The organism is Acinetobacter nematophilus (assembly GCF_026344175.1).
GTDB classification, from domain to species: Bacteria; Pseudomonadota; Gammaproteobacteria; order Pseudomonadales; family Moraxellaceae; genus Acinetobacter; species Acinetobacter nematophilus.
In genome coordinates, this window is sequence record NZ_JAPKMY010000003.1 from 344,489 (window position 1) to 402,159 (window position 57,671).

The 57,671-nt window shown below is 40.2% G+C and carries 54 protein-coding genes (2 of these 54 running past the window's edge); 34 read left to right on the top strand and 20 right to left on the bottom strand.

What is annotated here, in order from left to right:
• From OSH00_RS08780 to OSH00_RS08800, 5 genes are all read right to left on the bottom strand, one after another.
• Positions 1–1,197 carry the 5' portion of a MacA family efflux pump subunit gene (locus tag OSH00_RS08780; protein ID WP_266130088.1) on the bottom strand. Its footprint begins 162 nt before the window's first position, so 1,197 of the gene's 1,359 nt are visible here — the first part of the coding sequence; its start codon is at positions 1,195–1,197; its stop codon lies beyond the left edge, outside the window.
• Positions 1,198–1,317: 120 nt separating this feature from the next.
• A complete protein-coding gene (gene holA, locus OSH00_RS08785) occupies positions 1,318–2,310 on the bottom strand; it encodes a DNA polymerase III subunit delta (protein ID WP_266130089.1) in 993 nt (330 codons plus the stop codon).
• A 4-nt stretch (positions 2,311–2,314) separates the two neighbouring features.
• Positions 2,315–2,848 carry an LPS-assembly lipoprotein LptE gene (locus OSH00_RS08790; protein ID WP_266130090.1) on the bottom strand — a complete coding sequence of 178 codons (534 nt, stop codon included), beginning with the start codon at positions 2,846–2,848 and terminating at the stop codon, positions 2,315–2,317.
• Between the two features lie 211 nt (positions 2,849–3,059).
• Positions 3,060–5,696, bottom strand: a complete 2,637-nt coding sequence (leuS, locus tag OSH00_RS08795) for a leucine--tRNA ligase (RefSeq protein WP_266130091.1) — start codon at positions 5,694–5,696, stop codon at positions 3,060–3,062.
• 121 nt (positions 5,697–5,817) lie between these two features.
• The gene (locus OSH00_RS08800) at positions 5,818–6,213 is read right to left on the bottom strand and encodes a DUF4124 domain-containing protein (protein ID WP_266130092.1); all 396 of its coding nucleotides are present in this window, start codon (positions 6,211–6,213) and stop codon (positions 5,818–5,820) included.
• A 575-nt stretch (positions 6,214–6,788) separates the two neighbouring features.
• On the opposite strand from OSH00_RS08800, the gene OSH00_RS08805 reads away from it, so the two are divergent.
• The 19 genes from OSH00_RS08805 to OSH00_RS08895 all read left to right on the top strand — a co-directional run bounded on the left by OSH00_RS08805 (position 6,789) and on the right by OSH00_RS08895 (position 26,154).
• Positions 6,789–8,516, top strand: coding sequence for an acetolactate synthase 3 large subunit (locus tag OSH00_RS08805; protein ID WP_266130093.1), 1,728 nt, complete (start codon positions 6,789–6,791; stop codon positions 8,514–8,516).
• Entirely contained in the window at positions 8,513–9,004 is a 492-nt protein-coding gene (ilvN, locus tag OSH00_RS08810) for an acetolactate synthase small subunit (protein WP_266130094.1), read from the top strand. The genes OSH00_RS08805 and ilvN overlap by 4 nt, the downstream gene beginning before the upstream one ends.
• Before the next feature lie 147 nt (positions 9,005–9,151).
• Positions 9,152–10,168 (top strand): ketol-acid reductoisomerase, encoded by a 1,017-nt coding sequence (ilvC, locus tag OSH00_RS08815; RefSeq protein ID WP_004825025.1) that lies wholly within the window; start codon positions 9,152–9,154, stop codon positions 10,166–10,168.
• Positions 10,169–10,255: 87 nt separating this feature from the next.
• The gene (locus tag OSH00_RS08820) at positions 10,256–11,038 is read left to right on the top strand and encodes a tetratricopeptide repeat protein (protein ID WP_266130095.1); all 783 of its coding nucleotides are present in this window, start codon (positions 10,256–10,258) and stop codon (positions 11,036–11,038) included.
• Positions 11,039–11,144: 106 nt separating this feature from the next.
• Positions 11,145–11,981: an XAC2610-related protein gene (locus OSH00_RS08825; RefSeq protein ID WP_266130096.1), complete on the top strand. Its 837-nt coding sequence runs from the start codon at positions 11,145–11,147 to the stop codon at positions 11,979–11,981.
• A gap of 85 nt (positions 11,982–12,066) precedes the next feature.
• Positions 12,067–13,353 (top strand): glycosyltransferase family 4 protein, encoded by a 1,287-nt coding sequence (locus tag OSH00_RS08830; RefSeq protein ID WP_266130097.1) that lies wholly within the window; start codon positions 12,067–12,069, stop codon positions 13,351–13,353.
• Positions 13,354–13,384: 31 nt separating this feature from the next.
• The gene (locus OSH00_RS08835) at positions 13,385–13,936 is read left to right on the top strand and encodes a phosphatase PAP2 family protein (protein ID WP_266130098.1); all 552 of its coding nucleotides are present in this window, start codon (positions 13,385–13,387) and stop codon (positions 13,934–13,936) included.
• Between the two features lie 173 nt (positions 13,937–14,109).
• Positions 14,110–14,310, top strand: coding sequence for a Fe-S cluster assembly protein IscX (iscX, locus tag OSH00_RS08840; RefSeq protein ID WP_196077143.1), 201 nt, complete (start codon positions 14,110–14,112; stop codon positions 14,308–14,310).
• Positions 14,311–14,452: 142 nt separating this feature from the next.
• Complete coding sequence (gene ndk / locus OSH00_RS08845; protein WP_004725878.1) at positions 14,453–14,884, top strand: nucleoside-diphosphate kinase; 432 nt, start codon at positions 14,453–14,455, stop codon at positions 14,882–14,884.
• Between the two features lie 177 nt (positions 14,885–15,061).
• Positions 15,062–16,312, top strand: a complete 1,251-nt coding sequence (rlmN, locus tag OSH00_RS08850; protein WP_266130099.1) for a dual-specificity RNA methyltransferase RlmN — start codon at positions 15,062–15,064, stop codon at positions 16,310–16,312.
• A gap of 59 nt (positions 16,313–16,371) precedes the next feature.
• Positions 16,372–17,175, top strand: coding sequence for a type IV pilus biogenesis/stability protein PilW (gene pilW / locus OSH00_RS08855; protein WP_004825013.1), 804 nt, complete (start codon positions 16,372–16,374; stop codon positions 17,173–17,175).
• A complete protein-coding gene (locus OSH00_RS08860) occupies positions 17,166–17,954 on the top strand; it encodes a helix-turn-helix domain-containing protein (protein WP_266130100.1) in 789 nt (262 codons plus the stop codon). The genes pilW and OSH00_RS08860 overlap by 10 nt, the downstream gene beginning before the upstream one ends.
• Before the next feature lie 21 nt (positions 17,955–17,975).
• Positions 17,976–19,091, top strand: a complete 1,116-nt coding sequence (gene ispG / locus OSH00_RS08865) for a flavodoxin-dependent (E)-4-hydroxy-3-methylbut-2-enyl-diphosphate synthase (RefSeq protein ID WP_196077140.1) — start codon at positions 17,976–17,978, stop codon at positions 19,089–19,091.
• A complete protein-coding gene (gene hisS / locus OSH00_RS08870) occupies positions 19,088–20,383 on the top strand; it encodes a histidine--tRNA ligase (RefSeq protein ID WP_266130101.1) in 1,296 nt (431 codons plus the stop codon). The genes ispG and hisS overlap by 4 nt, the downstream gene beginning before the upstream one ends.
• Positions 20,384–20,413: 30 nt before the next feature.
• Positions 20,414–21,115, top strand: a complete 702-nt coding sequence (locus OSH00_RS08875; RefSeq protein WP_266130102.1) for a YfgM family protein — start codon at positions 20,414–20,416, stop codon at positions 21,113–21,115.
• Positions 21,115–22,263, top strand: a complete 1,149-nt coding sequence (gene bamB, locus OSH00_RS08880; RefSeq protein ID WP_266130103.1) for an outer membrane protein assembly factor BamB — start codon at positions 21,115–21,117, stop codon at positions 22,261–22,263. The genes OSH00_RS08875 and bamB overlap by 1 nt, the downstream gene beginning before the upstream one ends.
• A gap of 184 nt (positions 22,264–22,447) precedes the next feature.
• Entirely contained in the window at positions 22,448–23,857 is a 1,410-nt protein-coding gene (gene der / locus OSH00_RS08885; RefSeq protein ID WP_266130104.1) for a ribosome biogenesis GTPase Der, read from the top strand.
• Between the two features lie 85 nt (positions 23,858–23,942).
• Positions 23,943–24,590 carry a 4'-phosphopantetheinyl transferase family protein gene (locus tag OSH00_RS08890; protein ID WP_266130105.1) on the top strand — a complete coding sequence of 216 codons (648 nt, stop codon included), beginning with the start codon at positions 23,943–23,945 and terminating at the stop codon, positions 24,588–24,590.
• A 340-nt stretch (positions 24,591–24,930) separates the two neighbouring features.
• Positions 24,931–26,154: an ammonium transporter gene (locus tag OSH00_RS08895; RefSeq protein ID WP_266130106.1), complete on the top strand. Its 1,224-nt coding sequence runs from the start codon at positions 24,931–24,933 to the stop codon at positions 26,152–26,154.
• An 83-nt stretch (positions 26,155–26,237) separates the two neighbouring features.
• Here OSH00_RS08895 and rsfS read toward each other — a convergent pair whose 3' ends face one another.
• The 5 genes from rsfS to OSH00_RS08920 all read right to left on the bottom strand — a co-directional run bounded on the left by rsfS (position 26,238) and on the right by OSH00_RS08920 (position 32,322).
• Complete coding sequence (gene rsfS, locus OSH00_RS08900; protein WP_009584388.1) at positions 26,238–26,639, bottom strand: ribosome silencing factor; 402 nt, start codon at positions 26,637–26,639, stop codon at positions 26,238–26,240.
• A 101-nt stretch (positions 26,640–26,740) separates the two neighbouring features.
• The gene (locus OSH00_RS08905) at positions 26,741–27,535 is read right to left on the bottom strand and encodes a hydroxypyruvate isomerase family protein (protein ID WP_266130107.1); all 795 of its coding nucleotides are present in this window, start codon (positions 27,533–27,535) and stop codon (positions 26,741–26,743) included.
• A 97-nt stretch (positions 27,536–27,632) separates the two neighbouring features.
• The gene (locus OSH00_RS08910) at positions 27,633–28,502 is read right to left on the bottom strand and encodes an NAD(P)-dependent oxidoreductase (RefSeq protein ID WP_266130108.1); all 870 of its coding nucleotides are present in this window, start codon (positions 28,500–28,502) and stop codon (positions 27,633–27,635) included.
• A gap of 38 nt (positions 28,503–28,540) precedes the next feature.
• Positions 28,541–29,329, bottom strand: coding sequence for a crotonase/enoyl-CoA hydratase family protein (locus OSH00_RS08915; RefSeq protein ID WP_266130109.1), 789 nt, complete (start codon positions 29,327–29,329; stop codon positions 28,541–28,543).
• A gap of 188 nt (positions 29,330–29,517) precedes the next feature.
• On the bottom strand, positions 29,518–32,322 hold the full coding sequence (locus OSH00_RS08920) for a GacS-like sensor histidine kinase (RefSeq protein WP_266130110.1): 2,805 nt from the start codon (positions 32,320–32,322) through the stop codon (positions 29,518–29,520).
• A 314-nt stretch (positions 32,323–32,636) separates the two neighbouring features.
• Here OSH00_RS08920 and cysM point away from each other — a divergent pair, with 314 nt between their 5' ends.
• The 4 genes from cysM to OSH00_RS08940 are packed head-to-tail and all read left to right on the top strand — an operon-like array spanning position 32,637 to position 38,172.
• Positions 32,637–33,557, top strand: a complete 921-nt coding sequence (cysM, locus tag OSH00_RS08925) for a cysteine synthase CysM (RefSeq protein ID WP_266130111.1) — start codon at positions 32,637–32,639, stop codon at positions 33,555–33,557.
• A gap of 56 nt (positions 33,558–33,613) precedes the next feature.
• Complete coding sequence (locus tag OSH00_RS08930; RefSeq protein WP_266130112.1) at positions 33,614–34,435, top strand: 3'-5' exonuclease; 822 nt, start codon at positions 33,614–33,616, stop codon at positions 34,433–34,435.
• Between the two features lie 8 nt (positions 34,436–34,443).
• Complete coding sequence (gene rlmD / locus OSH00_RS08935; protein ID WP_266130113.1) at positions 34,444–35,838, top strand: 23S rRNA (uracil(1939)-C(5))-methyltransferase RlmD; 1,395 nt, start codon at positions 34,444–34,446, stop codon at positions 35,836–35,838.
• 27 nt (positions 35,839–35,865) lie between these two features.
• Positions 35,866–38,172 (top strand): RelA/SpoT family protein, encoded by a 2,307-nt coding sequence (locus tag OSH00_RS08940; protein WP_196077126.1) that lies wholly within the window; start codon positions 35,866–35,868, stop codon positions 38,170–38,172.
• Between the two features lie 132 nt (positions 38,173–38,304).
• On the opposite strand, the gene OSH00_RS08945 is transcribed toward OSH00_RS08940, so the two are convergent.
• Positions 38,305–39,087, bottom strand: coding sequence for an SDR family oxidoreductase (locus tag OSH00_RS08945; protein ID WP_266130114.1), 783 nt, complete (start codon positions 39,085–39,087; stop codon positions 38,305–38,307).
• A 106-nt stretch (positions 39,088–39,193) separates the two neighbouring features.
• Here OSH00_RS08945 and mazG point away from each other — a divergent pair, with 106 nt between their 5' ends.
• The 9 genes from mazG to yjgA all read left to right on the top strand — a co-directional run bounded on the left by mazG (position 39,194) and on the right by yjgA (position 46,017).
• A complete protein-coding gene (gene mazG, locus OSH00_RS08950) occupies positions 39,194–39,979 on the top strand; it encodes a nucleoside triphosphate pyrophosphohydrolase (protein ID WP_266130115.1) in 786 nt (261 codons plus the stop codon).
• On the top strand, positions 39,966–40,439 hold the full coding sequence (locus OSH00_RS08955; RefSeq protein WP_266130116.1) for a ComEA family DNA-binding protein: 474 nt from the start codon (positions 39,966–39,968) through the stop codon (positions 40,437–40,439). The genes mazG and OSH00_RS08955 overlap by 14 nt, the downstream gene beginning before the upstream one ends.
• 216 nt (positions 40,440–40,655) lie before the next feature.
• Positions 40,656–42,146, top strand: coding sequence for a polynucleotide adenylyltransferase PcnB (gene pcnB, locus OSH00_RS08960; RefSeq protein ID WP_266130117.1), 1,491 nt, complete (start codon positions 40,656–40,658; stop codon positions 42,144–42,146).
• Positions 42,143–42,628: a 2-amino-4-hydroxy-6-hydroxymethyldihydropteridine diphosphokinase gene (gene folK / locus OSH00_RS08965; RefSeq protein ID WP_266130118.1), complete on the top strand. Its 486-nt coding sequence runs from the start codon at positions 42,143–42,145 to the stop codon at positions 42,626–42,628. The genes pcnB and folK overlap by 4 nt, the downstream gene beginning before the upstream one ends.
• Positions 42,629–42,673: 45 nt before the next feature.
• Positions 42,674–43,483 carry a 3-methyl-2-oxobutanoate hydroxymethyltransferase gene (gene panB / locus OSH00_RS08970; protein WP_266130119.1) on the top strand — a complete coding sequence of 270 codons (810 nt, stop codon included), beginning with the start codon at positions 42,674–42,676 and terminating at the stop codon, positions 43,481–43,483.
• A 3-nt stretch (positions 43,484–43,486) separates the two neighbouring features.
• The gene (panC, locus tag OSH00_RS08975) at positions 43,487–44,332 is read left to right on the top strand and encodes a pantoate--beta-alanine ligase (protein ID WP_266130120.1); all 846 of its coding nucleotides are present in this window, start codon (positions 43,487–43,489) and stop codon (positions 44,330–44,332) included.
• Positions 44,333–44,357: 25 nt separating this feature from the next.
• Positions 44,358–45,209: an RNase adapter RapZ gene (gene rapZ, locus OSH00_RS08980; protein ID WP_266130121.1), complete on the top strand. Its 852-nt coding sequence runs from the start codon at positions 44,358–44,360 to the stop codon at positions 45,207–45,209.
• Positions 45,206–45,475 (top strand): HPr family phosphocarrier protein, encoded by a 270-nt coding sequence (locus OSH00_RS08985; RefSeq protein ID WP_004824976.1) that lies wholly within the window; start codon positions 45,206–45,208, stop codon positions 45,473–45,475. Before rapZ ends, OSH00_RS08985 begins: the two co-directional genes overlap by 4 nt.
• A 2-nt stretch (positions 45,476–45,477) precedes the next feature.
• Positions 45,478–46,017 carry a ribosome biogenesis factor YjgA gene (gene yjgA / locus OSH00_RS08990; protein WP_004824975.1) on the top strand — a complete coding sequence of 180 codons (540 nt, stop codon included), beginning with the start codon at positions 45,478–45,480 and terminating at the stop codon, positions 46,015–46,017.
• 436 nt (positions 46,018–46,453) lie between these two features.
• Here yjgA and OSH00_RS08995 read toward each other — a convergent pair whose 3' ends face one another.
• Positions 46,454–47,074 carry a hypothetical protein gene (locus OSH00_RS08995; RefSeq protein ID WP_266130122.1) on the bottom strand — a complete coding sequence of 207 codons (621 nt, stop codon included), beginning with the start codon at positions 47,072–47,074 and terminating at the stop codon, positions 46,454–46,456.
• Between the two features lie 137 nt (positions 47,075–47,211).
• On the opposite strand from OSH00_RS08995, the gene baeS reads away from it, so the two are divergent.
• Together baeS and OSH00_RS09005 are read left to right on the top strand one after the other, a co-directional pair.
• Positions 47,212–48,945, top strand: coding sequence for a sensor histidine kinase efflux regulator BaeS (baeS, locus tag OSH00_RS09000; protein ID WP_266130123.1), 1,734 nt, complete (start codon positions 47,212–47,214; stop codon positions 48,943–48,945).
• Positions 48,946–48,960: 15 nt separating this feature from the next.
• Positions 48,961–49,647: a response regulator gene (locus OSH00_RS09005; RefSeq protein WP_266130124.1), complete on the top strand. Its 687-nt coding sequence runs from the start codon at positions 48,961–48,963 to the stop codon at positions 49,645–49,647.
• A gap of 188 nt (positions 49,648–49,835) precedes the next feature.
• Here the strand turns inward: OSH00_RS09005 and OSH00_RS09010 are convergent, their stop codons facing one another.
• From OSH00_RS09010 to OSH00_RS09045, 8 genes are all read right to left on the bottom strand, one after another.
• Positions 49,836–50,219 carry an MmcQ/YjbR family DNA-binding protein gene (locus tag OSH00_RS09010; protein ID WP_266130125.1) on the bottom strand — a complete coding sequence of 128 codons (384 nt, stop codon included), beginning with the start codon at positions 50,217–50,219 and terminating at the stop codon, positions 49,836–49,838.
• Positions 50,220–50,240: 21 nt separating this feature from the next.
• On the bottom strand, positions 50,241–50,840 hold the full coding sequence (locus OSH00_RS09015; RefSeq protein ID WP_266130126.1) for a L,D-transpeptidase family protein: 600 nt from the start codon (positions 50,838–50,840) through the stop codon (positions 50,241–50,243).
• Positions 50,841–50,995: 155 nt separating this feature from the next.
• A complete protein-coding gene (locus OSH00_RS09020) occupies positions 50,996–52,453 on the bottom strand; it encodes a protein adenylyltransferase SelO (RefSeq protein WP_266130162.1) in 1,458 nt (485 codons plus the stop codon).
• A 78-nt stretch (positions 52,454–52,531) separates the two neighbouring features.
• The gene (locus OSH00_RS09025; RefSeq protein WP_266130127.1) at positions 52,532–52,861 is read right to left on the bottom strand and encodes a DHCW motif cupin fold protein; all 330 of its coding nucleotides are present in this window, start codon (positions 52,859–52,861) and stop codon (positions 52,532–52,534) included.
• Positions 52,862–52,948: 87 nt separating this feature from the next.
• Entirely contained in the window at positions 52,949–54,112 is a 1,164-nt protein-coding gene (locus OSH00_RS09030; protein WP_266130128.1) for an acyl-CoA desaturase, read from the bottom strand.
• Positions 54,113–54,467: 355 nt separating this feature from the next.
• Positions 54,468–55,190, bottom strand: coding sequence for a glycerophosphodiester phosphodiesterase (locus tag OSH00_RS09035; RefSeq protein ID WP_266130129.1), 723 nt, complete (start codon positions 55,188–55,190; stop codon positions 54,468–54,470).
• A gap of 178 nt (positions 55,191–55,368) precedes the next feature.
• Positions 55,369–55,947 carry a cob(I)yrinic acid a,c-diamide adenosyltransferase gene (locus OSH00_RS09040; protein WP_266130130.1) on the bottom strand — a complete coding sequence of 193 codons (579 nt, stop codon included), beginning with the start codon at positions 55,945–55,947 and terminating at the stop codon, positions 55,369–55,371.
• Positions 55,948–56,055: 108 nt separating this feature from the next.
• Positions 56,056–57,671, bottom strand: the 3' portion of a protein-coding gene (locus OSH00_RS09045; RefSeq protein ID WP_266130131.1) for a TonB-dependent receptor plug domain-containing protein. Its footprint extends 247 nt past the window's final position; 1,616 of the gene's 1,863 nt are visible here — the last part of the coding sequence; the start codon falls outside the window, past its right edge — the gene reads right to left on this strand; its stop codon occupies positions 56,056–56,058.

The following is a 57,671-nucleotide window of genomic DNA, read 5'->3' on the forward strand; positions in this document are numbered from 1 at the left end:
GTCATCAGCCTGTAAAACACGAACCATTGCAACCGATGCTTTACCTTGATCCACCAATGCTTTTTCATCTGCGGTTAATTCAAGGCGCTCAGGTCGATCCGCAGGATTTTGACCATCTTTAGGTGTTTGTCCTTGGGCAGAAGAAGCAGGGCGATTTGAATTGGCACCAGATTGACCATTCGACTTGTTGGCACGTTGCGGACGATTCGAATCCTGAAGCGCAGCTGCTGGAACTGTCAACGCATTTTTAGCTTCCGCCAAAATAATATAAACCTGAGCAGTCATATCAATGCGAAGCTTGCCATCATCATTCGGTACATCAAAAAGCGCATTATAATAAATTGCGGTACTTGATGAAGATGAAGACGAATTGCTGGTTGTTTCGGTATTGATTGATTCTGGTGCTGGTTCTACCTGACGAAGCGTGGCATAACGTTTTTTCTCACTGTCACCGAGTGTAGTGAAATAGACTTTTTGTCCTTCTTGAACTTTCATGACATCTGCTTCTGACACTTGGGCTTTGATGGTCATGGTGTCAAGTTTAGCAAGCTTGACAATCGTTGGGGCGCTTTGGTTGGCGTTGACGGTTTGACCTTCTTCAGTCACGATCGCAACCACAGTACCATCCATCGGTGCAACAATACGGGTATAGCCTAAGTTTTCTTGTGATGTTGCCAGAGTCAGTTTGGATTGTTCGATTTGCGCATTCATCGATGCAATATCGGCTTGTGCTGTCTTAAACGCAGCCAAGGCACTGTCATAATCAGCCTTAGATGTCGCATCCTGTGCATACATATTCTTTTGACGATTATATTCAGCCTCTGCTTTGGCTAAAGTAGCCTGCTTAGTGGTCAATTGAGCCTGTTGATTTTTAATGTTGGCTTCTGCAGTTTTTAAATCATTGGTTTGGCGTACAGAATCAATTTGTGCGATCAATTGTCCTTGTTTGACTTGATCTCCCAGCTTGACATACATTTTTTTGACCTGACCAGAAACCTGTGCACCCACACTCACCATTTTGGTTGCTTCCAAGTCACCTGTGGCAAGTACAGAATCTTCAATATCTCCACGTGTCACTTCAGCAGTAATATACTGAGGCTGTGTATTTTTTGGTTTTAATGTGTACCATGCGATTGCTGCGACGATCGCTACACAGACCGCTATGAAAATGGCTTTGGCTGGTTTTATTTTTGGCATAGCAATAATGAGGCTGAGAGAAAAATTGATCAAATTATAATGATGAATTAAGGATAAAGCGTGAATTTTTTATAATAAATAGAAATGAGAATTATTCTGGCTGCAATTGATACCTGAAATTTAAGCGTTAATAAATAAAGACTTGCCACACAACTCCGCAATACACTGTTGAATGATATGTTCTGCTTTTTCTTGGCTGAGTCCTTTAATGGCCGCATCAATGCGCAATAAAAGGCTAGGCCATGTTAAAAAAGATTGCGGATTTAAACGTCTAAGTGCTTGTTGATACAATGAAATTTTGGTTTTCCAAATGCCGAGTTGTAAGGCATTTTGTGGTTGTTCATACAATTGCATCAAAAGACGCATTTCTTTACTGATGGTCCATAAAATTAAACTATCAGGTTCACCAGACTCCAACAGATATTGGAAAATCTTAATGGCTAAAGCTAAATTTCCAGCAATCAGTGCATCGCTTAAATCAAAAGTGCTGTAACGGGACTGATCTTGTAGACATTGCTGTAAGTGTTCGATTTCAATCTGTTTTTGATCGGGAAATGTATCAGCAACACGCATCAGACTGTTTTTAGCAGCCAATAAATTGTGTTCATGATGCTGTTCAAGCCATACCCAGGCATCTTGATTGAGATGAATGCCAAGTTGTTCCGCTTCAATCGCCAAGATGCGTTGACGGTCTTGTGGGTAATTTGCAGTCAATGCAACCACTACACCATTGGCTTCAACGGTTTGGAAGAAAGCAGATTTTAAGCTGCTCGAATCCTGTTTCGGCATCACGATCACCAGCAGATTATGTTCATTATGCTGGATATACTGTTTGAGCTGTTTCAGTCCATTGGCATCTGGTTTGATGTTGCCATGGACTTCAAGTGCAAGATGTTGTGAAAACAAAGACAGACTGTTTAAGGCATTAAAGACATTTTTCCAGTCTGAAACACTGTTTAAATCATGTCGCTGGCGTTCAACCTCATGTTTTGCCCAACTTTTTCTTAAAGCATCTAACAGATTTTGCTCTAACAGAGGCTCTTGACCATGTAAAATCCAAACACCTCGCGCTTCATCAACACGTTTAAGGGCTTGTAAATAGTCAAGTTTCATAAGCTTATTGTGCTACTGGTTGAGTCGAAATATTTCGTGCTTTAGGCAAGCGGTTGGCTGCAATTTGGCGAGACATTTGTTGAGCAATGTCATCAATCAAGATCTGACTTAAATATTTATACTGTTGGTCATCGGTATTGACTGTTGCAACATCGTATTGATAGCTACGAGAGGCCGTCAAGGTACGAGGTTCAGTGATTGGATTGCCTTGTTTGTCCTCAATCTGGAAAGTCACAGTGAGACGCAGTAAAGTTTCAACCAATTTACCATTGAGCTCATGGCGTACAGGAGTGTAACTCAGTACACGCAACACATAGGCATCATTTGCATTGCTTAGTTGGACACCTGTTGCAGTCAAATAGACGCTGAGTTTTTTCTCAAGATCTTCAGTATTTTCAGGCAGAACCAATTGTAACTTGGTATAGACCAAAGGCGTTGCCTGCGTATTGGTTCCTTTTAAATGAAAGCCACAACCGAATAAGCCTGCACTCAGACCCAAAGTTAATACAACTGCTGCAACACGATGAACCAAATGCATGCTTTGTCCTCATGATATTCCATAAAGTATGAAATATTTAATCTTGATAAATTGACCACATTTTAGAATCAAAGCCCGTTGAATGACAACGGGCTTTGTTTGGGTTTTGTTTATTGCATTTAGTCCCCCTCTTTTTAAAGAGGGGTTAGGGGAGATTTTTTCATAAAATCCCTCCAAGCCTCCCTTTTATAAAGGGAGGCTTAAAAGCTTTTTAAACCACCAAATTCACTAATTTATTCGGTACAACAATCTCTTTCTTGGTTGGCCCCGTCAAGAACTGTTGAACTTCAGGAAGCGCTTTCGCCAAGGTCAACAACTCATCTTTCGATGCATCTACTGACACTTCTAATTTGCCGCGAAGCTTACCATTCACTTGTACTACGATAGTCTGAGTATTGCGAGTGAGGGCAGACTCATCAACAGTCGGGAACAATACTGAAGTTAAGTCAATTTTAAACTCAGCCAATAAGGTTTGACTCAAATGTGGTGCAAAAGGCGCAAGCAAAGTCAACAAGGTAACAATTGCTTCACGTTCAACCGCGATATCATTGTCATCTTTGGCTTCAAACTTATTGCTGGCATTGAGTAATTCCATTAATGCTGCAATGGCAGTATTGAACGCATGACGACGTTCAATATCATCACCTACTTTTTGAATGGTTTCGTGAGTTTTACGACGTAAATCCTGCGCTTCTGTTGAAAGCTTGGCTGTATCAATTGCAGTTGCAGGATTGCCTTTTTCAAGGAACCCGGCAACCAAGCGCCAAACACGTTTTAAGAAACGGTTTGCACCTTCAACACCAGCATCAGACCATTCCAATGATTGATCAGGCGGTGCTGCAAACATCATAAATACACGGGCAGTATCCGCACCGTATTGGTCAATAATCGCTTGTGGGTCGATGCCGTTATTTTTCGACTTCGACATTTTTTCTTGTCCACCAACGACAACTTCTTGTCCATCACCATTATATTTGGCAGAAAGTATGCGACCTTTTTCGTCTTTTTCCAACGCAATGTCGGCAGGGTTGAACCAGGTTTTTTTACCACTTTCAGCTTCACGGTAGAACGTATCTGCCAATACCATGCCTTGAGTCAGTAAGTTGGTGAATGGTTCGTTGCCTTGTACCACACCTTCATCACGCATTAACTTATGGAAGAAACGTGCATAAAGAAGATGAAGAATGGCATGTTCTACACCACCAATATATTGGTTCACTGGCAACCATGACTGTGCAGCTTCAGGTTTTACCATACCACCGGTAAAATCAGGAGAAGCATAACGCGCATAGTACCAAGAGGATTCAACGAACGTATCCAGAGTATCCGTTTCACGACGCGCATCACCGCCACAGCTTGGACATTTGGTTTGATAGAATTCAGGCATTTTGTTTAAAGGATTACCTGAACCATCTGGTACAACATCTGTCGGAAGAACAACAGGGAGTTGGTCTTCAGGCACAGTGACTTGACCGCACTTGTCACAGTTGATCATTGGAATTGGACAACCCCAGTAACGCTGACGAGAAACGCCCCAGTCACGTAAACGGAATTGGACTTTAGAACTTGCCAATGACTGTGGTTCTAATTTTGCTAGAAAAGCGTCAAAAGCAGCTTGGAATGTTAAGCCATCAAATTCGCCGGAGTTGACCAATTTACCTTCTTTAGAACCATACCATTCTTGCCATTCTGAAGCTGAATATTCAGCATCGTCTGTCCCTTTGGCATCGATGACTTGCTTGATTGGTAAATTAAATTTATTGGCAAATTCAAAGTCACGTTCATCATGTGCAGGAACAGCCATTACCGCGCCTGAACCATATGACATCAATACATAGTTGGCAATCCACACTGGAATTTCTTCACCCGTTACAGGGTGTTTCACAGACAAGCCCGTTGCCATGCCTTTCTTTTCAGCTGTTGCCAAGTCTGCTTCCGCTACTGAACCCATACGGCACTCTTCAATAAATGCAGCAAGTTCAGGATGTCCAGCTTCAGATTGGATCGCAGCAGCTTTCAGCGCCATTGGGTGTTCAGCAGCAACCGCAACGTAGGTCACACCCATTAAAGTGTCAGCACGTGTAGTATAAACTGTCAAACCATCTGCATAAACTTCTGGATTTGCAGAAGGGAACGTGATGTCCATCCCAGTTGAACGACCGATCCAGTTACGCTGCATGGTCAATACTTGTTGTGGCCAACCGTCTTTGAGTGTGTCAAGGTCATCCAATAATTCTTGCGCATAATCTGTGATGCGGAAGTAGTACATTGGAATATCACGCTTTTCAACCAATGCACCTGAGCGCCATCCACGACCATTTTCAACTTGCTCATTGGCAAGCACGGTCTGATCAACTGGATCCCAGTTCACTGTAGAGAGTTTGCGATAAATCAGTCCTTTTTTATACAGTTGGACAAATAACCATTGTTCCCAGTGATAATATTCTGGTGTACATGTTGCAAATTCGCGGTCCCAATCAACAGACAAACCAAGTTTTTTCAACTGGTCACGCATATAGGCGATGTTTTCAAATGTCCATTTTGCAGGCGCAACTTGATGTGCGATTGCTGCATTTTCAGCAGGTAAGCCAAAAGCATCCCAACCCATGGGTTGCAGGACAGTTTCACCCTTGAGACGGTGAAAACGGCTAATCACATCGCCAATTGTATAGTTACGCACATGACCCATATGCAGCTTGCCACTTGGGTAAGGGAACATCGAGAGGATATAACGACGTGGACCTTCTACAGTGTCAGCAACTTTAAACGATTTGCGATTTTCCCAGTCTTTCTGGACTTGAGGTTCAATCGCACTAGCTTGATATTCAGGATCAATGTGAGTAGTCATAAACGTATTTTGAGAACAATGGTTAAAAAACTGTGTTGCACAGCATAGCGCAAAATACACCTAAAAGTGAATTTTGCGCGCCTTTAAATATGAAAAACTTGCAATTTTACTTTGAATTGAATTATCGAAGTATCGAATCGTTATTCACGCTGCCTTGCCCATCCTGTGGAATCACAGCGGGTGGTTGGGTATTTGGTGGATTAATCACAGGAGCAGCATTGGCAGGCTGTCCTTGTTGAGGAGTATTTTGCTGTGTATTCGGTTGATTATTTGGAGGTGTTGTGGGTTGTGCAGCAGGTTGGTTGGTTGGTGAGGACGTACCACGATAACCATAGGTGTCGACTTTACTTTTATTGCGTGCATTTTTAGGTGGTGGCGTCGTGGTGTAATGGGTAGAACCGTTACTGTCGACCCACTTGTAATACTGTTTTGCATGACTGGTTACAGCAGTCACAGACAATAAAGCAAAAATGGTCGATACAAAAACGGTGTAAGTAAAGCGTTGATGTTGTTTCATGGTGCGGAACCTTTGGGTCAATTTTTATTCAGACTAAAGCTGGAAATAGTTATAGCATCTAATATACAACGGATTGTTTTGGCGTGATCTGGATATTTTTTAAATTGCATTTATTTTATACAAAAATATGAGTTTGAAAATAATTCTTTTGCAATTTTATTGAGTTATAAGTGATTGAAATTTTATTTATAATACACTTAAAAAAAAGGAATAGTTTTAAAAATAATCGCTTGGTAAATAATCAATAAAAAGCTTATGAGAAACCTTGACTTTGTTCGCTAAAACTACAAAAATGCTTGCTTAAGTTTCAGATGTTTTTTTCGATCACCCTTCGAATAAAAGTATCAAAGCGAGCAATAACATTTTCTCTAAGCCGAGAAAATGACATATACCGAAAGATGTTTATCCCAACATATTTCAGTGATTCATACAGCCCACACGGTTGCGTGACGATTTATTTTTTTATTGCTGCAAAAACGAGTCAATATGTGTGCTATAACAGAGCGCACAATCAATGAATGAAACACAGTCTATGTCTCCCATAGTGCTGTGGAAAAAAGATTAGGGTGAATACGTTGGAACTTTTATCTGGTGGTGAAATGCTTGTTCGTGCATTGGCGGACGAAGGCGTTGAACATGTTTTTGGATATCCAGGCGGCGCAGTATTACATATTTATGATGCGCTATTTAAACAAGATAAAATTAATCATTACCTTGTGCGTCATGAGCAAGCTGCCGGTCATATGGCAGATGCCTACTCACGCGTAACAGGTAAAACGGGTGTCGTACTGGTCACTTCTGGTCCTGGGGCAACCAATACCGTCACACCAATCGCTACAGCTTATATGGACTCAATCCCAATGGTGATTTTGTCTGGTCAGGTTGCAAGCCATCTGATTGGTGAAGATGCATTCCAAGAAACAGATATGGTCGGTATTTCTCGCCCAATCGTAAAGCATAGTTTCCAAGTGCGTCACGCAAGTGAAATTCCTGCAATTATTAAAAAAGCATTTTATATCGCTGCTTCTGGGCGTCCGGGTCCTGTTGTTGTTGATATTCCAAAGGATGCAACCAATCCTGCAGAAAAATTTGCCTACGAATATCCTGAAAAAGTAAAAATGCGTTCTTACCAGCCTCCGCATAGAGGTCATTCAGGTCAAATTCGTAAAGCAATTGATGAATTGATCAATGCGAAGCGCCCAGTAATTTATACAGGTGGTGGTGTTGTTCAGGGCAATGCTTCTGAATTACTCACAGAATTGGCGCATCTATTAAATTATCCGGTGACCAATACCTTAATGGGCTTGGGTGCTTTCTCTGGAAATGATCCGCAATTCGTGGGCATGCTCGGTATGCACGGTACTTATGAAGCCAATATGACCATGGCAAATGCGGATGTTATTTTGGCAATCGGTGCACGTTTTGATGACCGTGTAACCAACAATCCTGCTAAATTCTGTCCAAATGCCAAAGTCATTCATATTGACATTGATCCTGCGACGATTTCAAAAACGATTATGGCGCATATTCCAATCGTAGGTGCAGTAGAACCTGTACTTCAGGAAATGTTGGTTCAGTTGAAGCAAATGAATGTTTCAAAGCCAAATCCAGAAGCGATCGCGGACTGGTGGTCACAAATCAATGAGTGGCGCAAAGTTCATGGTCTGAAATATGAAGCGGGTCAAGATGGTGTGATGAAGCCACAGCAAGTGGTTGAAGCTTTGGATAAAATTACCAACAGCCAAGCGATCATTACCTCTGATGTCGGTCAGCATCAAATGTTTGGTGCCTTGTACTACAAGTACACACGTCCACGTCAATGGATTAACTCTGGTGGTTTAGGCACGATGGGTGTTGGCTTGCCTTATGCAATGGCGGCTAAATTGGCATTCCCGGATCAGCAAGTGGTGTGTATTACGGGCGAAGCATCTATTCAGATGTGTATCCAAGAACTTTCAACATGCAAGCAATATGGCTTAAATGTGAAAATTCTCTGCTTAAATAACCGTGCTTTGGGTATGGTAAAACAGTGGCAAGACATGAACTATGAAGGACGTCATTCAAGTTCTTATGTTGAATCATTACCTGATTTTCCAAAGCTGATGGAAGCGTATGGACATGTAGGGATCCAGATTGATCATGCCGATGAGCTTGAGTCTAAGCTTCAGGAAGCGATGGCAATCAATGATAAGTGTGTGTTCATCAATGTCATGGTTGACCGTACTGAGCATGTATATCCAATGCTGATTGCAGGTCAGTCGATGAAAGATATGTGGTTGTCTAAAGGGGAGCGTACTGAATGAGACATATAATTTCTGTACTCGTTGAAAACGAAGCTGGTGCGCTTTCTCGTTTGGTGGGGTTGTTTTCTCAACGTAACTACAATATCGAAACATTGAACGTTGCGCCAACCGAAGATCCAACCATGTCGCGTTTGACATTGACGACGTATGGTGATGATCACAAGATTGAACAGATTACCAAGCAACTCAACAAATTGGTTGAAGTGGTTAAAGTGGTTGATCTGTCTGAAGGCGCGCATATTGAGCGTGAATTGATGTTGATCAAAGTCAAGGCATTAGGTTCTGCACGTGCCGAGATCAAACGTACTGCGGATATTTTTCGTGCGCAAGTCGTTGATGTAACACCAACGACTTATACCATTCAGATTGCGGGTACAACTGAAAAAATTGACGGCTTTATTGATGCACTTGCAGAGAACACAATTTTAGAAGTGGTTCGTTCTGGTGTATCAGGTATTGCCCGCGGTGAAAAAGTTCTTTCACTGTAATTTATTCAACTCTTAATTAATTATTTGATTTTTTATTCCCTCATGTATAACCTCTTCCCGAAATGGAAGAGGGACTTAGACTAGAAGATTCCAAACAAAAATCTTCAGGATAAGAAGAGGAAACACAGCATTATAGCGGAGACAGCAATGCAAATTTTTTATGATAAAGACTGCGACTTATCTATCATCCAAGGTAAAAAAGTAGCGATCATTGGCTACGGTTCACAAGGTCACGCACATGCGCTTAACCTTAAAGATTCAGGTGTAGACGTTACTGTTGGTTTACGTGCTGGTTCAACTTCTTGGAAAAAAGCTGAGAATGCAGGTCTTAAAGTTGCTGAAGTTCCAGCTGCTGTTGCTCAAGCTGATTTAGTCATGATTTTGACACCTGATGAATTCCAATCACAACTTTATCGTGATGTGATTGAACCAAACATCAAAGAAGGTGCAACTTTGGCATTTGCTCATGGTTTCTCTGTTCTTTATAACCAAGTTGTTCCACGTAAAGACTTGGATGTCATCATGGTTGCACCAAAAGCACCTGGTCACACAGTTCGTTCAGAGTTCCAACGTGGTTCAGGTGTTCCTGATTTGATCGCGATTCATCAAGATGCTTCTGGTAATGCACGTAATGTTGCACTTTCTTATGCGTCTGGCGTAGGTGGTGGTCGTACAGGTATCATCGAAACTTCATTCCGTGAAGAAACTGAAACTGACTTATTTGGTGAGCAAGCAGTTCTTTGTGGTGGTGCTGTTGAATTGGTTAAAATGGGTTATGAAACGCTTGTTGAAGCGGGTTATGCACCAGAAATGGCTTATTTCGAATGCTTGCATGAACTTAAATTAATCGTTGATTTGATGTTCGAAGGCGGTATTGCAGACATGAACTATTCAGTATCGAACAATGCTGAATACGGTGAATATGTGACTGGCGTTGAGGTAATCAATGAACAATCACGTGAAGCGATGCGCAATGCGCTTAAACGTATCCAATCTGGTGAATATGCGAAGATGTTTATCCAAGAAGGTGCATTGAACTATCCATCGATGACTGCTCGTCGCCGTCAAAATGCTGCACACGGTATTGAAGTGACAGGTTCTAAGTTACGTGCGATGATGCCTTGGATTCAAGCAAATAAAATTGTTGATAAAGAGAAAAACTAATTTTTAGTTTTTACCAAAACCCACTCTTTTGAGTGGGTTTTTTTATGCTATATTTCAGATAAATTGAATAAAAAAGAATAATACAAGATGAAATCAAAAATATGTTTAGTCACCATGGGTGTTGTTGGAAGTTTTTCGATGTTGTTGTTTACACAGAATGTTATCGCTGCTAGCGCTGTGCAGCAAATTCAGTCTGATTCTCAAAATACAGAAAAGACAATATTGAATGAAAATATTGCAATGGATGCGCTTGATGAAGCCAATGGGTTACTCAACTCAAAGCAACCTCAACGTGCAATGGATGTATTACAGCCTGCGATTCAGTATTTTGAAAAATATCAGAACTCGCAATTTGACAGGATTTATGCTGCGAATGGAACAGCTGAAACACTGCTGTATCTCATGCTTGGCACCAATGAACAAAATAATATTCGTGTTTTTTCAGGTTGTTGGGCAGAGCTGTATTTTACTGAGGCATATGCTTTTATTGAAATGAATGATATGCAGAATGCGCAAATAAAGCTAAAACATGCTCTTGCACTTTCACCTTTTAATAGTGAGTTTTTGAAAGAATTGGGTTTTATTCAACAGGTAGGTCAACAATGGCAGGCTTCAGTGGAGAGTTTTAAAATGGCTGAAGCGTATCTTTATTTGATTGGAATCAAAGAGAAAAGATTGTCTATTCAGCAAGGTGTAAGGCGTAGTTTAGGCGTGAGTTTAATTGAATTAAATCGGTTGGAAGAAGCAACTCAATATTTTAAAAAGGTCTTAAACGTTGATCCATCCGATCAAAAAGCGAGGAATGAATTAAAGTATATTGAAGAGTTAAAAAATGGTCATGAAGTGAAAAAGTCGATAGGTCGTGTTTGAATTTCTGAGTTTTAAATCTACTTATCGGTAGCAATAATTAACTTATAAAAATTTTTATTGTGATAAATTACACATTATTGATTATCGTTGAATATGGTCTTGAATCATGAAATTTAAACTTTTTCTTACCATGCTGACTTTGTCTATTTCGTGTTTTAGTTATGCTGAAACTCAACCTGTATCTGTTCAGACAAACTCAGGTTTAAAACCATTAAGTGGCGTACGTGTATCAATGCAGCGTATGCTTAAATCAGGTGAAGGTCGTTATTATATGAACCTTTATGCAGGGATTGCTCATCCGCATGGCGTGCTGACTGATTTAATGAATGGTACAACGGTAGATTTTAAAGGCACACAGAAAGGTGATCAGTTAGATTTAAAATCTGTGGCTACAGAGACGGATAGTACCGTGGCTGGAAAGTATCAATTGACCGGTGTGCTGAATGCAAACAGTGGACTGTTTAAAGCTACACTTTTAGAAGCAGGTAAAACAGCTGGGCAATCCATACAGTTTGAACCTGCTTTTAAGGTCGTGAATAAACCAGTTTTTATCTTTAAATTCTATGGTCAGGACGATGCCAATAGCCCATTTGGCAAATCTTTAAAACGTGTAGATGTCTTGAATAAAAACAACAATACTGTAGTGCAAAACCTTACTGGGTTTACAGGCTACCCCAACAGTGTCGGTTATATGGATATCAATTTTGATGGCTATTATGATGTCATTGTTTCGGATCTGTCTCAAGGTCGTACAGTAGAAGATAAACGCTATATTTATTGGATGTATAATCCGAAAACTCAACAATTTCAGCGCTCTCCACAACTCGAAAAAATTGTGGGCTTCCCCAACTTACATGGTGAAAAGCAGCAGATTGATTTTGGCAATGGGCAAGTTTATCAAGTTGAAAATGGTCTCCTTGTTCGTGTGAAAGGTGATCAGTAATTGGTCAAGAAACTGTCATAAAACAATCATTAAATTGTCAAGAAGATAATCTAATCTGTCCAAAAATGAACAGATTAGGTATCGTATGAATAAACCGTTCACGAACACCTTGCAATTTAAACAACAAGATTTTCCCGATAATATTAAGTATTATTTCAACCCAAACAACAAGAAAACGACAACGAATAATGATGACCTTATTCGTGACTTATCTCGACCTCGACTAAAAATTGCAATCGTGACTGAAACATGGCCACCAGAAATTAATGGTGTTGCCTTATCCTTAATGCAACTTTGTAAAGGTTTGCAAAATCAAGGGCATAAAATTTTGCTGATTCGTCCTGAACAGAAAGCCAAATGTTATGACTTCGTTCCCAATAAAGAGTGCTTGGTAAACGGTCAGTCAATTCCGAAATATCCCGATATGAAATTCGGTTGGCCACAATTTCTCAAAGTTTCTCAAGCGATTTCATCATTTTCACCCGATGTGGTGCATATCGTGACTGAAGGTCCATTGGGATTTACAGCATTACATGCTGCAAAAACACGACGTATCCCGGTTTCCAGTGGTTTTCATTCTCAATTCCAAGAGTTTAGCCGTTTCTTTGATTTGGCATTCTTGGTTAAGCCGATACAAAGCTATTTGAGATGGTTTCACAATGCAACCCATTTAACTTGTGTGCCTAGTCGTGACACAGAGCTGGCTTTGCGTGAATTTGGTGTGACCTGCCCCTTGGTGGTGGTGGGAAGAGGTATTGATACAGAGCGGTTTTCACCACAACGCTACTCAGAACAGCTTAGACGACAGTGGGATGCAGATGAAAACACCACAGTCTTAATCTATGTTGGGCGTTTATCTTCAGAAAAAGAAGTTAATGTGGTGATTGATGCTTATTGCGCTTTACGTAAGCAATCACAACGTCAAGTCAAACTGGTGTTGGTGGGGGATGGTCCTGACCGTTCCCGATTAGAAAAAATGCCAGGTGCAGAACATGTGATTTTCATGGGCAGCCTAAGTGGCACACAACTTGCTGAAGCTTATGCAAGTGCCAATATTTTTGTATTTGCGAGCCAAGTCGAAACATTTGGCAATGTGGTCATTGAAGCGATGGCAAGTGGCTTACCGATTATTGCCTATGATTATGCCTGTGCCCAACTTCATGGCAAACACACACAAACTGGTTGGTTATGCGCAATCGGCGATATTCAGCAATTAAAGCAGCATGTGTTGCAGATTCCAGAGAACAGTATACTTAAACGCATGGGACAACAAGCCATGCGTGATGTTCAAACCATTGGATGGCAACATCCAGTACAGCAATTCGAAGAAGCACTATATCAGGTCACGCAGTATGCAAAGCGACTGACCTAGTTCATCTCAAATAATGAGAGGAGAGTGAAAAATGAATTTTAAAAATACCAAAATAAAAATGCTCGATCTCGATCTTAGAGGTTGCTTATATCTCAATAACTTATCGCATACACAAAGTGTTGCAATGTTTTTTAAAACCATTAGTCGTCTAGGTGATGGTGCTTTTTGGTGTGCAATGTTAATGCTGGTATGGCTGCAAAAGGGCTGGGTGTATGGACTGCAATTGCTCTATGTTGTGGTTGCAGGTCTGTTAGGAACGGGGATTTATAAATTTCTAAAACATAAAACAGTTCGCCCGCGACCTTATCAAGTCCATCAGGTGATTATTTTAGGTGAGCGCCCTTTGGATCATTTTAGTTTTCCATCTGGTCATACGCTACATGCTGTGATGGCAACGATTGTTTTTGGCTATATCCAACCCCTGATGTTGTTCATCATGACACCCTTTACCGTCTTGATTGCGTTGTCACGAATGGTATTAGGCTTGCATTATCCAAGTGATGTGACTGTTGGGGCATTGATTGGTGCAAGTGTCGCAAGCTTGATTGTTTTAACCGCACCTTATTTAGGAGTTATTCTATGATGGTTTATTTACTGGTGGTGTGTAATTTCATCTTTAAAGAATCAGATGACTTTGATCACCAAGGTTTTAATTTTGAATAATGGTCTATACCTAGTCGCAAACATAGATGAATTGTTCACAGCCCCTAAGATTTGGTAGAGTAGCAGAATTAAATAAAGCAAAGGAAAATGAGCATGGGCTTACGTTGGACAGACACGATTGACATCGCAATCGAACTCAGTGAAGCGCACCCAGATGTGGATCCACAATGGGTGCGTTTTACCGATATGCATGCTTGGATTTGTGCTTTGCCAGAGTTCAGTGATGATCCTGCAAAATCAACAGAAGGTTTGTTGGAAGCCATTCAAATGGCATGGATTGATGAAGCAAATTAATCGCTTATCCATGTAATTAAGTGATGGAATGTCACTACACATCGAAAAATCCAATTTTTTTACAGATTAAAAGCGGAAAATTATCCATTATTGGGTATAATGCGCCAAAAATTTCGTGTCAAATTGACTTAAGGAGCCAATCATGGCTATTGAACGTACTTTATCTATCGTAAAACCAGATGCAGTTGCTAAAAACCACATCGGTGACATCTTTGCTCGTTTCGAAAAAGCTGGTCTTAAAATCGTTGCGACTAAAATGAAACACCTTTCTAAAGCTGAAGCTGAAGGTTTCTATGCTGAACATAAAGAACGTGGTTTCTTTGGTGATTTAGTTGCATTCATGACTTCTGGTCCAGTTGTAGTATCTGTTCTTGAAGGCGAAAACGCTGTACTTGCTCACCGTGAAATTCTGGGTGCAACAAACCCTAAAGAAGCTGCTCCTGGTACAATTCGTGCAGATTTCGCTGTAAGCATTGACGAAAACGCTGCTCATGGTTCTGACTCAGTTGCATCTGCTGACCGTGAAGTAAACTACTTCTTCGCTCAAACTGAAGTTTGCCCACGTACTCGTTAATTCGACGTATTTAGGGTCTATTTTTCTTATCCAATAAATCTTCGATTTATGAATTGATAACAGACCCGAAACCAGATAAGTGATATACTGCTTGTCTGGTTTTTTTATTTTTGTAGTTTTTATTGTTCAAATACTGATCAATATTTTTCATTCTACGGCATGATTTAGGTAATCCCCATGAGTTCTGAAGTTGTCGCTTCATCGTTAAATTTAGATGAACAGCAGCCTGCATCGTCACATACAGTACAGGCTGACCGTGTTCAGTCTGCACATGCACAGAAAGTGAATTTACTTGGCATGTCACGTCCGCAATTGGAAAAATTCTTCGAAGATATGGGAGAGAAAAAATTCCGTGCTGGGCAAGTAATGAAATGGATTCATCAGTTTTTCGTCACTGATTTTGCTGAAATGACCAATATTTCAGGCAAACTTCGTGAAAAATTAGAACGAATTTGCGAGATTAAAGCGCCTGAAGTTGTTCATCGTCACTATTCAAAAGATGGCACACGCAAATGGGTTTTTCGTGTCGGTGATGGTGCAGGTTCACTGGTTGAAACGGTATTGATCCCAGCAGAAGATAAAACTGGTTCACGTAAAACCTTGTGTATTTCTTCACAAGTCGGTTGTGCACTTGACTGCTCTTTCTGTTCAACAGGTAAGCAGGGATTTCAGCGTGATTTACTGCCCGACGAAATTATTGGGCAGTTGTGGATGGCCAATTATTCTTATATGGAAGATGTGCCAGTCGCAGAGCGTGAACGTTCTGTCACCAATGTGGTGATGATGGGGATGGGCGAGCCCTTACTCAATTATGATGCAGTATTGAGTTCCATGAATATCATGCTGGATGATTTTGCTTACGGAATGTCAAAACGCCGTGTCACATTATCGACATCAGGTGTAGTCCCGAAAATTGATCAATTGGCACAAGACATTGACGTTGCTTTGGCGATTTCCTTACACGCGCCAAATGATGAATTGCGCAATGAATTGGTGCCAATTAACAAGAAATATCCTTTGGCGCAATTGATTGCAGCATGTCAGCGCTATATTGCCAAAGATGGTAATGAAAGTTCACGTAAACATGTGACGATTGAATATGTCATGCTGGATGGCGTGAATGACCAACCTGAGCATGCACAGCAAATGATTAAGCTGTTGAAAAATTTACCCAGCAAGATTAATTTAATTCCATTTAATCCATTCCCACACGCACCTTATGGGCGTTCAAGCCGAAATCGTATTATTTCTTTCCAAAAAACTTTGTCTGATGCGGGTTTTGTGTGTACGATTCGTCAGACGCGTGGCGACGATATTGATGCTGCTTGTGGACAATTGGTGGGGCAGGTTGCAGACCGTACACGTCGTGCTGAACAGTGGAAAAAGAAAGTGGCTGAACGTGGTGAAATCATACGTTCACAAGGTTAAAGATCTGTAAACATACATTTATATCAACAAAGAATCAGGGGCTGACTTTGAGAAAATCGATGTATCAAAAAGCAGTTGTAATATTGGCAATTGGTTTATCTGCATTGGTGGTACAGGGTTGTCAAACGACAAACTCAGACACAATTATAAAAAAAGATCCTGAGAAAGCCGTAAAAGTCCGTACCCAGCTAGCTGCTGAGTATATTCGATCAGGCGATTTGGATGCTGCCAAACGTGCGCTTGATCAAGCGCTTGAAACAGATTCTCGAGATTCAGCAGCCAATATGATGATGGGGGTTTTACTCCAACAGGAAGGTAGCAAGATCAGCATGGAAAAAGCTGATGGCTATTTTAAACGCGCAATTTCAAGCGATTCGAAAAATGCACAGGCTCGTAATAATTATGGAACATATTTATTTGTGAGTGAGCGTTATAATGATGCAATTGAGCAGTTGAGTATCGCGGGTGCATCTCTTGGATATGATCAGCGTTACAAAGCTTTAGAAAATTTGGGGCGGGTATATTTAAAAGTCGGTGATACGGCAAATGCCGAAAAAGCATTCAAAAATGCCCTACAAGTCAATCGCGATTCGATCATTTCTTTGGTAGAGTTGTCAGAGATTTTCTATTTGCAACAAAAAAATGCGCAAGCAAGTCAACTCTATGAACAATATGTTCGTTTAGTAGGTCAGGACAAACAGGGCGCAAGAGCACTCTGGATTGGTTTACGTATTGCACGTGCCAATAATGACCAGATGGGAATGCAGGTACTGGTAAACCAGTTACGGGCATTATTCCCTGACAGTAAAGAATATCAACGTTATCTGCAATTACAGTACAGTACTGAGGCCGTATGGAAGTAAATCCTAATTCACAGCAACCTACAGGTTCAAACGTAGCATCTAATGGTTTAGGAAATGTTCAACGTCCAGGTGAGTACTTGCGTCAAATTCGAGTCTCGAAGAACCTAGACATTCAAGATGTTGCAAAAGAGCTGAAAATGCCTGTAAAAACTTTGCAGGCATTAGAGCAAGACGAATATAAATCTTTGCCAGAAGCGACTTTTATTAAAGGTTATTATCGTTCATATGCGAAGTTTTTGGGTGTTGACGCAACTGTCATCATCCAGCGTTTTGATGAAATTTATCAAAATGATACAGGGCTTTTGCCGAACCATGCGTTGAATAATTCTCCGATTAAAATTATGGGGAAACTCCCTGGTTCAAACAGTGATCGTAATAAAAAATGGTTGAAGCGTGCATTGATTACGATTGTTGCCATCGCAATAATTTGGGCATTGATCGCAGGAATTCAAAAGTTTACATCGAGTAAAAGCAACGATACTGATGCTAAACCACAAGAGTCAGAAGTAGAGGTATTGAATTTAAACAATGTAACTGCGACTTCTGGTGATCAAATGGTGCTGAATTTCAGCCATCCAACGTCTGTGCATATTGTGGATAGCACCGGAAAAGTTTTGGCAACTGGTCGTCAATCTGCGACATTGACACTAAGTGGTCAGTCACCATTCCAAATTCGACTCGATGATGCAACTGCTGTGTCATTAAGCCTTAATAATGAACAGATTTCATTGTCTCCATATACAGTGAACGGAAAAGCAGAATTCCGTTTGTCACGTTAATGGGCAAGAGTAGATAAGATCATGATTGAGAATCCAATCAAGCGCCGTCCAACACGTAAGATACGTGTGGGTTCGGTGTATGTCGGTGGCGATGCCCCGATCAGTATTCAAAGTATGACCAATACTGAAACCTGTGATATTGATGCAACGGTTGCACAGATTCAACGCTGTGCAGATGTGGGTGCTGATATTATGCGTGTTTCTGTACCGACCATGGAAGCTGCAGAAGCTTTTGGGGAAATTCGTAAGCGTGTTACCGTTCCTTTGGTTGCGGATATTCATTTTGATTATAAGATTGCTTTGAAAGTTGCTGATATGGGTGCGGATTGTTTGCGCATCAACCCAGGGAATATTGGTTCTGAAGCCAAGATTCGCGAGGTTGTGGCTGCGGCACGCCATCACGATATTTCAATGCGTATTGGAGTCAATGCCGGTTCTTTAGAGAAAGATATTCAAAAGAAATATGGTGAACCGACAGGACAAGCTTTGCTTGAATCTGCGATGCGCCATATCGATATCTTGGACCGTCTGGATTTTCATGAATTTAAAGTATCTGTAAAAGCTTCAAATGTATTTTTAACCATGGATGCTTATCGTTTACTATCTGCACAGATTGATAATCCACTGCATTTGGGGGTGACAGAAGCCGGTGTTTATCGTACAGGTTCAGTGAAATCTGCGATTGCATTAGGTGGTTTGTTGATGGAAGGCATTGGTGACACCATGCGAATTTCATTGGCAGCAGAGCCTGAAGAAGAAGTGAAAATCGGTTTTGATATTTTAAAATCATTGAGTCTTCGTTCAAATGGGATCAATTTTATTGCCTGTCCTAGTTGTTCACGTCAGGAATTTAACGTGATTAAGGTCATGCAATCCCTTGAAGAACGTTTGGAAGATATTCGTACTCCGATGGATGTGTCTGTCATTGGATGTAAAGTCAATGGTCCGGGTGAAGCCAAGGAAGCGGATATTGGTATTGTCGGTGCAAGTCCGCGCTCACTCGTGTATCGTAATGGCGAAAAGAGTCATTTAATAGATACAAATCAGTTGGTTGATGAAATCGAAACGATGGTTCGTCAACGTGTTCAAGAGCTTGAAGAAGCTAAAGCTAAAGAGATTATCCGTAGTTCATCATGAGTTCAATTGTCGCAATTAAAGGTTTTAACGACGTACTGCCAACGCAAACTGCTGCATGGAGACGTCTTGAGCAACATTTAGCATCCCTTATGGATGCTTATGGTTATCAGCAAATCCGTTTGCCGATCGTTGAACATACCCATTTGTTCAAACGTTCAATTGGTGATGCAACTGACATCGTTGAAAAGGAAATGTATACATTTCTGGATAAAGGCAATCCACCTGAATCCTTGACATTGCGTCCTGAAGGGACTGCGGGATGTGTACGTGCAATGTTGGAGCATAATCTTCTGCGTGGTGCTAATCCACGTGTTTGGTATGTAGGACCAATGTTCCGTTATGAGAAACCTCAAAAAGGGCGTTATCGTCAATTCCACCAATTTGGTGTCGAAACTTTCGGTGTTGCAACACCGGATCAAGATGCTGAGCTGATTCTCATGACTGCACGTCTGTGGAAACGTATGGGGGTTGCCGACAAAGTTCAACTTGAGCTGAATACTTTGGGTGAATCTGATGAGCGTGCTGAGTATCGTGCAGCATTGGTTGAATTTTTGACTGCGCATCAAGCGGAATTGGACGAAGATTCACAACGTCGTCTGACAACCAATCCTTTGCGCATTTTGGATTCAAAAGATGCCCGTACCCAACACATTCTTGAAAATGCGCCAAAGTTGCACGACTTCTTAAAAGAAGACAGTTTGAAGCATTTTGCCCAGTTACAGCAGTATTTAACGAATGCTGGCGTTAGTTTTGTGATCAATCAAAAACTGGTACGTGGTTTAGACTATTACAACAAAACAGTATTTGAATGGACCACAACGCACTTAGGTTCTCAAGGTACTGTCTGTGCAGGTGGTCGTTATGATGGTTTGGTTGGACAGCTGAAAGGCAAGCCGGATCAATCAGTACCTGCTGTGGGCTTCGCCATGGGTATGGAACGTTTATTGTTGCTTCTTGAACAGGTGGAAGACAATACACCAACACGTGAATGTGAGCTGTTTTTGGTTTCTGACCCAGCTACACAAGGGCAGGCTTTGGTGTTGGCCGAGCAAATCCGAGATCAAATTGAAACGGCTGAAACATCAATCCGTTTAAAAACAGGTTCACAGGGTTCGATGAAGAGTCAAATGAAGAAAGCAGACCAGTCTGGTGCGATCTATGCATTGATCTTTGGTGAACGTGAAGCTGAAGCACAACAGGTTTTAGTTAAAGAACTTGCAACAGCTGAGCAACATGAAATTCAGGTATCTGAAATAGTTCCGTTTTTCATTGAAAAACTTTCGTCAAAATAAGCCGATAATCATAAGGAAAAGGGGAGTCAAATGAGCGCAATGACTGATGAAGAACAACTGGATAGTGTGAAGTCATTCTTTAAAAAATATGGCTCGGCTATGGTCACTGGTGTGCTCATTGCATTGATTGCCTTTTTCGGTTGGGAATATTGGCAAAAGAAAACTTTGGCTGAAAATCAAAACCAAACGGCTAAAATTCAACGATTGATGGATGAGGCAAGAGCAGCCAATGGTGATGCTAAAGTCACAGCTGCCTTGGTGTCATCAGCAGATAAAATTGTCAAAGACAATCCAGATTCAGTGCAGGCAATTCAGGCTCAAATTATCATGGCAAAACTTGCTTATGATAAAAATGATTATGCCTTGGCTGAACGTGAGTTGAAAAAAGTCGAAAATTCTAAAATTAAAGATGCGGGTTTGTTACAAGTTGTAAAAATCAAATTGGCTGATGCGCAGTTGGCACAAAAAAAGTTTGATGAAGCTTTGAAAACCTTGTCAAGCGTGAATGATCCTGCTTTTCAAGCAAGTGCTGATGAGTTGAAAGGCGATATTTATGTAGCAAAAAATGATACTGAAAATGCCAAAAAATCGTATCAAGCAGCATGGAATGCAGTTGTTGAGCGTAAGCAAGAACGACAAATTTTACAAATTAAACTCGAAAGTGTTGGCGTATTAGTAGAAGATCCTGATCTTGAGCGCCCAATTTTAGCAACACAAGTGGATGAGTCTTAATGGATAGAAACTTTAAAATACCTTTTGCTTTAGCAATCTTATCAATCGCTTTAATCGGCTGTTCGAGCAATAAGACGAAAGAAGTAAAGATTAAGCCGAATCCATTGCCTAAAGTTGCACAAGCATCAAGTTTGGTTCAAGTTTTTTCGACCAGTGTTTCCTCAACCAGTAGTGAAGATGCGCTGCGTCTTCGTTTAGATACTGATAATGGTGTTGTGTTTGCTTTAGATCCGAAAGGTGAAGTGGCAGCCTATAAAGGTAAACAACGCCTATGGGAAGCTAAAGTGACCAAAGAAGGTTTAAGCTCAGGTGTTGAGGCTGCTGACGGTGTGGTAATCGTCGGGAACCAGAAAGGACGCATCTTTGCTTTAGATCAGGCTACTGGTGCGACCAAATGGTCTACGCAGTTATCGGGTGCAATCATTAGTTCAGCATTGATTCAATCTGGTCGAGTGATTGTGGTTGCAAATGATGGTACGGTCTATGCGTTAGATGTTGAGTCGGGTCAACAAGCTTGGACTTACAAATTACCCACTGCTTCATTCAGTTTACGTGGTCAAGCGGCACCTGTAAGTTTGGATCCGCGTACAGTACTTATAGGAACATCTACAGGCTACCTCTTCGCAATTGATAGTCTTGCAGGCGTGCCACGCTTACAACGACGTGTTGCTGTTTCAGAAGGGCGATCTGATATTCAACGTTTAATTGATGTTGACAGTGAGCCTGTGGTTTCTGGACAATATGTCGTAACGACAAGTTTTCAAGGTCAGGTCACTGTTCTTGATCTAGCGACACAACGTATTTTGTGGAGTGAAAATTCAAGCAGTATCAATCGCCCAGAAGTGGCAGATGGTAAAGTGATTGTGTCGCAAACAGATGGTCAAATTACTGCCTATGATTTGATTACTGGACAGCAAATCTGGAAAAATGAGCAATTGTTGAATCGTAACCTCAGTAATCCTGTGCTGTTGGGTTCAACTCTTGTAGTGGGAGATTTGGATGGTTATTTACATCAAATTGATCTCAACAGTGGAACTACACTGGGTCGCTCAAAAACCAGTGGTGAAGTCCGTACCTTAAGAGTGATTGATAATCAGCTTTATGTATCGACGCGTAAAGGTGCGCTAAGTATTTGGCAAAGTCGTTAACTGATTAGGATTCTCTATTTTTTTAGTCTTGTGCTAAAATAGACGCATCCGTAAGAATTTCATACACGGGGTGATTGCAAATCAATACCCCGTGTTTTTATTTTAGGTTTTTCCTACTTTTCTTCCTATACATTTCTGATGTTCAGACCAGTCATACTGGCTGATCTTGAATAAAGGTTATTTTATGAAACCCGTAATTGCGCTCATTGGTCGTCCAAACGTCGGCAAATCAACGTTATTCAACCAGATTACCAAGAGCCGTGATGCACTTGTTGCTGACTTTGCTGGACTAACGCGAGACCGCAAATATGGTGATGCAACTTATCAAAATAAATCTTTCATTGTTGTCGATACTGGGGGTATTGGTGAAAATGAAGGTGGTATCGATTCGTATATGGCAGAACAATCAAAAACTGCGATAAATGAAGCGGATATTATTATTTTTGTTGTGGATGCACGTGCAGGTCTCTTGGCTTCAGATGAGCAGATTGCACGTGAGCTACGTACTCTGGGCAAAAAAGTATACTTGGTTGCCAATAAAGTCGATGGTGTCCATGCTGAAGCTGCTTTAGTTGAATTCTATAAGTTGGGTATGGGCGAGCCTTTGCAAGTGGCTGCGAGTCATGGGCGCGGCGTTCAACAAATGCTTGAAGACGTTCTTGCTGATATTCCAGAAGATGAAAATGAAGATGAGCATGATAAAGCCACAGGTTTGCGCTTAGCAATTATTGGTCGCCCAAATGTGGGTAAATCAACGCTGGTCAACCGTTTATTGGGTGAAGAGCGTGTCGTGGCTTTTGACCAACCTGGTACAACGCGAGATTCAATCTATATCCCGTTTGAGCGTGATGGTCGTCAATATACCTTGATTGATACGGCAGGTGTGCGCCGTAAAGGTAAAGTAGACGAAATGATTGAGAAATTCTCAGTGGTGAAAACGCTACAAGCCATGAAAGATGCGCATGTTGTTGTGGTTGTTGTTGATGCGCGTGAGGGTATTGTTGAACAGGATCTGCATTTAATTGGTTATGCGCTTGAGGCGGGTCGTGCGATGGTGATCGCCATTAATAAATGGGATAACATGACCGAATATGACCGCAAACAATGTAAACTCGATGTTGAACGTCGTTTTGATTTTATTCCTTGGGCAAAAATCCACTTGATTTCTGCTTTGCATGGCACAGGGGTAGGAGAGCTTTATCCATCAATCCACCGTGCTTATGATTCTTCTCATTTGAAAGTATCACCGGCAAAATTGACTCAAATTCTGAATGATGCAACCGATGCGCATCAGCCACCGATGATCAGTGGTAAGCGAATTAAAATGCGTTATGCGCATATGGGTGGACAGAATCCTCCTACAATTGTAATCCATGGTAACAAAGTGGATAAGACACCGGCAGATTATCGTCGCTACCTCGAAAATGTTTTCCGTAAAGTATATAAGCTTGAAGGAACACCTGTTCGAATTGACTTTAAAACTTCAGAAAATCCATTTGAGGGGCGCAAATCTCAGCTGGATGAACGTACAGCCGCACGTCGCCGTCGTTATATTCAGAAGTTTAAAAAGGCTGAGAAAAAATTTAGCCGTTAATACTGAAAGTTGTTGTATGCTTAAAAAGCCCAAAGTGATCTTTGGGTTTTTTTGCTTTAAAATGAAAAAAACTTGGGAATATATTGTGAATCGTACAATTCGGCTTGACCTAAATTCTATTCAAAATATTCTGCCTGCTTTTCAGACATCTGATCGTAAAAGTCAAATTCAAGAACTCAAGCAAGCCATTTATCAATATCGTAATCAATTAATCACTGATTTGTTGTCCAAACAAATCACAAATCCCAGTTTTTCGCAGACAGAATTTGGCAAGCCGTATTTAATTGATTATCCAAAGTTTCACGTGAATCATTCGCATAGTCAGCAACATTATGCTTTGGCAAGCAGTCAATACGTCAATGATTTGGGGGTTGATGTTGAAGATTTAGATCGCAAAGTACGCTTTGATGCTTTAGCAAAACATGCGTTTCACCCTGAGGAATATCAGACTTGGCAAAAGTTGGATTTTGATCCAGTGTTTTGGTTTAAAGTATGGACCACCAAAGAAGCAATTTTAAAAGCTTCGGGCTTGGGAATTCGTTTAAGTTTAAATGAGCTGAATACGCATGTGCATTGTGTAAATGATGGGGGATTATGTACTCATCCATTATTAGGTAGTTTTGCCTATCAGAATTTTCATCTCAGTCGAGTCATGCTTACGGTTGCATGGCGTTCTGAATTATCCTGCAAAGGTTTTGCTTTCCCGCAGATTGAAATTATTCAGCATAATTAAAATGCGACTTAGTTAAAAGCACTTACTTCAGATTTAGGGTGCTGGAATAGGGAAAATCTATTTTTTATAAATATTCTCAACAATATAGACACAGATATTGATGCGTATTTGTTTAAGTTGAAGACTGAAATTTATAAATCGTCAAGCAAATTGAATATTATCAATATCATCTAAAATATTTCAACATCCTCAACTCGATGAATCATGATTATTTCTTAAAAAACAGTTTATTTATTCTGGAAATTCTCTATACTTGATAAATTAAATGAAAAGCAAGTCTCTGAAATATTAATTATTGTGAATTTAGATTAATAAATGATCAATACATTAGGGTCAATGTGTGCAATTAAAATATCTCCTCTGTTTAATTTTTCTCATATTTGTTTGCCCAAATTTTGCATTTGCTTACGCACTAGAAAGTGACATTGCTGCTTTTAATTTTATTACAAATTATAAACTTTTATTTCTTGGTGGTGTATTTGTCATCCTGATGCAGGCAGGTTTTGCAGTTGTTGAAGGTGGATATGAAAACACCCAAAAGTCTGTTTATGCACTGATTGTAAATTATATTTCTGCGATTTTAGGCACCCTTTTTTTTAGTTTGGTGTGTTCAAAGATATTTCATGCGGATGTGGTTGATTCCGTGAATTATCTTAACGCTATGTTACGAGGTTGGCATTGGAATTTACTGTTTTTCTATATGCTGATGGCAACCACAATAACCACTGTTGTTGGAAGGGTCATTCCAAATAAAGCTTCCTTATGGGTCAACTGGATTGTTGGCTTTATGATTGCTGGGATTATTTTTCCATTTTTCAGTAGTTGGGTCTGGGGAAATATTGTTTTTGCTGGTGGTTGGTTAAAAGCCCTAGGCTTTATTGATTTTGCTGGCTCAACTGTCGTGCATTCGACTGCCGCATGGATAGTCTTGGCGGGGTATTTCACTTCCCAATCAAAGGATAAGCGGGAAATTTCCAAGAAAGATTTAATCTTTGAAGATTACAAAATTTTATCTTTGGCTTTAGCGGGTTTTATTCTTTGGTTAGCTTGGTCGGGCTTGAATATCGTTTATATTTCTACCTACCGTATTGATATTGGCTTGATTGTCCTGAATGCTTTCGCCGCTTTATTTGGTGCAATGCTGGCTTCATGGGCTTTATCTTTGTTGATGAATAATAAGATCATTTCTTGGGCTGAATTAATCAAAGCTGCATTAGGTGGACTGGTGGCAATTACAGCAAGCTGCGGTTTGGTTGGCTTTTCATCTGCACTGATTGTTGGTTTGGTTTCAGGCATTCTGACAAACTATCTTCCGCATCTATTGACCCGTTGGGTTGCTTCAAAACATATTCGTGAAGTTGTGGTGGTACATGGAATATGCGGTATTTGGGGCACCTTGGCAGTATCATTGAGCAATCATCCAAACATTCAACTCACGCATAAAGCCAGTCTGTTGGCTCAAATCATGGGGATTGGTGTGAATTTTATTTGGAGTTTTGGCGTTGCATTTTTAGTCTTTAAATTGATTTGTGGCATTAATTCCAAATTTAAAACTGGTGTTTAAGGAACTTAGCCTGCCAATTCATCATATAGAGGCAGAAAAAGCGACATAAAGTCGCTTTTTCTATTTTTACAACATCAGAAAACTTAGGCTACACTTTCAGGTGTAGCACGCCATAAGCTTTCTAAATCATAAAATTTACGTGCTGTTGGAAGCATGACATGTACAACCACAACACCGAGATCGATAAGGATCCATTCAGCATCTCTTTCACCCTCTACACCGATTGGGCGAAAACCTGCTTTACGTGCTTCATCAGCAACGTTATCAGCAAGGGCTTTAACATGACGAGTTGATGTTCCGCTTGCAATCACAATAGCATCTGCGACGTTACTGATTTTGCTTACATCAAGTTGAATAATATCTTTGGCTTTTACATCAAGTAGAGCTTCTTGTACAACATTTAAACAGGTCTGTACATCTTGATTTTGAGTGTTCATTGCAAGTTCGTGAGAATTAGAAGCGCTGGGCGATGGTTCTAAATTCATATAAGGTATATTTTCCAGAAAATATCTCATCTTCTAATATAGCGCTTTTGGCTAAAAAATACAATTATTCAGTGCCAGTATTGATGCAAGATATTGTTCAATTAATAGCTATGATTATTTGAAAAGTATTTCTCTTTCCATGCAAAGGATTGATTTGAATGAGATTGTGGTTTGTATTCTGCCGCAATAAAACCGGTGTAGTGACTTTGTTTTAACCATGAAAAAATGGATGAATAATCAATCTGCGCAGTATCTGGTTCGTGACGTCCTGGGCAATCTGCAAATTGAATATGCCCAATCCAGTCAATGTTTTCTTGTAAGGCTGGAAGAACTTCTTCACCCATCATTGCCATATGGTAACAGTCAAATTGCATTTTTAAAGCGGGATGTTGCACTGCCTCAAGCATTTCCTGGGCCTGAGCAGTATTCTGTACGAGAAAACGAGGCATATCTGTCCCATTGATCATTTCAAATACAGGCTGAATATCGTATTCAGACAACATATGACACGCCAGTTTCAGGTTGTTTGCCAAGGTGTTTAGACATGGCAGCAAATCAGCATCTTCAGGTTGTTTACCTGCCAATATGTTGATGTTTGGAATGTTAAGTGCATCGGCATACTCGATGGCTTGTTCTAAAGCTTGATGAAACTCAACTTCTTTACCGGGTATGCCTGCAAGTCCATTGCCGCCCTGCATCAAATCTCCTGCAGGAGCATTGATGAGACAAATATGTAAGTCATATTGTTCCAACTGTGCTTGAATTTCTTCAATACTCAATTCATAGGGAAATTGAATTTCTACATACTGGAAGCCGTGGCGATGTGCCAAAGCAAAGCGTTCAATGAGTGGAACTTCAGTAAAAATCATCGATAGGTTTACTGCGAGTTTAGTCATGGCAATCTTCCGTGCTCTTATTGGCTTTTATCTTCAATGTAGTCGGCAATAGATTATTTTTCAACTTATTTCTGTTTGATATAAAACACCTACACGCTTAAATTTTCTCGACTTGATGAATGATTGTAGCGAGATCTGCTTCTGCAAAACCTCGGCTTTGGTGGTTTTGCAACTGATCTAGCGCACGTTGGGCAACCGGAATATCTAGACCAGATTGTTGTGCTAATTGAACGGCGTTATTGAGATCTTTGGATAAGGTCTGCACTTTCCATTGTACGGGTTCAAAGGTATGGCTCGCCATACGTGGCGCAAGAATCTGAAAGGGTTTGGAGTCCGCAAATCCACCGGCTAATGCAGGTGCGAGTAAGCGGGTATCAACACCCGCCTGATCAGCAAGTGCAACTGCTTCTGCAATCAGTGTACTGTTTGCAGCAACGATCAATTGATTGCATATCTTGGTTGCTTGTCCCGTACCTGTTTCTCCCATGCAGGTCACTCTTTGTGAAAGCACGTTATAGACTAAACTCAAATCTTGAATGGTTTCTCGGTGACCACCTGCAAAAATGACCAGTGTCCCATTTTCCGCCCCTGCAGTACCACCTGAAACAGGAGAGTCAATCCAAATCACCTCTTTGCTTGCTGCCAGACTTGCCAGTTGCTTGGTGATCGCTACAGACAAGCTTGAGAAATCAACGATGACCTGTTGAGCCTGTAAGTAAGGTTCAATCTGTTGATAAACCTGTTGAACGGCTTGGTCATCAGCAAGGCAGGTCAAAATAACAGGGTAGTCTGCAATTTGTTCAAACTCGAGGGGATGTGCACCCATATCCACCAGAGCATCACATGCAGTTGCTGTGCGATTCCAAACTGCCACATCAAATCCAGCTTGAATCAATCGAGCAGCCATGCGGCTTCCCATTAAGCCCATACCTAGAAATGCGATTTTACTGTTGCGATCAAAATTCATTTTGTTATTCCCAAGCCTTGTACAGAAGTATTTTTAAACTATTTATATTGGCGTGGCAGGAATTGTACTTCAGGATTCTTGTCTTTTTTACGGGCAATTTGACTGTTTTTTCCTAAAAGTAATTTTAACTGCCAAATCTTTTCTAAGCGTAGCGCTTTTTTAGGTTGGTGTTCCATGGCGTCTAAAACACGTTTGGCTGCCATCAAAGCATCAGGAGAGCGTTGTAACATTTCTTCAGCGATTGCTTGGGCTTTTTCTAAGGGGGAGGTGTTTACATGCGTAACCAAACCAATGTCTTTGGCATAATGGCCATCAAAAATACGTGCAGTTAAGGTCAGTTCTTTGGCCAAATCGATGCCGATCACACCTTTGATAGAACGCGTAAGCCCCATATCGGGCACCAGCCCCCAACGGCTTTCCATAATCGACATTTTAGTTTCTGGATGTGCAATACGAATATCAGCAGCCAAAGCCAGCTGCATTCCCGCACCAAAGCAGAATCCTTCAATGGCAGCGATGACGGGAACAGGTAACTCTTGCCAAATGAGAAATGCTTTTTGAAACAGGCTTTGTCCCGGTTTAATCAGTTCCCATGCTGCAAATGCAGTATTTTTAGGGCTATTTAAATCAGCCAAATCAATACCAGCACTAAATACATTGGCTTCACCAGTCAGAATCACCACTCGGATACTTCGATCTTTTTTAATTTTCTCCGCAACTTTGACGAGCTCACGCAGTAAAGCAAAGCTCATGGCATTGCGTTTATCTGGACGATTTAATGAAACTGTAGCGATACCCTTGTTTTTTTCTATATGTAATAGTGCCATGATCTTGACTCATTTTTTCCTTGGTCATCAGCATAGCATGTGGACGGATCAGTTACATGACAGTACAGTCACAGAATTTCTGTATATGCGCCAATGGACAGTAATTTGAGTTTATATCTCTGCAAGGGCTTTTTATGGAGATAAAGCCCATAGATACAGAAATGGCTAAAAGGATTTCAACGCAATTTTCAGCCAGTCAAGATCTGCTGTGCGGCTGTTTCTACTTCATGAATCACCAATTGCAAATCATCCAAACGTTGCATGACATCCTGAATGAAAACCTCATCTGCTTTACGGCGCTCTTTACGTAAAGTTGAGATAAACTGTTCAAAATTCCCTGTAACTCTTTGCAATTTTGGTGTGCCAACATAACGGGTCGCACCATATAAACGGTGTAACACATGCTCTAGTTGCGGAAAGTCCTCAAGTTCGATCAATTGTGCAATTTCATCCAATTCGGTTGGGAAACTATCAACCAGCATTTTTAAAAGATCTTGTGCAAGATCTTCCTTGTTGGCTGCGAGCGCAAGGCTTTGTTTCCAGTCTAGAATATCCGTGTCAAAGGCTTCAATATAAATTGTATTTTCAACAGGTGCTTGATGCTGAATAAATTTATCCGAGGTCCAGTTGGTTAAAATTTGAATGATTTGTTCGATTTGGATCGGTTTGGTGACATAGTCATCCATACCGACTTTGAGTAATTTCTGTTTTTCATCTGCCAATGCATGGGCCGTTAAAGCAATGATTGGCATGCGCATGCCATCCAAGGTCGATTCTAATGAGCGAATCGCTCGTGTGGTATCAATGCCTGACATGACAGGCATTTGAATGTCCATAAAGATTAAATCGAAAGGCTTCGAACCTTGTTCCACAGCTTGTTGAATAATCGTCAGTGCTTCTTGACCACTTTGCGCCTTGGTGGTTTTAACATTCAACTCACCGAGCAATGCTTCCAGTACAATTAAGTTTGGTAGATGATCATCAACTGCCAAGATATGTAAGTCCTGTCCTTTAAAGTCTTTATGTTGTTCCTGCTCAAAGATCGGTTTATTGCTGAGTAATTGAATGACTGAGCTACGACTGAGTGGTTGATATAAGGGACGCGCCATATACTCGTTAAGCATATTCGGATCGAGTGACATCTGATAACCATACACAGCAAGATGTCCTTGATAGCGACTACGGATTTCTTTTAATAAGGCTTCCGTATCTCCACTGTGATCAACAATCAGCCAGGTATTTTCAACATTTTGTTCCAAACTGTTTAGACGGCTGAACAGGTCTAAAATGGATTGTGCCTCAGTATGCTGAACTTGATAGTTTTCTAAATAGTGTCGTAACACATTGGCTGTGGCTGGGTGCGCCAAGAAGGACACGACATTTAAATCTTTAAATGATGGATGCACAATGTCTTCATTTTCATTGGTCGTCAGCATAGCCGTAAACCAGAATGTCGAACCCTTCTCCGTTGGTGCCCGCTCTTGGTTATCTTCAAAACCGATCTGACCATGCATCAAGTGAACCAATTGTTTGGAAATTGCCAGCCCTAAACCTGTTCCACCAAATTGGCGGGTAACAGATGCGTCACCTTGCGAGAATGACTCAAATAGTTTTTTACGATCCGTACCACTCAGTCCGATACCACTGTCCTGTACGCTGAAATGTAATAGACATTGCCCAATATCATCATGTTCCATACGTGCACGAACGATGATTTCACCATCGGGAGTGAATTTAATTGCATTGGAGATTAAATTGGTCAGAACTTGTTTAAAGCGTAAAGCATCCCCAATCACATGTTTTGGCACGTTGTCTGCAAAATAGAATGCCATTTCGATATGTTTTTGCGCCGCTAATGGTGACAGCATATCCATTACATCGAAAATTGCTTCTTCTAGATCGAATGGTGCTGTTTCTAACTCTAACTTACCTGCATCAATCTTAGAAAAGTCAAGCACATCATTAATCAGTGCCAATAAATGTGCAGACGATTTTCGAATGGTCTGTAAATATAAACTCTGATCGTTACTCAGGTTGTCCTGACGTAGCATCAGATGAATGAAGCCATCAATACTGTTCAATGGGGTTCTTAATTCATGGCTGATGTTTGCAAGAAATACGGACTTTGCCTGATTTGATGAAATTGCCTGATCACGTGCCTGTTTATAAGTGATGTTTTGAACTTCCAAGGTGTCTAAAGTACGTCTTAAATCATCTTCTGTTTGTTCAGTATGTTCTTTGAGTTCTAGAAAACTGAAATGCAGGCGTTTAACCACATTGGCAATGTCTCGTTGTAACAAACGTAACTCACCTGTACTGTTGATCACCATGTGTTGATCAAGCGTATCAGCATTTAAACGTTGTAATTGCATCCGAATTTCGTACATTGGGGCAATCCAGCGACGTGAATAAAAATTCAGACACAATAAAAGCAGAAGCAGTGTCAGTAGAGCCGTCGTAATCAGAACGATCATGACGCGATAATGTGAGATTTCTAGAGGTTGATTATCTAATTCAATCACCAACCACATATTTTGCGCATTATTGACTGGATTAAGTTTGATCCCATAAATATTATTGTACTTGTTATGAACAGGTCCAAAAAAGGTTCCGGTTTTTGGTATTTGGGGCCATTCACGTTGATTTTGATAGCCCACACTTAAATGATTGACATTATTTCCATCCAAGATCGCGGCACTGAGCAGATGTTTTTCATTGAATATTTTTTGTAAAATATTTTCAGCTTTGGTGTGCTGTAGTGGGCTTTGTTCCATTACTGCGGTAAGTTGTTCAGCGGTATATTGATAACGACTCAATATTGCAATGGCTTGAAAACGTTGTTTAGACTTTGCAGCTGCAGATGTTTCGGAAAGTACAAGTGCTGTTCCCACACATGCCAAAATCATGATCGGCACGAAAATTAACGCAATGAGTTGACCATAAGCGTGATTGAGTTTTAAACGTTTAAAGAGCTTTTTATTGAAATTCGACATGGTTCCAGCAACCCATTGACCATGCGCAAGATATTAACATGCTTTAATGATCCTGCATGACAATATGATTAAAAAACTTGCAAACTGCATTCTGGTTATGCTGTTTTATAGATAACCTTATCACTTCTAGTTCTAAGTCTTTATGTTTTTTGTATATCTATCTAATTTTATTGGATAAACAATTTTTCTCCAGTGTTTAAGTGGATTGTTTGAAATGGATTTAGTTTGACCATACTCGTAAAAATCAAATGGAAAGATGTGCAGTGACATTTATTTTTTCATACAATATGCCCACCTCAATATAGGTGCAGTCCATGAGTAACACACAACCTGATTTCTTAGCCGACGAATTTTTACTAGATCACTATGTTGGGAAAACACCATTAGTACGTCTACAGCGTTTGGCAAGTCATACTCAAGCAACAGTATTGGCAAAATTAGAAGGGAATAACCCCGCAGGTTCGGTAAAAGATCGTCCAGCATATAATATGATCATGAAAGCCGAACAACGCGGTCAAATCAAGCCAGGCGATACGTTGATCGAAGCGACAAGTGGAAATACAGGGATTGCATTGGCGATGGTTGCTGCCATGCGTGGTTATAAAATGAAGTTGATCATGCCGGGAAATTCAAGTCAGGAACGTAAGGATGCGATGCGTGCTTATGGTGCAGAGTTGATTGAAGCACCGAATATGGAAGCTGCACGTGATATGGCTTTGCAGATGCAGGGTGAAGGTCTAGGCCTGGTCCTCAATCAGTTTGGGAATCCTGATAATGTCGAAGCACATTATCTGACCACCGGTCCGGAAATTTGGCAACAAACAGGCGGTAAAATTACCCACTTTGTGAGTTCAATGGGAACCACAGGGACGATCATGGGGATTTCAAAATATCTGAAAGAACAAAATCCAGCCATTCAAATTATTGGTTTACAGCCTTCTGAAGGTTCAAATATTGCGGGGATTCGTCGTTGGCCACAAGAATATTTGCCTACGATTTTTGATCCTGAGCGTGTTGATCAAATTATGGATATTCCGCAGATCGAAGCTGAAAAAACAGCTCGTCGTTTAGCACGTCAGGAAGGTATCAGTGCCGGTACATCTTCCGGTGGGGCAGTTTGGGCTTCAGTAAAAATTGCAGAAGAACATCCGGATGCTGTGATTGTATGTATCGTGTGTGATCGTGGTGATCGTTATTTATCTACAGGTTTATTCTCTGTGGAAGATGATCAATAATTGTTTTAAGTCGATCCATGATTTCATGATCATCTCTGAGTAATTGAGTAAATTTTATGCGCCTTCCTGTTTTAGTTTTTGACATTGAAACCCTAACAGATCTTAAGTCAGGGGCGCATTTGTATGGATTGGACTTAGCTGAAGCTGATTTGGAACAAGCACTTGCCAAATTACGCCGTCAAGAATCCGGTATGGATTTTCAACGTTTGGCTTTACATGAGATTGTCTGCATTTCAGGGTTGTGGATTGATGAAAATGGAGCGATGAAGCTTTTTTCATTCAGCCGCGAGCATTATACTGAAGCTGAAATTTTGCAAAAGTTTTTATCTATTTTTGATAAACGCCATCCAACTCTTGTCAGTTGGAATGGTTCACAGTTTGATTTGCCTGTTATTTTATTCCGTTCAATGTATCACGGATTATCTGCACCAAGTTTGTTCGATCAGGGTGAGATTGATACGCAAAAAAGGTATAATAACTACCAGAACCGATACCACAACCGTCATGTCGATTTGATGGACGTGATGGCGATGTTTAATGGCCGTCATTTTCAGAAATTGGATGATGTTGCACATTTGCTTGGTTATCCCGGCAAACGTGGTATTTCAGGTTATTTTGTTCCTGAATACGTGAAAACCCAGCAATGGCTAAAATTGACCAGTTATTGTGAGGGCGATGTTTTAAATACATGGTTGATTTATTTGCGCTGGTCTTTGTTAAAAGGGCAGATTTCTTTGCAAGATCATCGTTTGTGGATTCAAGCCTCGATTCATTATTTACAAGGACAACCCCAGCAACATGAGTTTTTAGATGTTTGGCGTCAAATGTCACAACTTACTGAATTTACTCAGGCAGATTTTTCCTCCACACCCAATTAGGTATTCCTTTGAAGCATAGAGCCAAACCTCGACCATCTCAACTTCCTCAATATGTCTTTAAAGTTGAACGATTGTCACATGAGGGGCGAGGGATTGCACATTACGGGGCTGAGGTTTCCCACCCAACTGAAAAACAGGGTAAAAAAGTTTTTATTCGCTATGCATTGCCTGGTGAAACCGTTAAAGCTCAAATTACACGTCAGATCTCAAAGCTTGAGGAAGCAGACAGTATCGAGTTACTGGGTGAGCCGAGTCCATATCGCATCCAACCCATTTGTCCGCATTTTGGAGTGTGTGGGGGATGTAATATGCAGCATATACATCCTGACGAACAAATTCGCTTAAAACAGGATGTTTTAAAATCTCATCTCAGTCACTTTGCAGGCTTGGAGCCAGAACAGTGGTTACCGCCCCTGCGTTCTACACGTGTCGATTACCGCCATAAGGCACGAATCGGTGTACGATTTTTACCCAAGCAAAATAAATTACTGATGGGTTTCCGGGAAGCCCAAAGCAACCATCTCACTGAAATTCAGACTTGTAAAATCTTGGACCTTCAACTGGATCAAGCCTTACCTGAAATTAAAGCATTACTCGAAAGTCTAAAAGGCAAAAGCAGTATTGGTCATATAGAATTAGCCAAAGGAGATTGTGAAATTTCTTTACTGATTCGTCATACTGAAAAATTAAAACAGCAGGATGTCAACCTATTGCAACAATATGCGTTACAGAAGCAATGGCAGTTGTATCTGCAACCTGCAGGGGTTGAAAGTGTCCATCGGGTTGATGATGTTGATGCAGCGATGTTTTTACATTATCGTTTGAATGATTTTGCTGTTGATTTTGCGTTTAATCCTACCGATTTTACCCAAGTGAATCCAACAGTGAATCCTCAAATGGTTAAATTGGCATGTGATTTGCTTGAATTACAAGAAGGTGAAAGCGTTTTAGATCTTTTTTGTGGCTTGGGTAATTTTTCTCTTCCGCTTGCAAAATGTGTGGGTGACACAGGCAATGTGGTCGCGGTGGAGGGCAGTGAGGCGATGGTGAAGCGCGGTACAGAAAACGCACTGAACAATCGTATCCGCAATGTTAAATTCTATTCACAAGATTTAACAAAAGACTTTTCGCATTATTCTTGGGCAAATCAAGGATTTGATGCATTATTGATTGACCCACCTCGTGCGGGAGCTGAGCAGGTTATGCATTATCTCCCTAAATTTGGTGCGAAAAGAATCGTTTATGTATCGTGTAATCCAGCGACTTTAGCGAGGGATGCAGGGATCTTGGTGCAACACGGCTATCAGCTAAAAAAGGCAGGGGTAATGGACATGTTTACACATACTGGACATGTTGAATCCATCGCTTTATTTGAAAAGAAACTAGAGATAAACGATTTATAATGAAATATAGAGTTATAGGAGTAGGGTATGGTCACAGTACGTGAGCAACTTCCTGATCAGCTCAATGAGCTATCAGAGGAAGCGACTGTAGAACATGCCGATGAAGCGCAACAAGCTCTAGCAACTTGGCTGGATCGAGTGCGTGGAATTTTAGACGGTGCTGAACTAAAACAGTTAGAAGAAGTCGCGCAATTAGTATTACAAAAAGAATTGGCGACCACGGTAAACTCTCGAACCAATACTTTTGCTACAGGTATCGGGATGGCCGATATTCTTGCGCATCTGCATGTAGATGAAGATACACTGGCAGCAGCTGTACTTTATCGTAGTGTTCGTGAGGATTTGACGACACTTGATGACATCCAGCAACAGTTTGGTGAACAGGTTTACAATCTTGTCAAAGGCACTTTGGCAATGGGTAAACTCTCTGAGCTGATAGAGAAAAACAAACGTTTGGAAGACCATTTCAATAATAATCAACGTGAACATTTAACAGGCATCTACAAGATGCTGATTTCAGTGACTGAGGATGTTCGAGTTGTATTGATTAAACTGGCTGAACGGACTTTTGCGCTTCGGGAGCTGGCCCACTCTTCAAAAGAACGCCAAGAACGTGTGGCACGAGAAATTCTCACCATCTATTCTCCTTTGGCGCATCGTCTGGGGATTGCTCAGTTAAAGTGGGAACTAGAAGATCTTGCTTTCCGCTATCTTGCACCTGAACGCTATAAAGAAATTGCCTCATTGTTGAATGAAAAGCGTTTGGAGCGAGAGCAATATATCCAATTTGTGGTGGAAAAGCTTAAAAGCGAATTGGCTGATCATGATATCGAAGCGGAAATTTCAGGGCGAGTAAAACACATTTACTCAATCTATCGTAAGATGAAGAGTAAAAATCTAAGCTTTGATCAGCTTTATGATATTCGTGCGCTCAGGGTGTTGGTTAAATCGGTTGCTGAGTGCTATCACGCTTTGGGCATCGTTCATCAGATCTGGCGTCATATTCCGCATCAGTTTGATGACTATATTACCAACCCCAAAGCCAATGGCTATCGTTCATTGCATACTGCTGTAATTGCTGAAAATAAATCTTTGGAAATTCAGATCCGTACCAAAGAGATGCATGAAGAAGCAGAACTTGGGGTATGTTCGCACTTTAATTATAAAGAAGGTTCTAAAACCACAGATTATTCATTTAATCACCGTTTACATTCTTTACGTGCCGTACTTGAGCATTATCAAGAGCGCACTGAAACCAGTGCACATCCAAATGAAGATGAAACGGAAGATTTTGAACAACTTCAAGATTTTGAAGGTTTTGAAAAGATCTATGTTTTCAGTCGTGATGGGGATATCAAAGAATTACCGCGTGGCTCTACAGTGCTTGATTTTGCCTATCATGTGCATACGGAAGTCGGTAACAAGTGTTATGCAGCGCGTGTCAATCAGCGTTATGTACCGCTCACATATACGCTGAAAACAGGGGAACAGGTTGAGATTTTAACCAAAAAAGATCGTGAACCGAATCGTGATTGGTTGGTCAACTCTCTTGGGTACATTAAAACAGCCCGTGCGCGTGACAAACTTCGTCATTGGTTTAGACAGCAAGACCGCAGTAAGAACTTGGAAGTTGGGCGTGAGCTGTTAAATAAAGAGCTTTCACGTTTAGCGATTCATCCAAAAAGCATTGATTTAAGTGATTATTGCAATCACTTCAATGTGAAATCTGGCGATGATATTCTGGTTTCACTGGTCAGTGGTGATATCAGTCTACATGCGTTGATTAATCAAGTTAATCGCCATATGCATTTGGATCAGGACGAACCAGAACTTGTACTGAAACCTACATTGAATCCACGTGCAAGCCATACGTTATCTGCACACGGTATTTTGATTGACGGTTTAGATAATGTTGAACTGCATATTGCGCAATGTTGTCAGCCTGTACATGGTGAATCGATTGCTGGCTATATCACCTTGAATCGTGGTGTGAGTATTCATAAAGTTGCTTGCCCTGATTACATGCGTATGATCAAGTTAGAACCAGACCGCGCCGTAGAGGCGGATTGGGAAATGCAACCGACACGTGGACAAAGTGTCCAAATCGTTGTTGAAGCTTATGATCGTCGTGGTTTGCTTAAAGATTTGACTCAAGTGATTTTCTCTGACCAAATCAATATTCGCCAAGTCAATACGATTTCAGAAGCAGATGGTATCGCCAATATGAAATTATTGATTGAAGTCAAAGGTTTGGCTCAATTATCTCGCTTGCTTGCTCGTTTGGAGCAACAGCCAGGTATTATCAGTGCACGCCGTTTGGTTCAAGGGAACTAAAGGGTATTGCATTGATTAGACTCACTCATTGAAGCCATAAAAAACTCGCTCAATGCGAGTTTTTTATGGCTTGCAAGAATATATTGAAATGGTTAATCAAAATGGTTTGATCCGTTTTTAATTTTATACAACTCAACTTTTAGGCTTTCGTGTAAGGATTAAATTACTCAAGCGATTGATGAACTGAGGGCTGATTGCAGAAAGTGTAAACATGACTTTGGTCTTTAATCCCACAGGGCGATGTGTTGCAGTGAAAAGAGTGCCTTTGGCTTTTACCTGTGCAAATACTTGTTCTGCAACATCTTGCGGAGAAAGACTGACACCAATATTCTGAATCGCTCCAGAGTCCATATCTTTCACCATTGACGTCTGAACAAAAAGTGGCATGACATCAAGTACACGAATACCATATTTTTGCCATTCAATATCTAAACCTTCTGTAATGCCGCGTACCGCAAATTTACTGGCAGAATAGGAAACCAAATCAGCCTGCCCATAGATGGCTGATGCTGAGGAAAGATTGATGATACGAGCAAATTTAGCTTGTTTAAGGTAGGGGAATGCAGCATGGCAACCATTGAGTACCCCATTCACATTGATATTAATTGTCCTATGATGGGCTTGAATGTCTGTCTTTTCAAAATCACCTGAATAAAGAACGCCTGCGTTATTGACGAGGATATTTAAGCCTTGTGCCCACTCAGTAAATTCGGCTAATGCATTTTGCCATTGTGCATAATCACTTACATCTAATTTTCCTGCTTTGGCATTATGCCCTAATTGATCTGCTAAAGCTTGAGCTTGTATTGCATTGATATCATAAATACCAACTTGATAACCTTGTTGATAGAATAGACGTGCGATTGCAGCACCTATACCTTGCGCTGCCCCGCTAATGAATATACTTTGGCTCATTGCAACATCCTGTAGTTTTATTTTTTGATTGCAGTGAGTTGAACATAAAATATTCATAACAACAAGCGTTGTAGCGTCATTTGTAATTGATCTTAAAGGACATAAAATGGAACAGTTATTAACTATCATGAAACAGCTACGTGCAGAATGTCCTTGGGATCGTGAACAGACACCTGAAAGTTTGACTCAATATGCGATTGAGGAAGCCTATGAAGTGGAAGAGGCTGTTCGTTCTGGAAATACTGAAGAAATTAAAAATGAGTTGGGGGATTTATTACTTCAAGTCGTTTTTCAGTCACAAATGTACAGTGAACGAGGTGCATTTGATTTTAACGATGTGGTTGAGGCGATTTGTCAGAAATTAATTAGACGACATCCACATGTGTTTCAAAAACAACAATTTGAAAATTTAACCTCAGACCAAGTCTCATCATTGTGGCAAGGCATTAAACATAAGGAAAAGCAGGGGAAACGTCAATCCCGCTTAGATACGGTAAAACACGGTCCGGCATTGACACAGGCAGAGCAGATTCAAAAAAACGTGGCGAAAGTAGGTTTTGATTTTCCCGATGTTGCGCAAGCCTATGAGAAAGTCAAAGAGGAGTTAGCTGAGTTTGAAGAAGCCATGCAATTGGGAGAGTCTGAAAAAATTATTGAAGAATTTGGTGATTGTTTATTTTCTTTAATCAATGTTGGGCGTAAACTGAATATCTCGAGTGAAATGGCGCTTTTAACCACCATTTTTAAATTTAAATCTCGCTTTGCTTATATCGAAGAACAAATCAATTCAAAAAACAAAAAAATAGAAGAAGTGAGTTTGACTGAAATGGATCAATTATGGGATCAAGCAAAGCAAAAATCACAATATCAGGATCATCATGAGTCGTTTTAAATATGTGATAAATTGTATAGTTGAATTAAATAAATCAGCATTTTTGAGTGGACTATGCCTATATTTATTGGGTATGCCTACGATGTTGCAGGCGCAAAAATTTGATCAAGCTTATTTAAAATGGAAAGCTGAACAACAAGCACAAGACATTCAGTTAAAAAAAGTAGATGACAATTACTATCTTTCACGCCCCACTATCCAGCCTACTCAAACTCATCTGGCAGGTAAAGGGCGAGCTTCCTCAACGCAGGTTCAATCCAATTTAAGTCCAAAAATCAATTTGAACAGTGCCAATGTCGCACAATTGCAGCAGTTGAATGGGGTTGGCGCAAAAAAAGCGCAGGCGATAATTGATCATCGTCAACAGTATGGAAAATTTAAAAACGTGGAAGATATAAAAAATGTCAAAGGAATTGGTCCTTCACTTTATGAGAAAAACAAAAACCAGCTTGGCTTATGATGAATGATCTTATATTGCATTTTTTTAATAAAACCCAATATCATTGATCTGAAACAAAGTAGTGTTAAAAAACATGCAAGCTTAAAATTGAGATCAGTGATTTAAGGATCATAATTTCAATGCAAGATTGCGAGAATCAAATTGCCCTTTAGCTGTGTAAGCGATATCATTAGCACAATTATGATTTTTACGTCCTGACGTAGGAGACAGTGTCTTTTGCAAACTTTGCGTGCGTCAAAGTGTGGATTATCCACCGCTCAATTACCTTCTTCCATTTTAGATGTTATTGATTCTTTAACCAAAGCTGGCTATGAAGCTTATATAGTCGGTGGAGGTGTGCGTGATTTAATGCTCGGCTTAAATCCGAAAGACTTCGATGCTGTGACCAATGCAACGCCGTCACAGGTCAAAGAAGTTTTTGGTCGTCGTTGTCGAATTATTGGGCGACGTTTTGAATTGGCACATGTCTATTCTGGTCGTGAATTGATTGAAGTCGCAACATTTCGTGCACCACCAAAGAAAGCGATCACTTCGGCTCAAGGCATGATTCTGCGAGATAATAATTGGGGAACCATCGAGCAAGACTTTGCACGTCGCGATTTCTCTATCAATGCGATGTATTATCAGCCGCGTAAGGGCGAAGTGCTTGATTTTTGTAATGCTATTGAGGATATCAAGAGCAAAACCTTAAGATTATTGGGTGATCCGGCGCTACGTTTTGAAGAAGATCCTGTACGAATGTTGCGTACATTGCGTTTTGCTGCAAAATTAAATTTCAGCATCGATCCTAAAATTTTAAAAATTTTTACGCATGAAATGACACAGCTATTGCGTGATGTTTCTCCGCATCGTTTATACGATGAATCACAAAAACTATTTACGATGGGACATTTACATCGTGTGATGCCAATGTTGATCGAATTTGGTATTTGGAAACAATTATTTGCTGACATTAGCCCTGAAATTACTCAATTTATTGAGCGTGCAGCAAAAAATACTGATCAGCGCATCCAAATTGGCAAAACCATCAATCCTGCTTTTTTCTATGCAGTATTGCTTTGGAATAACTTTTTAGCACGTTGTGATTTTTATCAGGCTAAAGGCGTGGTTGCGGCAGAAGCCCGTGCACAAGCAGGTTTGGATGTTTTAAAACGACAGGCAACACGTACCATTATCCCTCGATTTGCGGAGACCTTTATCCGTGAGGTTTGGGAAATGCAGACACGGCTGTTGAATCCAAAACCGCAACAAATTGAAGCCCTCTCAGGGCATGCACGTTTCCGTGCTGGATTTGACTTTTTATTGTTGAGAGAAAAGTCTGGCGACTCTACCACCAATGGTATGGGGGCTTGGTGGGAAGCTTATCAAACTATGTCTACTGATGAGAAAGAACGTGCAATCAGTAGCTACAATCGCCAACGAGCGAAAAGCCGTAAGAAGCTTGCTGAATCTCCTGTTGTTGAAGAAGTGAAAACTGTTTCAACAGAGATTGAACCTCTAGTCAAAGAACAAGAGTCACGTAGTCGCCGTTCTCGTCAGAAAGCAAATGGTGGTCATGCACAATCTACGACATCGCATGATTTTAAATCTAGAAGTGACAGCAGAGCAGCTGTCAACAAGGGTGAAATTACAGCTGAACACCCGATCACCAAACGTAGACGTGTACAGCGTGATTTGAGCAAAGTGGTCTTTGGGCCTACACAATGATGAATAAAACCTATATTGGTTTAGGCAGTAATTTGGGTGATTCAGCACAGATTTTGCGTGAAGCTGTTGAGCAGTTAAGGCTATTGGGTGAAGTGAAGGTTTCTCGGCTTTATCAAAGTCCACCAATGGGACCACAGGATCAGCCACATTACCACAATGCAGTTGCCGAATTGCTGACCCATTTAGCCCCTTTGGATTTATTAAATGAGTTGCAACGGATCGAAAATGAATCAGGTCGTGTACGTTTACGCCATTGGGGTGAGCGGACTTTGGATTTAGATCTTTTGCTTTATGCTGAAAAAAACATTATAAATGAGCGACTCACAGTACCACATGTTGGTATTTTGCAGCGTGATTTTGTGGTGATTCCTTTATTGGACTTGAATATTGAGTTGAAGATAAATGGACAATCATTGCAGAACCTAGAACTTGTGCAACATTCAACATTGACTGTTTTGGCTGATCAAAGTTGGGCAGACTGAACTGTTGGGTGTGCTAAAGAACTCTCATTGATAGAGGATATCGTCATGATCAGTCTAAGTGATTTAAGACAATTTAAAACTCAGGGTCGTAAATTTTCATGCTTGACTTGCTACGATGCAAGTATGGCAAAAGGTATGGAAGTTGCCGAAATTGATACTATTTTAATTGGCGATTCTTTAGGAATGACCATCCAAGGGCATGATTCAACCTTGCCTGTCACGGTCGAGGATATGGCATATCATACTGCCGCTGTACGTCGAGCGAATCAGCATGCATTTATTTTATGTGACCTTCCTTTTATGAGTTATGCAACGCTCAATGATGCTTTGGTAAATGCTAAAACTGTCATGCAGGCAGGCGCGCAAATGATTAAAATCGAGGGTGGTGCCTGGCTTTCAGAAACTATACAAGTGTTGACACGAAATGGTATTCCAGTATGTGTACACCTAGGTTTAACACCACAATCGGTCCATGTTTTCGGCGGATATAAACTTCAGGCAAAAACACGTGAAGCTGCAGATCAATTGATTGCAGACTGTAAAGCTGTGGTCGAAGCTGGCGCGGCAGTACTACTACTGGAATGTGTTCCTGCACAAATGGGTAAAGAAATTGCTGAGTTGTTCCCACATGTCCCTGTGATTGGTATTGGTGCTGGGGTTGATACAGATGGACAGGTACTGGTTGTGCAAGATATGTTGGGTTTGACTTTTGGAAAAGTGGCACGTTTTGTACGTAACTTTATGAAAGAGCAAACAGGTGAGACAGCAATTGTAGATGCATTCAGAGCATATCATCTTGCTGTGCAAGACAAATCTTTCCCTGCGAAAGAACATACTTTCCAAGTAGAGCTGTAAAAGATGAAAACAGAAACGACCATTCAAGGATTATCAGCATCACTGAATCCTGCTCGATCAGCGCGTAAAATCATTGGTTTTGTACCAACGATGGGGAATTTACATGAAGGTCATTTAAATCTGGTTCGTGAAGCACGTAAGTTGTGTGATGTAGTGGTAGTCAGTATTTTTGTCAATCCGATCCAATTCGGACCAAATGAAGACTTTGATAACTATCCTCGCACCTTGGAACATGACAGCCATTTATTGGCTGAGGTGGGATGCGATATTGTTTTTGCTCCATCTGTTGAGCAAATGTATGGTAAATATCCACGATTGACCAATATTAGTGTTGGTGAAATTACAGAAGATTTATGTGGTTTACAACGTCCAGGTCATTTTGATGGCGTTGCAGTTGTGGTAACCAAGCTATTCAATATTGTACAACCCAATTTTGCATTCTTTGGGCAAAAAGATTATCAACAATTGGCTGTGATTAAACAGTTGGTTCGTGATTTGAATATGCCGATTGAAGTGATTGGTGTACCGATTGCTCGCGCTGAAGATGGTTTAGCTTTAAGTTCTCGTAATGGTTACTTATCTGAGCAGGAACGCCAAACAGCCCCAGTTATCTTTAATTCTTTAACAACTGCTGCAGATGATCTACATGCGGGTAAAACACTTTTAAACGTGCTTCAACAGATTCGTAAAAGTCTGACTGATGCAGGATTAGTGGTGGATTATGTTGAAGCACGTAGCCCAACCTTACAAAAAGTTGAACAGTTCGACCAAGATGTTGTATTGTTTGTTGCAGCGAAATTAGGCAAAACCCGTCTGATTGACAATTTACAAGTGAAATATTCTGCATAAACTTTGCTTTTAGGATCGCTATGCCATGAAGCGTATACTTATCGTGACAGGACAATCTGGTTCAGGTAAATCCTCTGCTTTGCAGGTACTGGAAGATTTGGGTTATTACTGTATTGATAATTTGCCTCTGGCATTGCTTCCTGAAATCGTTGAAAAGCTTGACCGAGAAAATAATTTAGAATTGTTGGCGCTGGGTGTTGATGTTCGTAGCGCAAAAGAAGATTTACAAGGTTTTGATGATGTTTTTCAACAATTACAAAAACATGGTAGCGTGGATGTTATTTATTTAACCACCCGTGATCAGGAGTTGATTTCACGTTTTAGTGCATCTCGACGTCCACATCCACTTTCGAATCGTTTTCAAAGTTTAAATGAATGTATCCAAGAAGAAAAAAATCTTTTGTTGCCGATTCAACTGCGCGCAACCGCGCACATTGATACCACTGACAAAAGTGTACATGATTTAAAAGATACCTTATTGTCCAAACTGGGACAGTCCGATAAACTGATTTTGATTTTGCAGTCTTTTGGTTATAAACATGGAATTCCATTAGATGCAGATTTTGTTTTTGATGTCAGGCATTTGCCTAATCCACATTGGGACTTAGAGTTACGTAAATATTCGGGGTTGGATGAACCGGTGCGTAATTTTTTAGAATCCAGCGAACAAGCAAATGAGATGTATCAAGACATCTATCAGTTTTTAAATAAGTGGTTGCCTGCTTTTGCAGAAGGTCATCGTCACTATATCACAGTGTCGATAGGCTGTACGGGTGGTCAACATCGTTCGGTTTATATTGTGGATCGGTTGAAAAAGGCTCTTGAGTCGAAATGGCCCATTCAAGTATTACATAGAGAAATGAAGCACTGGTCATGATTGACACAACTGTTGACGTAATTAATAAATTAGGGTTACATGCGCGTGCATCTGGAAAACTCATCGAAGTCACCACCAAATTTAAATGTTCTATTCAAATTGGGAAAGGCGACAAGTTAGTTGATGCCAAGAATATCCTTTCTTTACTTATGCTGGGAGCTGGTAAAGGAACAACCTTGCGTTTAGTGATTGATGGTGTAGATGAAGAAAAAGCTTTGTCTGAAGTTCAAGCACTTTTTGCAGATAAATTTTACGAGGCAGAATAATCGTGGCACGTCGTCCGCAACGTTTTACTGAAGATGATTTTGAGTCTTTAGAAGGGCGTGCAAGTAAAACCGAACAGAAAAAAGCTGTACAACGTATGGCTGCTTTAGGTGAGCAACTCGCTGAGTTGTCAAAAAAACAAATTCAATCTTTACCTGTTGAAGAGCGCTTAATTGAAGCTTTATTGGATGTGCAGTTGATTACATCTTTTGAAGCTCGTCGTCGCCAATTTCAACGCATTGGTAAGTTGTTGCGTAATGAAGATGAAGCGGTAATTTTATCGTATTTAACGCCCAAACAGGGTGTTAAAAAGCTTGCACAGCTTGATCGTTGGGTTGAACGTATGATTGAGCAACGTGACCCTGCGATTAAAGAGTTTTGTAAGTCTTATAATGCCGCAGAAGGGCATTCTTTGCGTCAGCATGTATTACGTATTCACCGTGATATTACCCGTCAGGCTTCTGCTGAAGAATTAGCAGCATCAAAACTGAAATTGTTGAATTATGCTCAGCAAGTGGCGTTGATTTCTGACAACTCAAAGTAAGTTGATCTTAACGCGTAATAACGATCCGAGAGGGTCGTTTTTTATGGGTGATAAAGATAGGACTGATACTTCAATATAACTGATGAGGGAATATATATAGCATTCTTGAGAACTTGTATCCTATATAGTTAAGCTGGTGTGTTCACTGCCTCACTTTTTGTAGATATTTCTAAACCTTATGCTGCAAGCGAAGCAGTGCTTTGTTTTTGTTCAAGTGAGCGTGAAATCCTTGTAACCCTCCCGACTGGACGGCATTGATGTCACAGAATCCGATCGCGATATGAGGTAAAATCAATTGATGTAAAAAGCAAAAACATTTTATTAATATCAAGTTAATCATACTGAATGCAATAAAATAAAACCTGAATCGCAGTGCTGAGATCCAGGTCTTCTTATCACCACAATAAATCTTATGCCGTTCTATCCAGCATATCGTTTACACTTTAGGTGGCATGACAGGCATTGCACGGTCTGCTTTAAAATCGGGTTGGAATTTAACAACACATTGACCAGCTAAGGTTTTATCACCGATTTTCACTTGGATGGCTTTTCCGTCAGTTTGACCAGCACAAGCCTTTTGAATCGCGTCCCATTGTGCTTTACGCTCTGCACGTTTTTGTGCAAACTCCTGTTGAATTTGAGCACGCTGTTCATCTGTCATATCTTTCATACGCGGACCATCGTGACGCATCATATGTCCACGATCTTCGCCATCATGACGGAAATCATGTTTCATTTCTTTCATCGCTTTACGATCGGCTTTGAATACCATGTTACATGTTCCATCAATACTTTGTTCACCTGCTTTGACCTGAATGCTTTGTCCAATAGCTTTACCATCACAGGCTTTTTGCATTTGCTGGCGCATCTCTTTATGTTGCGCACGCATTTTTTTCATTTCTTCACGTTGTTCAGGAGACATTTTATGATGCCCGCCATGCATCATTGAACGACCTTCTGGACCATCTTTTGGCCCTGGATTTGATTGACAGGCTGTTAAAGCCCCCATGCTCAAAATACTTGCTGACAATAATGTGATTTTTGTGATCGCTTTCATTGTTGCTACTCCAATGAATATTCTATGTTCTGTGAATACAGTAAAGATTAAATAATAATGATGTAGAAACAATGGAGAGTATTTTAAGCAAGTGTTGGGTACAATGTTGAAATGCGAAGAAAAACGTGAGATGAGTTTTGAAAATACGCCGAGTTCCCATCGCTTTACGCCTATTTCTTACTGTGTTATTAACGACATTGGTGATTACGACAGTAAGCTTAAGTGTATTGCATTGGACCATGCAGAAAAACTTTGCTAAATATGTTGCTGATGTTGAAATGCAAAAACTTGATCATTTGATTGAGAATTTGGCAGATGTTTATGGTGTATATCAAGACTGGGGAAACGCAGTTCAGGCACAAATTTTACAAATTGAAGGCGATGCTGCGCCAGATGATTACGATAAGTTGTCACGGTGGTGGTTACGTCGTCAGTACGATATTGCTTTGCAGCAACGTTATTTTAAAGAACATACGATGATGGCGACTTTGGGACAAACTGAAGGTACTACGCCAAAATCCCAACTAGACAAAGAAGAAATAAAAATTCTTGAAGAAAACTTACCTTCTGCTTATCAGCCTTTTGAAGGTTTGAAATTTCCACTGAGTTCGAATCAAAATTTATTTAAACCTTCTGATCGTAAAGCTAAGCCACCGATGGACAAGGGGCATATTGGGGGAGGTCATGAAAATCCTCCTGCTCAGGGAAAAGAATCTTCCATGCGTGATCCAATGCGCATGGTTAGTCCCAAAAATGGCAAGAAGATGTTTGTATCCATGCCAGACCGTTTAGGATTAAGTTCACGTCTTTCTTTATATGATGCCAAACATCAGTTTGTATTGGGTGAGCCTTCAGATGATCAAGTCTCTTACCGTCCAATTTTGGTGAATGGACAAGTGGTGGGTTACTTAGGGCTCAAACCTGTTCTGGATGAAGATGATGCTTCGAGCATCAATTTCTTTAGTAGCCAAAAACGCTATTTGGTGCTGATCTATATTTTTACATTCTTGTCGAGTTTGGTTGCAGCATTACTTTTAGCGACCTATTTTAAAACGCCAATTCAACGCTTACTCAATGGTACACGTGAACTTACCAAAGGTAATTTCCAACATCAAGTTGCGATTAAACGAAATGATGAGCTTGGTGATTTATCTACAGAACTCAATCAATTGGCAGTGATTCTAGACCAGCACGAAACGTCTCGTCGACAATGGGTTGCAGATACTTCACACGAATTGAAAACGCCACTGGCTGTATTACAGGCACAAATTGAAGCAATGCAGGATGGGATTCGTAAACCTACTCCAGAACATTTTGCTGCCATGCTACGTCAGGTCACAAGTTTGAAAAAGCTGACTCAAGATTTAGCCGATTTGGCACAGGCAGAAGCGCAACAATTGAAATGTTATTTTGCAGAAGTTGATCCATGGTCTGTGGTTTTACAGGAAATTGATAATTTTAAACCTAAATTCGAGCAAGCAAATCTCAAAGTTTCGGTGACAGGTCAGGGTGCAAAATTACAATTAGATATAGATCGTTTTAAGCAAATTATGGTCAACTTACTGGGAAATAGTATTCGCTATACTGAAGCAGGTGGTGAAGTTCAGGTACACACTGAACAAGATGCGGACTCTTGGAGTGTGATTGTCGATGATAGCCCGCTCGGCTTGAGCGATGAGCAGATTGCACGTTTGGGAGAACGTTTCTACCGTGTCGATGATTCAAGGACCCGCAGTACAGGTGGAACAGGATTAGGTTTGGCATTATCTGGTAAAATTGCGCAAGCGCTGGGTGGACAATTAACTTTTGATCATTCACCTTTAGGTGGTTTGCGTTGTAAATTGACATTTTCAAAACATACGAAAGTTTAAAAGGGATAACACAACATGAAACATATCATGCTGGTAGAAGATGAAGTTGAACTTGCGCAATTGGTGCGGGATTATCTAGAAGCGTCAGGCTTTGAAGTCAGTATGTTTCATGATGGTCAGGAAGCTTATGAGAGTTTTCAGCAACGTAAACCAAGTCTCATGGTTCTGGATTTGATGGTGCCACGTATGGATGGTCTTACCATCTGTCGTAAAGTGCGTGAACAAACAGATTTACCGATCATTATGGTGACTGCACGAACTGAAGAAATTGACCGCGTATTGGGACTAAACATGGGGGCTGATGATTATGTATGTAAACCATTTAGTCCCAAAGAACTGGTTGCACGTGTACAAGCTGTGTTGCGCCGTTTAGAACGCAAGGCTGAACCTGAAGCCAATGATTTATTCAGAATTGATAAAGCACAACAACGTATCTGGTATCAACAAAAATCGTTGAATTTAACACCAACCGAATTTCGTCTTTTAGAGCTTTTCCTCGAACATTTAGGTCAAGTCTACTCAAGAGCTCAACTTTTAGACCATATCAATCCAGATAGTTTTGATGTGGCTGATCGTGTTATTGATAGCCATATCAAGAACTTACGGAGAAAAATCTCGGAAGCTGCTGAAACAGGAAACCGCCATGAATGGGTACAAGCTGTTTATGGTGTAGGCTATCGTTTTGAATATCCAGAAGATTAAGTTTTCAGCATTTTTTAATTCACATTGTGGATAAACACAGGTTTATCCACAGATATTGTGGGTAAATGTGTACAAATGTTAAAATCAATGCTGAAAAAATAAGCATCTAAATGGAGTGTAACTCACATCTTGTGATGTAGATAAACAATTTGTATTGACCTGCTGAGTTGTCAGGTCGTTGAACATTCTTATGACTGGATCTGTTGATAGATTGCTAAAACCTGTTTTTGAGCTTTAGTCAGTGTTTTGCTGACCAATTCATAGGAAGTTTCAACCAAGTCCTGAATCAAATCGGCATGAATTTGATCGCCTTCATAAACCGAAATCCAGTGGCGTTTATTCATGTGATAACCTACTTTAATGGAGGGATAAACATCTCTCAGCATTTCACCATGCTCAGGTTGAACCTTTAAATTAATGACTTTTTGACCATGCAATTCAAAACTTAGCATAAACACTTTGCCAAGCACTTTAAAGACAGGAATATCTTCACCAAATGGATAGTCTAATTCTGATTTTGGCAATTGAGTTGCAATATTAAATGCGATTTTCCGAATTTCATCACCAGTCATGATGTTCTCTTTTTAATCCAATTATGGGTAAATGCGAATCTTTGTTCCATCATCTACAAGTTTCCAGATTTCATCCATATCAACATTTCTAACGGCAATACAGCCCCATGTCCAGTCATTTCGAGGTAAATAGTTCATTAAACTTGGCATTTTCTCGACCTGTGAAGTGGTTGCGGAGCCGTGAATCATAATATCACCCCCTGCAGAAACACCCAGCTGTTTGGCTTGGGCGAGATCTTGCTGATTTGGATAAGACACATGCAATGATTTATAAAAGGCGCTGTTCGGATTGCGCCAATCTAAAATATATTGCCCCTCAGGTGTTTTTCCATCCCCTTCTTGTACTTTGTGACCTTGTGGGGTAAAACCTAAACGCATTGGATAGCTTTGAATTTTTTGATCATGATGCATCAATTGGACAATGCGAGCAGACTTATAAACTTTAACCTCTGTAATCGGGGTATTTTGACGAATATGATTGATATCTTGCAGGGTTAAATTTTTGACATGGATTGCAGCATGGGCTGTTGGAATAAATTGATTATATTTTTGATAAATCCATCCGCTCGTGATGATTAGAATGAAAACAGTAAAAATTGAAAAGAGATATTTTTTATTCATTGTAAAGTACAGATGTTGCAAAGCGATGTCTTGCCTAAATTTTACGCATTTTAAACTAGCACGTTGTAGCTGAATTGTGACTATGGATTTATCCTGTGGATAAACACATGGTTATCCACAGAAATTGTGGGTAAGTAGGGGTGTTCTCAATATCTCTATGAAGAGCAACTTACCATGACTTCTGGTAAGTCGCTTGCTAAAGGCGCCAAATCTGCGGCGGTTTCTAAATCAAGCTGACGTTTAAAAGGTTGGCTTAATAATTTAAATAAACGGTCAACCTCAGAAAAATCATCTCGTTCAGCCTGTTCAATGGCTTTTTGAGCCATATGATTCCTCAAAATATAAACTGGATTGACTTGTTTCATCTCGGCATCCAATACATCTAGATCCTGATGTTCACGAATGCTTTCGTATTGATTCAAAAATACTTCAAATTGATGGCGATCTAAGCAATCATCTTGAATGGCTTTATACTGCTTATTTTGTAAACGAATAAAGCTGCCGGTATAGTCAAGTTGTTCACTTTGTAAAATTCTTAAAAAGCTCATACTGCAGTCAAAACTGTCTTTGTGAAAGTTTGGCAGTCCAAGCTTTTGACAGAGGCCCTGTGTATAATGTTCTAGAAAAGTAGGTTCAAAATCTTCTAAACATTCAACCAAATCCTGTTTGAATTGTTCTTTTGTTTCGGGATGGGCAAGTGGAATTAAATTGTTCAACCAATTCCATAAGTTCCAATGTGCGATGCTGGGTTGGTTTTGATAAGTGTAACGTCCGTTATAATCACTGTGATTATTGATCCAGTTTGGGCGGAATCTTTCCATAAAACCATAAGGACCAAAATCAAGTGTCGAACCAGTAATATTTAAATTATCAGTATTCATCACTCCATGCGCAAAGCCAACCAACTGCCACTTGGCAATCATGATGGCTGTATTTTGAATCACTTTGCGTGCAAAGGCCAAGATGTGATTTTCAGTTCCTGTTTTTTGAAGCTCCAAACACTCAGGGTAATGCCATTCAATACATTTTTGGGTAAATTCAGCCAGTAAATCTGGTTGGTATTGGTTGATCCATTCAAAATGACCTAAACGGATGTGACAATCAGAAGTACGTAACATCATTGCACCGAGTTCGAGTTTCTCACGTTGAACACCTTGATTTGATGAGGTAAAACCTACGGCGTTACTAGATGGGACACCAAGTGAATTCAAGGCATGACCTGCCAAATACTCACGGATGACGGAACGAAGTACAGCTCGACCATCGCCCATGCGCGAGTAGGGGGTTGAGCCTGCGCCTTTTAAATGGAGGTCAATTGTTTGATGATGACGATTGAGAATTTGCGCAATCAGCAAACCCCGACCATCACCCAACTGACCAGCCCATTGACCAAACTGATGTCCCGCATAAACCATGGCTAAAGGATGGAATTCTGGGAATGTTTTTTGTCCACTGCAAATCTCGACCCACTGCGTTTTTTCCTCTTCAGACCATTGCAATTCATCAGCCAGTTCAAAGTTAAAATGTCCTGCTTTAGCCCCCTGGAGTGGGTTGGGCATTTGCTCATGGTATAGTTTTGGATTCAACGTAGGATAACGAGGATTGAAGTACATAGCTGTTGATCGCAATGGATAAATCATGACTAGACCAATATAGCAAAATTTTAATGACATGGGCGAATGTCGACTGATTTAGTCAACAATAAATAATTTTGCCCCCGATGTCGTTGAGGAACGATGTGCTTCCGCTTGGTCTGCAACTTGATAACTCATACCTGCCGTTAAAGTAAATCTACGGCCATCAACAAGTTCGGTGTGTAACTCACCCTCTAAACAAAAAAGGATATGACCTTTCAAGCACCAGTGATCTGCCAGATATCCTGCTGAGTATTCGACCATTCGAACACGAATTTGATCAAATTGTTGAGTACGCCAAAGTGCAAAACCTTGTTCACCTTGGTGATGCGTGGTCGGAATCTCTGTCCAGTTGGTGATGCCAAAAGGGATGTTATTGATCTGCATGTCTGTTTCTCAGTTTGGATTAAAATCACAAAAAAATTAGGCAAAAGAAAAGCTCCAGTTGGAGCCTTTCTTTTGCTGAACGATGGATTAAGAAACAACGTTCTTTTTAATACCACGCATCAAAGTTTCTAAACGTTCACGATGGAAAGCCAACTTTTGTTCTACCAACTGAAAATCAACTTTAAGTTTGACATCCATTTGATGGATTTTTTCAGCAACCGAGGCTTTTTTTGCTTGTAGTTCTTGCTCTTTTAAAGCCGCCCAATCATTTAATGTATGGGTAAAGGCTTCATATTCTTGAGAGACTTTTTGTTTCATGGCTAAAATGTCAGCATTTACATTGTGGCCGTAAATCGCTAAATCCTGTTCAGCATATTTAAACTTCATTGCTAATTCTGCTTTTTTAATATTAAAGCTCGGAATACGACGAAGATTTTTTGCTAAACCAATTTTAGAACAGGACCAAATTAACCATTTTGTTGGGTCATATTGCCACCATTTCACCCCATTACGATAATCGTATTGGAAAATATGGTGGTAGTTATGATAACCCTCACCCCATGTCGCAATGGCAAGCAGGAAGTTATCACGTGCAGTATTTTCGTCTGTATAAGGACGTTTGCCCCACATATGACATAAAGAGTTGATAAAGAAAGTTACATGATGACTGATGATTAAACGAAGTAAACCACCTAAGAGTAATACGCCCCACATGTCACCTACAGCCCAACCCAATGGAAGGAGAATGGCTGCGTGAACCGCAATGACCAATGGGATGTAATATTTGTCCTGGAACATCACCACTTTATCATTCAATAAGTCTGGTGCATTTTTGTAATTTGCTTCAGCAGCAGGGTAGTTGCGTAACATCCAACCAATGTGTGCATACCAAAAGCCATTGTTAATTGAATATGGATCTTGATCAATATCATCGACATGACGGTGATGGGTACGGTGACCTGAAGCCCAGAACAAGATACTGTTTTGAACAGCAAATGTTCCCATAATCATCAAAATAATTTTAAGAGGTAAAGTCGCTTCATACGCACGGTGTGCCCATAAGCGATGGTAACCCGCAGTAATGCCTAAACTACTGAGACCAAGTAAAACGAATAAACTAATCCAAGCTGCCATACTAAAATCATGATGGTAGGCATACAATGGAATCGCTATCAGTGCCACAAGTGGTAGGAATACCAAGGCAAAAACACCGATCCAATTTATTGGGGCTTTGGGTAGGGGAGCATTCATCTCCAACAGCACTCCTAAGAACCTTCATTAGGTAAAAGTTAAACGCATAGCTTCAGCATTTTCTAGGCTATACTTTCAGGGATAGTATCATGGGCGAACATCTGTTCACTAGTATTAGTGTACATCTGTATTGTATAAAACAGTAACAGAATAAAACACGAATTTTAGCGGTTTGATCGAAAAAAATGAATGATTAAAAAGTCGTATTTTATTGTCACATGTGTATAGAAGATTTTAGTTGCAATAATCGTTGTAGCTTTATCGTTTATAGTGATTGAATACTCGAAAGTTTTGAGTTTAAGCTTTTTTAACACTGTAAATGAAAGCCAGTTTTACATGTCTCATTTATTTTAAATTATTGCTTCTGACCTAAAGCATTTTGCATCATTTTTGGAAAATCAGTAATTAATCCTTGGATGCCCAAATCGCGTAAATGTTGAGCACGTTGGATATCATTCACGGTCCAAACACTGATATTTAAACCTGCTGCTTGGGTTGCTTGAAGTATCGCATCGCTTGCCAACTGATTCATCCAACCAATTTGGCAACAGCCAAATTGCAATGCTTGTTCTATCGCCTGTTCTTGAATATCCTCTTCAACCAGTAAACCACGTTTAAAGCTTGAATTTTGCTGTTGTAATACCTGATGTATTTTTAAATCAAAGCTGGTGATGACCGCAGTATGTTTAAAATCCTTAAGCTGTTTTTGTAATTCAATGGTGAGTTTTTCAGCATCTTCTACGCTTCCAACAGCCTTCACCTCTACTTCAATATGTTCAAAATCATGCATGATATTTAGACTTTGGCTTAAAGTCGGCGTGATTTGCTTTTCCCAATCCATCCATATGTTGGCTTGGTTAAAAGGTGCGAGTTGTGTACTGTCTAAAGTATAAAGTGGTTGATCAATTCCTGTGGTTCTTAAAAAATTATCGTCATGCATAATAATCAGTGCATTGTCTTTTAATTGTCGGACATCAAACTCGACCGCACGAATGCCCAAGTCATGAATATATTGAAACCCCCCCAATGTGTTTTCAGGTGCTTCGCCACGTGCACCACGATGTCCGATAATTTTCATAGAATGTACTCGATACTCAGATTATCGATCCCATCAAAGAAGCCTGATCGTTAGATCATTTTGACTCATGATGAAGCTTTAATCTTTAACTGAAAACTTGTGTTTTAACCCTATTCCAATAATAGGGCTATACCTTGATCATACTGTCCAGAAACCATCAATAAATGATCATAAATGATTAAATTGTATCGTTGATGTTCTTTTGCCAAAGCACTTCACTGCCACCTTCTGCACGTTGAAGTGTACGTGAAGCAACAAACAACCAATCTGACAAACGATTGAGTAATTGTAAGGCTGTGGCTTGAATATTCTGGTCTCTGCTATGTACAGTCATGAGGCTACGTTCAGCACGACGACATACTGCACGTGCTTGATGAGCATAACTGCATGCCAAGGTGCCTGAAGGAAGAATAAACTCTTTCAGCATCGGCAGGTCTTCGTTCATTCTATCAATTTCATTTTCTAGAAATTCCACACAAACAGGCTGTAGCAAGTTGTAATTGGGAATACATACTTCACCACCCAAATCAAACAGCCAGTGTTGAACTAAACTGAGCGATTTGTCCCAATGTGCTTTATCTGTGATATCACTGATTGAAATTTGTGAACGTAATACACCGACAATTGAATTCAGTTCATCCACATCACCTAAAGCGGTAATACGTAAGTCATCTTTGGGTACACGAGAGCCATCTCCTAAACCAGTGGTTCCTGAATCACCTGTACGGGTGTAAATTTTACTTAAGCGATGTCCCATGATTTTGTCCTGGATTTAAATGAAAAGCTAAAGAATAAAAAAGGATAATGTCGGTCAAAACATTATCCATAAACTGCGCTGTTTTAGATATTTTTTTGAGTCTAACTTTTAGTAACGGAAAGTTACCCCAACTGAAGCTTGACGCCCACTATTGATATACCAATCTTGTGATGGATAATTATTGAAAACTTCACGATATTCAACATCACCCACATTTTGAATGTTGGTAAAAACTTTAACATTCGGTGTTGCATTCCAATAAGCATTTAAGTCCACAGTTGCATAACCAGGGACACGAGTTTTATTGGCCGCATCTGCATAAGCTTTCGCTCGTGCAATGAGTGAAGCACTAATACCATAAGTTGTATTTTCTAAACCAGTGGTAAGCGTTAAAGTCTGGCGAGGGCGATAAGCAATTTCATTGCCATCTTTATTGTTCTCTGTTTTTACATAAGCGTATGCAGTAGAGAGAAATAAATCATCTTGATGCCATTTAACTTCAGCTTCGCCGCCAGTAAATTTAGCTTGATCAACGTTCTCATTACCCGCAGGATAATTGTAAATAATCAAATTTTTGATTTTAGTATGATAAGCAGAAATATTTGTGCTGATGTTTGATGTTAAATCATAATCAAAACCAAGTTCATAAGATGTACTTTCTTCTGGCTCTAACTTCTCATTTCCACCCCATTGTGAATATAACTCATTTAAGGTTGGTGCACGGAAAGCACTACCAATGTTGGCATATACACTTGCATTCGGTAAGAAATGATAACGTACGGCACCTTGTCCTACAGTATGCGTACCAAAACGTTCATTATCTTCTACACGAATACCAGCTTGGGTATCAAACAACTCATTTTTAAATTGATGCTGTAAATAATAGCCAGTGCTATTCACACTTTGGTCATTTTTTAGAATCGTATTACTTTTATAATTTGCATCGTTGTATGTTGCACCCACCAAAATATTTTGATTTGGTGTAAATTTCCATTTTAAGTTTAAATCGCCCTGATTATTCTCAGTGTTGTAATGCGATGCATAAGCTGGAACATTTTGTTTGTCTTGAACATTTGAATATTGTGCATTTACAATTAGTTCAGGCAAAATATTATAAGCGACTTTTGCATTGATCACACGATTTTCAAATTCACGTGGTGATGTGTTGACAATGTAGTCATTACTAAAAATATTTGTACCTTTGTTTTCACTGATTGATGCATAAGCGTCAACGACATCTTCTTGTGAATAACCAAATTTTGCATTGTAGCCTTTTTGATCAAAGCTAGCTTTTTCATTTTTTGGCTGACTTTCAAAAATACGTGTACCATCGCTTTCTAAACGCTGTCCACCAACTTGGGCATAAAAGCCTTGATCAGTCACTAGGTCTGCTTTTGCAATGGCTTTGTAAGTATTATTTTCACCGTAGATGCCTGTTAATTCAGCACCAGATTTAACTGGTTTTTTTGAAATGAGCTGAACAACACCACCGATGGCATCACTGCCATATTGAACCGAAGCTGGACCTTTCAAAATTTCAATCTGTTGGACATCAGTAGTATCCAAGAAAGCAGGATATAGAGGCCCAAGTTCATTTTGACTATTTAGACGAGCACCGTCTTTTAAAACCAAAGTGTGTACTGCTTTAGTACCACGAAGTGCAATTTCTGAAACTTGTCCAATACCACCACTTTGTTTAATGTACACAGAGGGATCACGTTGGA

Bases quoted from the DNA above. Each gene is read 5' to 3' on its own strand.
- holA (WP_266130089.1), bottom strand. From the start codon at position 2,310: ATGAAACTTGACTATTTACAAGCCCTTAAACGTGTTGATGAAGCGCGA.
- OSH00_RS08790 (WP_266130090.1), bottom strand. From the start codon at position 2,848: ATGCATTTGGTTCATCGTGTTGCAGCAGTTGTATTAACTTTGGGTCTG.
- leuS (WP_266130091.1), bottom strand. From the start codon at position 5,696: ATGACTACTCACATTGATCCTGAATATCAAGCTAGTGCGATTGAACCT.
- OSH00_RS08800 (WP_266130092.1), bottom strand. From the start codon at position 6,213: ATGAAACAACATCAACGCTTTACTTACACCGTTTTTGTATCGACCATT.
- ilvN (WP_266130094.1), top strand. From the start codon at position 8,513: ATGAGACATATAATTTCTGTACTCGTTGAAAACGAAGCTGGTGCGCTT.
- ilvC (WP_004825025.1), top strand. From the start codon at position 9,152: ATGCAAATTTTTTATGATAAAGACTGCGACTTATCTATCATCCAAGGT.
- OSH00_RS08820 (WP_266130095.1), top strand. From the start codon at position 10,256: ATGAAATCAAAAATATGTTTAGTCACCATGGGTGTTGTTGGAAGTTTT.
- OSH00_RS08825 (WP_266130096.1), top strand. From the start codon at position 11,145: ATGAAATTTAAACTTTTTCTTACCATGCTGACTTTGTCTATTTCGTGT.
- OSH00_RS08830 (WP_266130097.1), top strand. From the start codon at position 12,067: ATGAATAAACCGTTCACGAACACCTTGCAATTTAAACAACAAGATTTT.
- OSH00_RS08835 (WP_266130098.1), top strand. From the start codon at position 13,385: ATGAATTTTAAAAATACCAAAATAAAAATGCTCGATCTCGATCTTAGA.
- iscX (WP_196077143.1), top strand. From the start codon at position 14,110: ATGGGCTTACGTTGGACAGACACGATTGACATCGCAATCGAACTCAGT.
- ndk (WP_004725878.1), top strand. From the start codon at position 14,453: ATGGCTATTGAACGTACTTTATCTATCGTAAAACCAGATGCAGTTGCT.
- rlmN (WP_266130099.1), top strand. From the start codon at position 15,062: ATGAGTTCTGAAGTTGTCGCTTCATCGTTAAATTTAGATGAACAGCAG.
- pilW (WP_004825013.1), top strand. From the start codon at position 16,372: ATGTATCAAAAAGCAGTTGTAATATTGGCAATTGGTTTATCTGCATTG.
- OSH00_RS08860 (WP_266130100.1), top strand. From the start codon at position 17,166: ATGGAAGTAAATCCTAATTCACAGCAACCTACAGGTTCAAACGTAGCA.
- ispG (WP_196077140.1), top strand. From the start codon at position 17,976: ATGATTGAGAATCCAATCAAGCGCCGTCCAACACGTAAGATACGTGTG.
- hisS (WP_266130101.1), top strand. From the start codon at position 19,088: ATGAGTTCAATTGTCGCAATTAAAGGTTTTAACGACGTACTGCCAACG.
- OSH00_RS08875 (WP_266130102.1), top strand. From the start codon at position 20,414: ATGAGCGCAATGACTGATGAAGAACAACTGGATAGTGTGAAGTCATTC.
- bamB (WP_266130103.1), top strand. From the start codon at position 21,115: ATGGATAGAAACTTTAAAATACCTTTTGCTTTAGCAATCTTATCAATC.
- der (WP_266130104.1), top strand. From the start codon at position 22,448: ATGAAACCCGTAATTGCGCTCATTGGTCGTCCAAACGTCGGCAAATCA.
- rsfS (WP_009584388.1), bottom strand. From the start codon at position 26,639: ATGAATTTAGAACCATCGCCCAGCGCTTCTAATTCTCACGAACTTGCA.
- OSH00_RS08905 (WP_266130107.1), bottom strand. From the start codon at position 27,535: ATGACTAAACTCGCAGTAAACCTATCGATGATTTTTACTGAAGTTCCA.
- OSH00_RS08910 (WP_266130108.1), bottom strand. From the start codon at position 28,502: ATGAATTTTGATCGCAACAGTAAAATCGCATTTCTAGGTATGGGCTTA.
- OSH00_RS08915 (WP_266130109.1), bottom strand. From the start codon at position 29,329: ATGGCACTATTACATATAGAAAAAAACAAGGGTATCGCTACAGTTTCA.
- OSH00_RS08920 (WP_266130110.1), bottom strand. From the start codon at position 32,322: ATGTCGAATTTCAATAAAAAGCTCTTTAAACGTTTAAAACTCAATCAC.
- cysM (WP_266130111.1), top strand. From the start codon at position 32,637: ATGAGTAACACACAACCTGATTTCTTAGCCGACGAATTTTTACTAGAT.
- OSH00_RS08930 (WP_266130112.1), top strand. From the start codon at position 33,614: ATGCGCCTTCCTGTTTTAGTTTTTGACATTGAAACCCTAACAGATCTT.
- OSH00_RS08940 (WP_196077126.1), top strand. From the start codon at position 35,866: ATGGTCACAGTACGTGAGCAACTTCCTGATCAGCTCAATGAGCTATCA.
- OSH00_RS08945 (WP_266130114.1), bottom strand. From the start codon at position 39,087: ATGAGCCAAAGTATATTCATTAGCGGGGCAGCGCAAGGTATAGGTGCT.
- mazG (WP_266130115.1), top strand. From the start codon at position 39,194: ATGGAACAGTTATTAACTATCATGAAACAGCTACGTGCAGAATGTCCT.
- OSH00_RS08955 (WP_266130116.1), top strand. From the start codon at position 39,966: ATGAGTCGTTTTAAATATGTGATAAATTGTATAGTTGAATTAAATAAA.
- folK (WP_266130118.1), top strand. From the start codon at position 42,143: ATGATGAATAAAACCTATATTGGTTTAGGCAGTAATTTGGGTGATTCA.
- panB (WP_266130119.1), top strand. From the start codon at position 42,674: ATGATCAGTCTAAGTGATTTAAGACAATTTAAAACTCAGGGTCGTAAA.
- panC (WP_266130120.1), top strand. From the start codon at position 43,487: ATGAAAACAGAAACGACCATTCAAGGATTATCAGCATCACTGAATCCT.
- rapZ (WP_266130121.1), top strand. From the start codon at position 44,358: ATGAAGCGTATACTTATCGTGACAGGACAATCTGGTTCAGGTAAATCC.
- OSH00_RS08985 (WP_004824976.1), top strand. From the start codon at position 45,206: ATGATTGACACAACTGTTGACGTAATTAATAAATTAGGGTTACATGCG.
- OSH00_RS08995 (WP_266130122.1), bottom strand. From the start codon at position 47,074: ATGAAAGCGATCACAAAAATCACATTATTGTCAGCAAGTATTTTGAGC.
- OSH00_RS09005 (WP_266130124.1), top strand. From the start codon at position 48,961: ATGAAACATATCATGCTGGTAGAAGATGAAGTTGAACTTGCGCAATTG.
- OSH00_RS09010 (WP_266130125.1), bottom strand. From the start codon at position 50,219: ATGACTGGTGATGAAATTCGGAAAATCGCATTTAATATTGCAACTCAA.
- OSH00_RS09015 (WP_266130126.1), bottom strand. From the start codon at position 50,840: ATGAATAAAAAATATCTCTTTTCAATTTTTACTGTTTTCATTCTAATC.
- OSH00_RS09020 (WP_266130162.1), bottom strand. From the start codon at position 52,453: ATGTACTTCAATCCTCGTTATCCTACGTTGAATCCAAAACTATACCAT.
- OSH00_RS09025 (WP_266130127.1), bottom strand. From the start codon at position 52,861: ATGCAGATCAATAACATCCCTTTTGGCATCACCAACTGGACAGAGATT.
- OSH00_RS09030 (WP_266130128.1), bottom strand. From the start codon at position 54,112: ATGAATGCTCCCCTACCCAAAGCCCCAATAAATTGGATCGGTGTTTTT.
- OSH00_RS09035 (WP_266130129.1), bottom strand. From the start codon at position 55,190: ATGAAAATTATCGGACATCGTGGTGCACGTGGCGAAGCACCTGAAAAC.
- OSH00_RS09040 (WP_266130130.1), bottom strand. From the start codon at position 55,947: ATGGGACATCGCTTAAGTAAAATTTACACCCGTACAGGTGATTCAGGA.